We start from the raw sequence: 43715 nt of genomic DNA, 5'->3' as shown, positions 1-43715 counted from the left end.
GTGAGAGTAAGACGTCGCTGGTCTGTTTTTTTTGGTCCCGTGGTGTAGCGGTTAACATGCCTGCCTGTCACGCAGGAGATCGCCGGTTCGATCCCGGTCGGGACCGTAATTTTGATGATGAACACAGCGACCTTGCTGTGTTCATTTTTTTGTTCTTCATTAAAGTATGAAAAGACCTGCTACCGGAAAAAGATATACTTTGATTTACTGCAGCAATTTCGCTAAACTATGTAAAGAATCAATCGAGGTGACATGAGAAATGATGTATACAATTATGCTGAATTCGCCCGAGGAAACGGAAGCTTTTGCGGCCACTCTGGCCCAATTATTGAAGCCAAGGGATCTGCTGACGCTTGAAGGCGACTTGGGTGCCGGGAAAACAACCTTCACGAAAGGCTTAGCCAAAGGCCTTGGGGTTCAACGAATGGTAAACAGCCCTACCTTTACAATCTTAAAGCAATATTCGGGACGCCTGGATTTGAATCATTTTGATGTCTACCGTCTTGAGAACAGTGACGAAGATATCGGATTTGATGAATTTTTCAGCAGCGAAGCCGTTTCTGTGATCGAATGGGCCACATTTATAGAAGAGTACCTGCCAGAAGAACGCCTGGAAATCAAAATTAACCGACAGTCTGAACAAGGGCGCAAGATTGCTCTTCATCCGATTGGCAGACGCTATGAAAATCTTTGCAGGGAGCTAAACCTATGATCTATCTCGGAATCGATACCTCGAATTCTCCATTGGCGCTTGCGTTGATTGAGGACGGTGTGGTCTTAATAGAAGAAACAGCCAATTTAAAAATCAATCACTCGTTGACGGCAATGCCGGCGATAGAGGAAATGATGAAAAAAGCCAAAGTGCTGCCTGCCGATCTGACTCATATTGCAGTAGCGGAAGGTCCTGGATCTTATACGGGCGTACGCATCGGTTTGACCATTGCGAAAACCTTGGCTTGGTCGCTGAAAATTCCACTTCATTCAGTTTCCAGTTTAAAAGTGCTCGCTGCGAATGGACAGGGGTTTGATGGGCTCGTTTGTCCCATTATGGATGCTCGCCGTGGAACGGCCTTTATCGGTCTGTATGAGGGGACCGGTTTGAAGTCGGTACTTGCCGATCAGCATAGTGACGTGAAGGAATTTCTGTTGAAGGCGAAAGAACTTGGCCGCCCTGTGCTGTTTACTGGGATTGACGCCGCATTGCACGAAGCACTGATTGTTGAAGTGTTGGGTAGAGCAGCTCATTTCAGTAGCATCCAGAACCGGCTGCCACGTGCATCGAATTTGATTTTGCTGGCACAGCAGTCAGAGGAAAGCGATGTTCACCACGCCGTGCCTGAATACCGCCGGATTACGGAAGCGGAAGCCAATTACAACAAGGCCCAAGAAGGCCAAATCCTATGAATGAAGCAGTAAGATACAGAAAAATGACGATTGCGGACATTGAAGAGGTCTATGAAATAGAAAGATTGTCATTTACTTTGCCATGGACCAAAGATGCTTTTTACTATGAAATGATCAGCAATGAGCATGCGTATTACGTGATTGCCGAAATGGATGAAGGCATCGTGGGATACTGCGGAATGTGGCTCGTGATAGATGAGGCACATGTCACGAATATCGCCATCCACCCCGATCAGCGCGGCAAAAAACTTGGGGAAGGCCTGATGCAGGCAGCGATTGATGCAGCGAAAGAGCATGGTGCTGTTCTGATGACATTAGAAGCCCGCGTCAGCAATATAGTAGCGCAAAATCTTTACCGGAAGTTAGGCTTTAAAAATGGTGGCATCCGTAAGCGGTATTATACGGACAATTACGAAGATGCCATAGTGATGTGGGTGAATTTTGATGAGTAAAGACATTTATGTTTTGGGAATTGAAACAAGCTGTGATGAAACGGCGGCTTCCATTGTCAAAAATGGAACGGAAATCATCTCCAATATCGTGGCTTCTCAAATTGAGAGCCATAAACGTTTTGGTGGCGTAGTGCCGGAGATCGCTTCAAGACATCACGTGGAACAAATCACATTGGTCATTGAAGAGGCTATGCAGCTGGCCGGAATGGAACCGGATCAATTAGATGCAGTGGCGGTAACTGAAGGCCCGGGACTGGTTGGAGCTTTGCTGATTGGCGTCAATGCGGCAAAGGCTTTTGCCTTTGCACATCAATTGCCTCTAGTAGGGGTTCATCATATAGCTGGCCATATTTATGCAAATCGGTTGGAGCAGGAAATGGAGTTTCCTCTTCTTGCTTTGGTTATTTCAGGCGGCCATACCGAACTGATTTACATGAAAGAACACGGAGATTTCACTGTAATTGGCGAAACGCGTGACGATGCGGCGGGAGAAGCCTACGATAAAGTCGCCCGCACGCTGAACCTGCCGTATCCAGGTGGTCCCCATATCGACCGGTTGGCACATACCAGTGACGAGGCTGTAATGTTTCCGCGTATTTGGCTGGAAGAAGGATCTTATGACTTCAGCTTTAGTGGTTTGAAATCCTCTGTATTGAACTATATGCACAATGCAGCACAACGTGGTGAACAAGTAGTGCCTGAACGGGTGGCTGCCGGGTTCCAGAACAGTGTAGTGGAAGTAGTGACTGGAAAAACGATGCGTGCAGCTGAAGAGTACAAAGCTCGGCAAGTGATTGCTGCAGGCGGAGTTGCCGCGAATAAAGGATTGCGGAACTCATTGGATGCAGCATTCAAGCAAAAAGGGATTCCATTTCATATTCCATCCCTGCCTTTGTGTACTGATAATGCGGCAATGATTGCTGCAGCGGGAACTGTTATGTATGAAAAAGGACTTTACGGCAACATGGCAATGAATGGCCGTCCAGGTATGCCTTTAACATCATGGATTTAATAGAAGCAAGTAATTTCATCATTTCAGGCTTTCTGAAATGTGTAAAATTACTTGCTTTTTTTTACATAAAATTCAGACTTTAATAGGATAGAGCATAATTGTTCTGTCAAGAGAGAACATTTGTACTTATGCACAATTTGTTAATAAACTGTTTACAACTAGGGGGTAAAAGGGGACTATTCTACATATTGTATGATTAGAAGTGGAAAACTATGTGGATAACATTTCTTCTGCTTGTGGATAATGTGTAAAAGTCTGTTGACAGTTGATTAGACAAGCGAAGGATTGTGGAGAAATCTGTGGAAATAAATATTTCATGAATTCCTATTGACCTATATATAGCAATAGAAAAACCGGCTATAAAGGAGCCGGTTCAAATTAAATATTTTCAATTTTTTCCTGAAGTTCAAGCCATTGGGTCATCGTTCCTTCGTGGTCGGCTTTCAGTTTTTCCAATTGATTTTGAAGCGGCAGGACCCGCTCATGATCCTGGAAGATTTCCGGCTCGCATAATTGCTCTTCGATTTCGGTAATCTGCAGGTCCAGTTTTTCCATAGCCTGTTCGACTTCTTCTGATTGGCGGACCAGCTGGCGTTCCAGCTTTTTCGCTTCTTTATCAATCTGCGAAGTAGAAGCGGCAGCCACTGTTTTCACTTCGGTAACCGAACCGGCCTCATCAAGAGCCTTCAGTTCAGCAATTTCCAGCTTTTTCTCTACGTAATAATCATAGTCACCCAAGTATTCAGTTGCTCCATCCTGAGTGAGTTCGATAACTTTTGTAGCAATCCGGTTCATGAAATAGCGGTCATGCGAGACAAAAAGCAAGGTGCCCGGGTAATCCAATAAAGCATTCTCCAGCACTTCCTTGCTGTCGAGGTCCAAATGGTTGGTGGGCTCATCGAGCAGCAGGACGTTGGCTTTTTGCATCATCAGCTTCGCCAGGGCAACACGTGCCTTCTCGCCGCCTGATAATGTAGAGACAGGTTTCAGCACATCATCGCCGGTAAACAGGAAACGCCCCAGGATGCCGCGTATGTCTTTTTCGTTAATGAGAGGGTAATCATCCCATAATTCATTCAGCACCAGCTTATTGCCTTTTAAATTGGCCTGTTCCTGGTCGTAGTAGCCAAACTGAATGCCGGTGCCATAATGGATGTCACCTTCGAGCGGTTCTATTTCTTTCATGATGGTTTTCAGTAAAGTCGATTTGCCGACGCCGTTCGGACCGACCAGTGCCAGGCTTTCCTGGCGGTACAGCTTCAGTGAAATATTCTCGGAAACTGGTTTGTCGGCATAGCCGATTGTCAGCGACTCGACGTTCAAGACATCATTGCCGCTTTGCTTATCGATGGCGAAGCCGAAGCGGGCAGATTTTTCATTGCTGTCAGGGGCTTCCATCCAATCGGTTTTCTGCAGGGTCTTCCTGCGGCTTTGAGCCATCTTGGTCGTTGAAGCTCGTGCTAAGTTGCGCTGGACGTAATCCTCCAGCTTGGCTTTCTCGCCCTGCTGTTTTTCGAAATGCTTTTGGTCCAATTCGTATTGCTTGGCTTTTTCATCCAGGTAGCGGCTGTAGTTGCCGTTATACTTTTTGACGCGATGGCGGGAAACTTCGTAGACCAGCGTCACGACCTGATCGAGGAAATAGCGGTCATGGGAAACAATCAGCAAAGCACCCGGGTAGTTCTTCAGGTAGTTTTCCAGCCAGCTGAGTGTCTCGATGTCCAAGTGGTTGGTGGGCTCATCGAGAATCAGCAGCTGGGGCTTGCTGAGGAGATGCTTTGCCAGCATCAAGCGCGTTTTCTGGCCGCCCGATAACGACACCACTTTTTTGTCGAAGTCTTCAGGATAGAATTTCATACCGTTCAGGATGGCTCGTGTATCCGATTCGTATTGATAGCCGCCCGCATCTTTGAAATCGTTCTGCAGCAGGTCGTATTCCTTCATGACCTTGTCATTTTCTGCGGGATTATTGTATATATCAGGTTCGGCCATCTGCGCTTCCAGGCGGTGAAGTTTCGCTTCCTGTTCTCGGAAATGATGAAAAATCGTCATCATTTCATCCCAGACAGTAGCGTCCGATTCCAAATTGGTCTGCTGTTCCAGATAGCCGATCGTCAAATCCTTCGGCATACTGATGTCGCCGCTGTCGTAGGATATTTCACCGGCTATGATTTTCAGTAAAGTGGATTTCCCCGCGCCGTTGCGGCCTACCAATGCCACACGGTCACGGTGCTGAACTTCCAATTTAACGCCTGAAAGGATTTCTTCCGCGCCAAATGATTTATAGACTTGGTTTACTTGCAATACAATCATGTAGGTCACCTCTATTCTCTTTAAGTGTAGCTGATGGGGCGGTTGTTCGCAATTGCACAAGCCTTTACATATCAAGTCTCCTAATGTAAGATGAAAGCGATTTGACAACACCTCAGGAGGATGCGAAAGCGTATGTTACACGAGACATCTAAAATCCCGCAAGCCACGACCAAAAGGCTGCCGCTGTATTACCGTTTCCTTCAAAACTTTGCGAACGCCGGACAAAAACGGATTTCCTCGCAGGAATTGAGCGAAGCGATGAAAATTGATTCTGCCACCATCCGCCGTGATTTTTCACATCTTGGTGCGCTCGGCAAAAAAGGCTATGGCTATGACGTTCAGGAGCTGCTGCTGTTTTTCCGCAAGACATTGGATCAGGACGAAGCTACAAATGTAGCATTGATCGGCGTTGGGGGACTCGGCAGTGCATTTCTAAAGTATAATTTCCACCGCAACCACAATACGAAAATTATTGTGGCGTTCGATTCGAACAGTCCGTTGGAAGGCGAGAAGATCAGCGAAATCGATACCTATCATCCCGACAAAATTGAAGAAAAGATCAAAGAGTATGGGGTGGAACTGGTCATTTTGACGGTGCCGTCACGATCGGCACAGGAAGTGACAGACCGCTTGGCGAAGACCGATATCAAAGGGATTTTAAATTTTACGCCGGTACGCATTTCGGTGCCCGACCATATCCGTGTCCAGACCATCGATCTGTCGGTTGAATTGCAGACATTGATTTACCAGATCAAGCAGCAATGACTTAAAAACTTCACATTTGCAAGTCCTTTCCAAATAGCCAAAACGCTCTGAATGATGTAAAATGGAGCCATAATACAGGAGGTGCCACGTATGCCAGGTCCAATGAGTATCATTATTATCGGTGTTGTTGCCTTACTCGTTTTCGGTCCTAAAAAGTTGCCGGAACTTGGAAAAGCGTTCGGTTCGTCTTTGCGTGAGTTTAAAAACGCTACAAAAGGACTTGTGGACGACGATGACGATAAAGTAGATTTGAAAAAGAAAGATGAGCAAAAGGAAATACGATAGGATGTTTGTCTGATGACAGAAAAAGATATGACTTTAGTTGAACATATAGGTGAATTGAGAAAACGGCTGACCATTGTAGTCGTTTTCTTTATATTAGCCGTTATTGTCAGCTTTTTTCTTGCCCAGCCGTTGATTCAATACCTGCAGTACACAGAAGAAGCGAGAGATCTTACCTTAAACGCATTTAAAATTACAGACCCGCTCAAAATTTTCATGCAGGTGACCATGATTTTAGCGCTGATCTTCACGTCTCCGTTGATCATGTATCAGTTCTGGGCGTTTATCAGCCCGGGCCTTCTCGACAAGGAGCGGAGAGCGACACTCAGCTATATTCCGTTTTCCCTGCTGTTGTTTTTTGCGGGCATCGCGTTTGCATATTTAATCCTGTTTCCTTACGTAATCGGATTTATGTTGAATATCTCGGACAATATGGATATTCAGGAAACTATCGGCATCAATGAGTATTTCCAGTTTCTGTTCCAGATTACATTGCCGTTCGGCTTGATTTTCCAGCTGCCGGTACTGATGCTCTTCCTGACCAGGCTTGGCATCATCACGCCGATGCTGATGACGAAATACCGCAAGTATTCCTATCTCGGCTTGGTGATCATCGCAGCGTTTATTACGCCACCGGACATCATCTCGCATATGATTGTGACCTTGCCGTTGATCGTGCTGTATGAGTTTAGTGTCATCATTGCCAAAATCGGCTACCGCAAGTTTCTTAAAGCCGAACAGCAGCAGATTATCGAAGAGCAGCAACAACCGATAGAATAACGAAAAAACCTTCCACCGAATTAGATCGGGGAAGGTTTTTTCTTATGTCTCCAAATGGAGGCATGTTCTTCGGTTATAGCAAAACCGGCTATGCAGCAAACATCACCACCTAGCCCGTTCGTTTTGATTCTATTTTATTGGTTATTGGAAGATGAAGGAAAGTCCTGCTGATTGAAGCTTTTCCATCTGTTTTTGGAATTCCAAAATCTTATCCATATTGAGTTGAATCAGCATGACATAGCCGTTCAGGCAAATATGGGCGATGATCGGCGTGATGATGCGCTTGGTTTTCTGGTACAGGAATGCCAAGATCAACCCGGTAGTAAAGTACAGCAGCAAGTGCGTAAAGTCAAAATGGATCAAAGCGAACACCAAAGCACTGATGGCTGTCGCAAAAAAGAAATTGGTCGTTTGGTTGAGCGAACCGAAAAGGACGCGGCGGAAAACCAGTTCTTCAAGAATCGGTCCAAACAGCACAATCGATACGATCGCAAGCGGCACGGCTTCAGCGATGTTAACTAATGAAGCGGTATTCTCAGAACCGGGATCAATGCCGAGAACCTTCATTTCAATTAAAGCGGCAATCGATTGCCCAATTAGTAAGAGCAAGAAGCCGAGAAAGCCCCAGACGACTGACATGAAAAAGCTGGATTTCGTGCCTTTCCAAATATCAAAAAAGCGCTTGTCCCGGAAAATGATGAGCAGCGTAAGAAGAAAGGCAATGCCCATGGTTAGGAAAATCAGCCAGCCTGATGTGGCGGCGCCGGCAGCTGCCTTGTCCATGCCCTGCCCCTGAAAGTAACTCAGGGTGGGAGCGATAAACAGGATCGGTGAAAGTTGTGCAGCAATAAAAATCAATAATACATACAGCGGCGTCTTTTTGCCTTGGGATTTCGGGCGGTGGCCGCTGGTCTGTTTAGCTTTTGGGCGGGGAGTGCTGTCATTTTTTAAAAAATTGTCTATAAAGGTTTTTCGTTTGGTGGGCATGATGTAATTCCTTTCACTGATGGATGCTCTTTCTATTGTAGAGCTTTCAGAGAATAACCGCAAAGAAATCAAAATCATAATGGTTCCTGCTTGCAAAAGACAGAAGATTTTATTAAACTTGTTAGTGGGTTAGCACTCAGAGGTTGAGAGTGCTAAGCGAGAACATTTAGATAATTTGAGGAGGGTGTTTCAATTGTTAAGACCACTAGGAGATCGTGTAATTATTGAGCTCATCGAAGCGGAAGAAAAAACGTCAAGCGGTATTGTCTTACCGGGATCAGCACAGGAAAAACCGCAGGAGGGCCATGTGATCGCTGTAGGAAATGGACTTATCCGTGAAAACGGGCAGCGCACAGAATTGGATGTGCAAGCTGGCGACCGCGTCATCTTCTCGAAATACGCAGGATCTGAATTGAAATATGAAGGCAAAGAATATTTGATTTTACGTGAAAACGATATATTAGCAGTTTTAGGCTAAAATAAACCAACGACACAGGAGGAAGCTAAACATGGCAAAAGATATTAAGTTCAGTGAAGACGCACGCAGTTTAATGCTGAAAGGCGTAGATAAATTAGCAGATGCAGTAAAAGTGACACTTGGGCCAAAAGGGCGCAATGTGGTTCTTGAGAAAAAATTCGGTTCACCGTTGATCACCAATGATGGTGTAACAATTGCAAAAGAAATTGAACTTGAAAATGCTTTTGAAAACATGGGAGCTAAACTTGTTGCGGAAGTTGCTTCAAAAACAAACGATATCGCAGGTGACGGTACAACTACAGCTACGGTTCTTGCACAGGCAATGATCCGTGAAGGGTTGAAGAACGTTACAGCTGGCGCGAATCCTGTCGGCATCCGCCGCGGAATCGAATTGGCAGTTGAAAGCGCGCTTGCAGAACTGAAAGCTATTTCTAAGCCAATTGAAGGCAAAGAATCGATTTCACAAGTTGCAGCCATTTCATCTGGCGACGAAGAAGTCGGCAAACTGATTGCTGAAGCGATGGAGCGCGTTGGCAACGACGGCGTCATCACATTGGAAGAGTCACGCGGCTTTACGACTGAACTTGATGTTGTAGAAGGTATGCAGTTTGACCGTGGATACCAGTCTCCATACATGGTGACGGATTCGGATAAAATGGAAGCGGTTCTTGAGAACCCATTCATCCTGGTTACTGACAAGAAAATCGGCAACATCCAGGAAATCCTGCCAATCCTTGAGCAAGTGGTTCAGCAAAGCAAGCCATTGTTGATCGTGGCTGAAGATGTCGAAGGCGAAGCGTTGGCAACATTGGTTGTCAACAAATTGCGCGGTACGTTCAATGCAGTAGCTGTTAAGGCTCCAGGCTTTGGTGACCGTCGTAAAGCAATGCTTGAGGATATCGCTGCACTCACTGGCGCAGAAGTGATTACAGAGGATCTTGGACTTGAATTGAAAACAACGAATATCGCTCAGCTCGGGCGCGCATCAAAAGTGGTTGTTTCGAAAGAAAACACAACTATCGTGGAAGGCTCCGGCGACCAGGAAAACATCATCGCACGGGTTACGCAGATCCGCAATCAGTTGGAAGAAACAACTTCTGAATTCGACAAAGAGAAATTGCAGGAGCGCTTGGCAAAAATGGCTGGCGGCGTTGCAGTCATCAAAGTCGGAGCAGCTACTGAAACTGAGTTGAAAGAACGTAAACTTCGCATTGAAGATGCATTAAACTCAACTCGTGCAGCTGTTGAAGAGGGAATTGTTGCCGGCGGTGGTACAGCATTGGTCAACGTCTACAGCAAAGTGGCTGAACTTCTTGAAACTCAGGAAGGCGACGTAGCAACAGGCATCAACATCGTGCTTCGTGCACTTGAAGAGCCAGTTCGCCAAATCGCAACAAACGCAGGCCTTGAAGGGTCGATCATCGTTCACCGCCTGAAATCCGAAGAAGTCGGCATCGGCTACAACGCCGCTAACGGCCAATGGGTCAACATGGTGGATGAAGGCATCGTCGATCCAACCAAAGTTACGCGTTCAGCCTTACAAAACGCAGCATCTGTTGCAGCAATGTTCCTGACGACTGAAGCAGTAGTCGCAGACATTCCAGAACCAGCAGGACAAGGTGGCGGGATGCCTGATATGGGTGGCATGGGCGGCATGATGTAAAAAACGCCTATAAACGTTGATATAACAACGTTTACAAGCGTTCTAAATGATTCATGTTCATGTTTTTGTGCATGTTTTCCTGAATAAGTTTATCAGAGAGGTCTTTCATTAAGTTACTAAACTTAGTGGAGGCCTCTTTCTTTATGTTCTTTGTCATGTGTGCGTAAATGTCCATTGTTGTATTTATATCGCTATGCCCTAAGCGTTCTTGAATTTCCTTGATGTGTACATTCGCTTCAATCAGTAAAGAGGTATGCGTATGTCTGAATGAATGAGGTGTTACGTTCTTTTTTATGTGTGTTCTTTTTAAAAGACGCTGCATACGAATTGCAATATGCTTTATTGTTTTCGGGTATCCTTCATTGCCAGCAAAAAGAAAGCCATCGTCTTTATAAAATATGTCATTTTCTATTTTGATTTTGTCCTGTTCTGCTTTATGAAGCTTGAGCAGGTCAATTAAAACTGTATCAATGGAAATCGTACGTACAGAGCTTTCGGTTTTAGGTGTGAGAAGCTGATACCCTAACTTGTTATTAGTAGGGTTGTAGTAAGTTTTATACACACGTAAAGTATGATTTGTAAAATCAATATCCGCCCATTTCAAAGCGAGCATTTCACCTATACGCAGGCCTGTATACGCCAGCATGGTGAATGTTAATAAATCGCCTTCTAACCCTTCATGTTTTGCGACGTTTAAAAATTCCTCTAATTCTTCTTTTTCAAGAAACTTTTCATTGATACTGTCATTTTCCAGATCGGCAACGGTCTTTTTCTTTTTCGGCAGCCGTATGTCCTTTGAAGGTAAGTCTTTAATCATTTTATTTTCATGAGCATAAATAAAAACCATGTTAGCAGAGGTGTGAATACTGGAAACATAGTTTGTGCTGAATCGGCTGGAAAGTTCGTCTATCATATCTTGATAGGCTTTTTTTGTTATTTTCTGTATCAGCGTTTGGCCGAACTCATTAATAACATGATTGAGCGCTATTCGCCTAGCCCTATGACTGCTTTCTTTTGCGCCTTGTGAAAGATAGTGCTTTAACCAGTCATTGCAAAGTGCTTCAAATGTTATGGCAGAGGGTTCTACATATTCGCCGTTATGAAATTGACGTTCAAACAATGCTGCGGCTAATTGAGCGTCTTTTTTTGTTAGAAATCCAGACTTACTGGCCTGCTTATCCTTTCCGGTAGCAGGGTCTTTGCCAGCGTATGCGCGGTAGGCCCATTTACTGCCCCGTTTATAGATATATGCCATGGTTATTTACCTTTCTCTTCGATAAGAAAGCCATGATTAACACTTAAGTTTGATATGCCTTCTATTTCATTACCATAGAATCTATCATGCCCCCAGTTTATAAGGTAATCACTTAATTCCTCAAGAAAATATTCTTTTGCGTGTGGAATAACAAGGTTATCTAAACTTTTATCAAGATCAGCTGATGAGGCCACGACTATACTACTCATTTCTTTCTTTTCATCTAGATGATACTCAACATAAACTTCGAATTCTAAGTTGTCTTTTTTACCTTCATACAGCAAGGAAGTATTCATATTAAGGTCAATTTGTATTTCGGAAACATACTCTCGTTCATTCCCTTTTTCATCCACAAGTGTATCTTCTCTTACGCTGTATCCTCTTTCTGCATCTACTTTAAAATCCATTTCCATTTGTATATAGGATAGTAAATCACCCGGCTTACAATTCAGTAGTTCACACAATTCGATTAGCGTTCCAAACTGTATTCCCGAACCCAAATTATTATACAAATTAGAAATAGTTGTTCTAGACAAAGTAGTTTGATCTTTCACCTTTTGAATATTTAAGCCTCGCTGAGCCATTAAAACTCTTAAATTACAATGAATCAATCCCATCGTGACACCTCCGATATTTCTAATAGTTTATTAATGTAATGATATCACAACTAATCGTTTTAACCAATATACTAATCAAAATGATTTGACAACCAATCATTTAATCGTTATGATTAACTTAATTCTTCAAATAACCAGCATATTGGTTATAAGAGTTTATCAATTGGTTATTCGAAAGGAGGTAGGGTTTTGATTGTTCTAAAAAATCCCAGGCAGTTTAATCGAACAGTTTCCGAAAAGGGTTTCAGTAAAAGAGCTTTTGCCCGTCATTGCGGGATATCAGAATCTACACTTATTCAAATTTCAAACAGCAAACAATGTCCACGGCCTGATACTGCTAAAAAAATCTGTGAAGGTTTGCAATTGAACTTTAATGATATTTTTACGATTAAAGAAAAGGTAGAAACAAAAAGGGTGGTGATTTAAATGCTGAATGTTCAAATTGATGAACACACAGTAAATTCTATGCTTGAAAAAGCGATTAACGACCGTGTCGAAGAATTAGCAAAACAAAAATATTTCATGACTTATAACGATTTGGCTAATTATTTAAACCTAAGCAAACCTACTATTGAAGACAGATTGGTTAAGAATGGTCTCAAGTACTACAAGTTAGGTAATAAATTTTTATTTAAGCGAAATGAAGTGGACGCATTTCTGGACGATATGACAGCCAGCATGAGTGCTACAAATAATGACATTAAATTTTTTAATAAACTAAAAAAGGAGATTGATTACAAATGACAACTAAAAAATTCGAGGCATCACCAGCAACCACTTTAGAAGCAGCCAAAACGACATTCAAATTGGAAATTCTAAAAGCAGGCAACGCATTCATTGGAAGAGCTTCCGCATTCGGAACTCAATTCCATACTTCAGATAACTTGGCTAAGACAATTGAGGAAGTCTGGAGCAACTATGAATCATTCAAAAATGGTTTCGCTAAGCTGCAACTTTTAATCGCTAAAGGCGAAATTAAGGAATATTTACCATCAGGGGAAACAATCACATTTAAGGAAGCTCGAATATTATCCGGTGTTCACCCGGCTATTATTTCAGAATACATGGGGATCTCGCAGAAGTTCTTAAAACGTTTGGAGGATGGAGAAGCAAAACAAGGCGTGGTTTTCGATGCTGCTTTAATCCACTTTGAACTCACTAAAATTCCTAACATGCAATTGAGTCATATGGATTGGAGTTTAAAACAAAAAAAAGACCTCTCACCGGGCAGTGAGAAGTCAGCTAAATAATAAAACATCTTATTGAAGATTATAACTCACATTTCGAAATTATAGAAGCAGAAAAAATTCGTACAGACAGGAGGGGATTACAACTTGCCGAAAAACGCAACTATCGAGAAACCAATCGAACTAAAGTACGATCGACTAATTGATATATCAAATTTTTCTTCTATTACAAATATCGAAGTTAAAGAAAACAAGAAAATTATGTACGGGCAATTCATCGAAGATTTAATGATGCCTAAAATCTCGCATAAGAAAGGAAGTGCCGGTGGTTTTGTCGGCGGGTTCGTGGAAGGTGAGCGCAAAAATGCCAATGTTCTTAATCGGAGTATTCTAACGCTCGATATTGATGATAGCGAAGGAATTGAAGTATGGGAAAATGTCGAAAATTATTCTAACTTCGCAGCCTTCCTCTATTCAACGCACAATAGCACAGCAACTAATCCTAGATATAGATTGATCGTTCCTTTCTCTCGTCCGGTTTCTCCTCATGAATACGGAGTTACTTCTCAATTCGTGGCGGATATGTTGAAAATTAAAACGGATAACGTGAGCAAAACGCTATCACAGATCATGTACTATCCTACTTGCCAAAACATCGAAAACTATGAGGTGCAATTCCGGGACTTACCTTTTTTCAACCCCGATGGTGTACCAGAAGGATATGGCAAGTCGATAGGTGAGATAACACAGTTCACTAATGGAGACTTTAAAAAGCGTGACCCGCGCGAAAAACAAAACTGGGTAGGTGCATGGTGCAGTGTTTACTCCATTACAGCTGTGCTAGAGAAGTTCTTACCAGGTGTTTATGAGCCTTTCAATGGCCGTGACCGTTATACCTACCTGGGGGGGTCTACAAAAGGTGGGGCAGTATTGTATGACGAGAACATACACTTTCATTCTAACCATGGTACAGATCCAATTAGCGGCATGAACGTCAACGCGTTTGATCTAGTGAGAGTTCATAAATTCGGACATCTTGACAGCGGCCAAGAAGAAATGAGAGAAAAGCCGAGCTATAAAGCGATGATAGAACTTTGTCAGAACGATGAAGCAGTCAAAGCTTACTATGATGAAAACTTTAGTTTTGAACTGTATGTAAATGGCGGTATGAAAGAAATCAAAAAAGGCGATTGGTGGAAGCTGAACGAAAACGGCACACATTCCCTGCTACATGATAGATTCGCTCATTATGTATTGCAAGAAAACAGTGTTGTGAGGTTCCCGGATAGAAATGGAGACTTATATATTTATAGTCCGTCAAAAGGCATCTATGAAATCGACAAAACGTGTAGGCATTTACGCTCAATCATACGTAGCCTGGAAGTGCTGAAAAATAACAACATCAAGGAAATACAAGATTACATTATAGATATGTCACCAGTAGAAAAAGAAGAATCTGCTGAATTCGTAGCAGTGAACAATGGTTTATTGCACTTGAAAACAATGGAGTTTCAAGAATTCACACCTGCTGTTTTCGTAACAAAGAAAGTTCCGACTAACTACAATCCAGAAGCACATGACAGTTTTGTTGAAAGTACGTTGTATAAAGTCACAAAAGGACACGGTGCTTCCATTACAAACATTCATGAAATGTTCGGAGCTGTACTATATCCCACGCTGTTAGTTCCGAAAATGTTTTATCTGTACGGACGTTCGGCACACAACGGAAAATCAACGGTGTTATACATGATTCAAAAAACTTTCAATTCAGGCGGGAATATATCAGCGGTAAGTCCTCACAGGCTAGCTGAAAATACATTTGCCGGGAGTAGTATATACGGAAAATTGGCGAATATCGTTGACGATCAGCCGGACGAACCTATTAAAGATTCAGGCAGTCTGAAAACCATCATCACAGGCGGGTACCTCGAGATAGAGGCAAAGAATAAAGATAGCCGGACTGTGCAAATGAATACAGTTTGTATCACAGCAAGTAATCACTATCCGAATTTCAAAGAATATGGCAGTCAGATAAATAAGCGGCTGTATATCATTCCTTTTGACCACAACTTTCTATCAGATCCTGAAGCACTCACTGAACCTGAAAGTATGAAGAAATTAGAGTCCGACAGTGCCAGGGAGTACGTTCTCAAATTAGCGGTAGAAGCGATTAAAGAAATGAATAATCGGACTGGCACAGTTCTTACTTATAACGAAAAAGTGGTTGAGGCCGCTAAAGAGTTTTCGGATTTAAACGATCCGCTTACTGATTTCTTTGCTGAATTCGATAGAGAGTATTTTATTGAAAGCCCAGGGACGCGAACTTTTGAAGACTATCTTGAGTGGTGCGACAAAAACAATATTCGCCATACTTTCGGCATGAAGCGGTTCAAAGAAGCAGTCGGGGCAAAGTACGACCTTGTTTGGAAAGATAAGATGTTGAAAATCAACGGTAATTGGAAAACAGTCAAAGGTTTCAAAGAGAGATAACAGCAATAACAGCAATGCTCGGCAATAAGGTAGCAATAAGAGCAAACCTACGCTATGAAAGGTGTTTCACCACTTTTATTGCTACATTGCCGTATTGCTCGGGATTCTTACCTTAAAACATTGGTGTGTGTCCTCTATACGAATTAATTGGAGTACACCCATATATTATTTTCAGAAATAATTACAGCAATAAGCAATAAAAGAGGTGCGAAGCCATGACCTGTATGACTTTAAGCATATTGCTGATTTATTGCTTTATTGCTCAAAACTAGCAATGAAAAAAAGATAAGAATAGGAGGCTAAAAAATGAACAACTTTCGAATCGAAGTAAAGCAATGGATAAACGCCGGAAAAGCAACCCAAGGCGTGAATGAGTTTATTGCTGAATGCAACGAACAAAATATCGAAATCCTAGACATTACCTCTCATGTAACGGAAATCGAGGATTACATGACTTACGTATTCGTTTTCAAAATCGTAGGTTAAAAAGGAGATAACCTCATGACCGATGAAGCAACGCTGAAACGCTGCCATGAAAAAGTCTCAAAGGTATTAACGGAACTAACCATGATGGAAACGCGGTTTCTTGCCTACTGTGAATTCTATAAAGCAAGTATAGGAATCCATAAAGAGTGGGAGAAGATGCAGGAAGTCTATAAAGAAACACTGCGGCCGATGCAGGACATTTACATTATCTATTCTTTATTGGATGAATTTGAGCGTGAACAGATGCCGGCTCTGGATAAAGAGAGCCTAAGTGATCGCAGGCAAAGAATAGAACACAGTTACTGGGAAGCAAGCGCAGCACATACACATGTATTTGAATGAGCATAGCAAAGAGATACGGAGGTGGTGACCTTGGTCCGTGAATTGGAACCAGTCAATGAACTGGACGAAAACAGAAGGCTCTCAGTATTTGAGTTAACTCAATCTGCTACAGCCATGGTAGAAGCCTTAAAGCTGGAATGGGAGCGAGAGGACTACTACGAATCCTTATGCGAGGATATAAGGTACTATGCTTATCGTTACGATGATGGATCAGGTATACCAGGTGCATCTCCTGCTACAGAGGTGCAGGCACTCGAGATCCTGGATGCAAAGAACGCTTATGACCTGCGGATCATCAAACTGAAAGAGAAGTACAGTCGATGGCGAGCGTTTCTTTGGTCGATTGATGAAGGCACTGCAACTACTCTTGAAAACTACTTTGAGAAAAGAGTGGAGCTATCACCCGAAGTCATAACCAAAGCTATCCAGAAAGCTTCACGCGCTTGGGAGAAAGAAGAGAACCTAAGAGCTAGGGCGCTGGATTACCAAGCTAAGGAAGACTATACAGAGCTATGTGAACGGTTTCCGGAACTTCGCAGAAGAGGCATGAAAAAGTTTCCTTATCTGATTGATGGTGAGATTGTGCAGCTAACGTTAATCGATTATCAAATGAAACAAAGAATGCAGCGCAAAAGTTATTTGTAGAACGAATGAAACGAAAGAGAATTGTTTCAAATTCAAAAACAATTCCCCCGGTCTGATGGGCGGCTCCAAAAAGAAAAAAGGGAGAACGGTAAGAGGTCTCGATTCCCTAGATTTATGAGCAATTCTCGCGAGGGGGGTATTGGGGGAATATGGAATTTGAGATTTAAAGGATTTTCATCATAAACCTTGTAGTGCTAGGGTTTTATGGTCACTAACAAAAGTATATTAAGACAAAGAAATTGAAAAAAACAATGAAAAGAGGTAATGAAAAATGGTAAAAACAGCATCAGTAAATTTAGATACGGTATTTGAAGAATCAATCAAGGTGGTCAAGATCGCACAGCGGATGGAAGCAGAATCGCGTAAAGAAATTCCGGACGAAGATAGATTGCGAATGGTGACAGATGCGAAAGAAAACACGAAATCAGATGAGGAATTCGATGAGTTAGTTGCAGAGGAAAAGAAATTAAAGCGAAGAATTCGCTTTGGCAGAATTGAAAAAGTAGAAATCCCGCAAGAGAAAAGAAGCATTGTTGAAAAGAACTACGAAATTGAAAAGCAAGCAGCACAAAAAATATTACTGGAGCGCTATCAGAAATTAGAATCTTACGCAAAACAGTTTGATGAAATGGAAACCTTGATTGCAGAAATCATTGTTCTCGAAGATAAATCGGCTGCAGCTAATTACGTTCAACGTATTTTAGACGGCCATGTTGATAAAGATCCTGGTGTGCGCAGAGGGTTTGCTCCGGAATTAGGAATATTAACTCGCTTTTCTCATAGCCACTCGTTAAAATCCGTAAAGGAAAAAGTATCAATCGCAAAGAAATCTGTAGGCACTTATGCAACAGTCGGTATGAAACGAAATGAACAGGGGGCGAAGTAATTATGAACAGCTACGAAAAAAAGAAAGCACAAATTGAACAGAAGAAACTTTGCAAACAGTATGAAATTTGGGTGTACCCTCAATCTGATATGGGTGTGATTGTCTTAACAGAAGCCGGCTTCTTTACGAATTATAATCTCTATTACCTGGATGAAGATGAAACAGAACAGCAACGATTGGCAAACGCAAAAGATGTGGCAATGCAGGCGATGGCTTATAAGTTTTCAAGGTTTTCACATCGAAATGTGATGACTAAAGAATATCGATTTGCTTTGAATAGCAAAGTACCGGGTTACGAACGGGACTTGGCGGAAGGAATTGATTACGCCATTCAGATTACGGAAATCCCTGTAGAGCAAACATCCGAACTAACTTTCGACGACATCAAAGCTTTATAGAAAGAGGTGAAAAAATGAAGAAACTCGTTATCCGCGTCTATGTGGAGGGCAAGGTGAAGAAATTCACAGCCCCTCGATTCGTCAGTTGGGACACGTTCCGTCAAACAATGGCCTTGCAGAAGCTATTTGATTCAAATGCGCCGAATGAAGCTCTAATCCCTCAATGTTATCCGATTATATGTTCCATCTTTGGTCACCAGTTCACTGTAGAACAGTTGGAAAGAGGGTACAGCGTAGAGGAAATACTTAAGAAAACGGGTGAAGCGCTGCATTATGTTTTTGCTACAGCAGATTTATCTTTTAAGGGAGAGGTGTTGCCGTTTGAAAGACGTTTTGCTAAAAGAAAGTAAAGTTTATTTGAAGGGTATGCGTTGCACCAACTGCGAAAAGCTATTGGCAAAAATAAGAGGGACTGCAGAAATCAAATGCACTCGCTGCGGAACGTATAACATCATGACGAATAAATAAAATAAATATCACGTAATTTAGAGACTCGAGAAGTCCTGCCGCTTTACATTGGCCGGGCTTCTTTTCTTTTGTGGAAGCCAGTTTGTAAAGCGAGCAACCACAAAAGAGGTGAGGAAAAATGGAACAGATACAAGGGTTGAGTATTGGACTTAACCTAGATACATCCGGGATAACTGCAGGTCTTAAGAACATGAAAAGACAACTGAAAGTTGTTGATTCGGAAATGCGCGCTAACATGAGTGTCTTTGGGAAAAGCGAGCAGTCGGTCGCAAAGTACGAAACACAACTCGATGGCATGAACAAGAAACTGGACGCATCAAAAGCTGCAGTCAATGCTGCCAGGCAAGAACACGAGCGTATGGTGCAGCAATACGGCGAGGGAAGTAGACAAGCACAGGCATCCGGTGCGGCTTACAACAATCTTGCAGCAGACTTTAATAACCTCCAGCGGCGGGCTAATGAAGTCACAGAAGAGTTTCAGAACTTTCAGCGTGAACAAGAGCTTGCGAATAGTGGATTAGGGCGGTTATCGTCTTCACTCGAATCGGTGGGGGGCAGTTTTTCCGCTGTGGGTGACAAGATGAAAGGCGTAGGCGAAAGCGTGAGTATGTATATCACTGCGCCATTAGCAGGGATAGCCGCAGCCGGATTCACAGCAGCACTCGATTTGGAAAGCGCAATGGGTAAGATACAAGCACAGACCGGAGAAACGGCTAAGGTAACGGAAGAGTTATCCGAACAAGCGAAAAGCCTGTGGAAAAATGGCTTTGGTGAAAATATGGCAGAAGCCGGAGAAGCGATAGTTGCTGTTAAAAACAACATGCAATCCTTGACCAAGGATGGTTTCGAAGCGGCAGCAGAAAGTGCCTATATTCTACAAGATGCTTTTGGTATTGAGTTGGCCGAAAGTACAAGCCTTGCCGATAACATGATGGTGACGTTCGGACTGAGCAGTAAAGAAGCATTCGACACTATGACAACCGGTTTCCAAAACGGATTAAACTTTGGTGATGATTTTGCGGATACTATGCGCGAGTATGGGCCAATATTTGCCGGAATGGGAATGGATGCTGACGAGGCGCTAACGTTCATGGAAAGAGCGCAACAGTCAGGATTCAGAAATTTAGATGTGGCAGCAGATACATTTAAAGAGTTCTCCCTCATTGCGAGTGAAGGTTCTGCGGATTTTGCCGATGCTATCGGTTTAATGGATGAAGAAACACAGGCACTCTATGAGGGTTTTAAGAACGGCAAAGTTAGTGGCGATGAACTATTTTATGGTGTCGCTAAAGGGTTGGAGTCCATAGAAGATCCAACGACACGTTTTAATGCAGGTGTAGCCACGATGGGGACCATGTTCGAAGATAACGGCGAAACAGCCATTATTAACATGGGTAAAATGCAGGAAGAGTTGTCAGCCACAGCTGGAGCAACAGAAGAAGCAGGCGCGGCGCTTTATGATAATTTCGGAGCGAAAGCACAAGGCTTGTGGAGACAATTGCAAGATGCGTTGCTTCCATTTGGGATGATTATGTTAGATTTTGCTGATCGAATATTCCCGAAAATATCAGCAGCTATGTCTGTAGCCACTGGATGGTTTACAGGGCTTTCCGCTAAAGGACATTGGAAGAATTGTCGGGAATATTTTCTCTAAGGTTAGTGGCACTTGGACGAATTTAAAAGATGCGACATCCAGAATCTTTGGCAACATTTTCACGGCTGTAAAGACTAAGTTTGATGATATCGTCAATGCTGCTAAAGCTCTTCCAAAACGTATTGGTGACGGTATTGGATCCATGGCCTCCAAAGTAAAAGATGGTGTAACAAGCGTAATCAATAATCTTGCTAGCACATTAGGAAAAGGTGTGAATGGAGTCATCGGGGGAATCAACTGGGTACTCGGTAAGATTGGCTTAGAGAAGAGTAGCAATATCCCTCTATGGGACGTTCCACAGTACGCACACGGTACTGATGCTCACCCTGACGGATTGGCTAAATTGAATGACGGACGCGGCTCGAATGCCGGACAAGAGTTAGTCCATACCCCAGATGGCAAAGTGAGAATGTTCAACGGAACAGATATTTATGCGAACTTGCCAAAAGGAACGCAGGTTATCTCGGCCATCAATACGAAAAAGCTACTGGAGAATGTTCCGGCCTACAATGGCGGCAAAGGTTTGATCAATGCAGCATTGAACAAAGGAAAAGAATTCGCAGGCGATGCTTATAACAAAGTAGCGGGTGGCGCGAAGAAAGTGATCAGTAAAGTAGTCGATGTATTCGATTATGTGAAGAATCCTGGTAAGCTATTAAACCTCGCTCTAGAAGCGCTGAGCGTGACTTCTCCGCAAGGTGGGAACTTCATTGGAGACATGGCAAAAGGCGCTTACAGCAAGGTGAAATCAAGTGTAGGCGACTTCGTCAAAGGGAAGATAAATGAATTTGGTGGAGACGGTGGCACAGGACAGGGCTTTGGTTCTGCATTCCGTAAAACTTCATCTTATGGCTTCCGTATCCATCCGGTGACAAAAAAACCGAGTATGCACTCAGGAGATGATTATGGAGCTCCGGCGGGTACACGTATACCTTCACAAGCTGCAGGGCGTGTCGTACAAGCAGGCTATCACGCTATTCGTGGGAACTATGTAAGAATCAAATCGGGTATGTTAGAGCGCATTTACCAGCACAATACACGCAACTTAGTTGGTGTAGGAGATGCGGTCAAGAAAGGTCAGTATGTCGGCACAGTAGGATCTACGGGACGCTCAACCGGGCCTCACCTTCATTATGAAGTCCTGCGGAACGGGTTGAATATCAATCCAAAAGGATTCAAGACGGGTGGCTTGATTAAGAAACAACAATTTGGATTGCTTGGTGAAGAGGGAGAAGAAGTTGTGATCCCGACTAATCCTTCACGCCGTACAGATGCGATGAAACTACTGGCATTGGCTGCAAGAAAAATCGGTATGGGGGACGGTGCTTCTGGTAGCGTTCGTCCGAATCAGTTGCCGAATGTAAGTGGTGGTAGTAATGCCATTGATTCGGTTCATGCAGCCATATTGAAATCGAATGATTTCTTGATGAAACAGGGCGAGATGTTAATGAAGCAGAATGAAATTTTAATGCAATTGTTGCAGAAAGATAGCAGCATTGTATTGGATTCGGGCGCATTGGTTGGCGGTATAGGAAACGAAATGGATGCTAAACTCGGCAAAAATTCTACAAATAACATGTACATGAACGGGGTTAGATAAGAGGGAAGGCGGCCATTAAGTTGGCTGCTTTTTTATATACATTAGAGGATTCAAAGACGATGAAATAGAAACTTCAGATATGGAGGTGGAAGGTCTGTCAATTATAGAAGTAGGAATAAACATCGATCATGAAGAAATTCGCAAACTAGTTGATGAAAAACTAGATGAAGCCATTCAGCAAGTTCTTTTCACATGGGACATAACCGAAATGACAAAAAGGACCTGTATGGGAAAGACGTTTTTGGAAGAGGAATTTCTTCGTGATCCACGTATGAAGTTACTGGAGCGACGAAAAGATAAAGGCAAGCGGTACTGGTTCTATGAGGAAAGCTTAGTGGTAATGCGGCAGATTATGGATGAGTGGTAAATAGAAACACGCCCCCGGTCGGTGACTTTGCCTTCAGAAAAAAATAAGGAGACCGGTAGGAGGTCAAGAAAAAAGATAAATATTGATTTTCTCGCGTGTAGAAGTTTGTAATTAAATGGGATTTCAATGAATGATAAATAAAAGCGCGTGGACAGAGTAAGGGAATGCTATTAGTACGTGTGCTCGAACCGTTTGTGTTTTCTAGCATGAATGTTCTCTACACTCCTGGCATAGGATTTAATATTCCAATGAGAAAGGAGTGGTCAGCTATGAACCGCGAAAACGAAGAACTGAACGAAAAGGAAATATCAGTAGAAGAACATGCACATTATGATGCTATGTACGAAAGGTATCTTCAAGAAATGGATTATTTTGATTCGGTCGATTGTCCAAATCGCTATTAAACAATGACAAGGTGCTTCCAAAACTGGAGGCGCTCTTTTTTTATGGGGGAATAGTCGAATGCAAAAGCTAAACGTTGAATTGTCAATTGAAATTCCGCCGGAGTACGTGCTAATTTCGAAGGTTGAATTCCAGCAGCTCCAGCAGAACGAGCTTCGCGGATTTTACTGGAACGCGAAGACCTAGAGCGTCACACAGGACGGAGCATGGCATGGTTAAAAGAAAACGTATTGTACCCAACTAAGTTTCGCAAGACACTGGATGTGAAAAATAACGGTTTCGTAGTGTACCCACAATCGTCTGGATAACCTTGGGCATTCCAGGCGACAAAGATGGCTGAGTTTCTTGAAACAAACTTTTCTAAAATTTTTGGAAAATAAATTACATCATTTTTAAAGCGCCTAGGAGGTCTCCTAACGAGCCATGAACTTTAATAGAAATAAGACCTAAAAAAAGTTATCTAACTCCGTTTAGGTGGTACTAAAGGACTTTTGATAGGTGTTTTTAGACATATGTACATAACAACTCATCCCGACATATCGCTGTCTTTTTGTAAATCCGGCTGGGGTGTACAAGTACTTAACCAGTGGTATAGTATAAAAAAGATACAAAATTAACTTCTAAAAGGTATTTGTCGTAACTCCAAAGCGAGACATCTTAACAACTACTTTTTATTGAAAAGGAAACTACTATGAAATTCTATCACAGTACAAAATCTGAACATGCGGCTTCCATTGTCAATGAACAAGTAATAAATCCAAGCTATTATGATTTATCCGCCTATCTCCGAGAAGTCATTTTAAGTGGTTGGTTTGATAGTGATAAGTTTGTGGATACTAATCAATTATCAATTCCTCAAAAGTTCACTGATGTTGAAGGTAATGAACAATACGTGAGTTGGCTAGGAGTTGGGGTATATTGCTTTGTAGAAACAGATTTAGAGCAAGCACAAGAATATAGTGCAAATCATGATGCAATTGTGGAGATAATTGTAGATGAAAAACTGTGTCAAGGAACCAATATTTTCAATATGGATTCACGACCTAGCAGAAAAAAACTTAAAGAATTCGTTGTTAATGGTTTGAAACAACTTGAAGATATGCAACGACCAGAAGATAAAGAGTATGTTCGGAAATTTCGAGAGATATTAGAGGCTTGTTTAGATAACAACTTTCGAGGGACACCTCACGCAGCTGGCCTACTAATTGATTTATATATGATGTTAGTTGAAAACTTTAAGATAATTAAGTGTACTTTTACCCACGGTGGAGGGAAGAAAAATAAGGATCCCTGGTTTACTCAATATGTAGCCATAAAAGATACAGAAGTAATTATTGAATTGAATCAAATCTAATAAAGAAAAAATTAGGGGTGATTAGTATGTTGAACAGTGAACAGCTCATGAAACTAAATGATATTTTTCATACCGCTATAAAACCGGTGATGCAAGAAAATGAAGAAAAACTAAATGGTTTTATGAAAAAAGTTCAAGAATATAGAGAATTTGCTACGGTGAAAAAAAATCAAACGCAAAAAGTGGAAGAGCTTCTACTTAATAGCATATATAGTGAAATGCTATTTCCTTCCTCAACTAAAAATGTTAAAAATCAAACAGTAGAAATTGCTGCAGAAAAGAAGTTGCGTCAAAATGTTAAGTTGAATGTAGAGATTAACCACACTTCTTTAAATTCAACCGATCATACAATTTCAGCAATTATAAATACAAAAATTAGTACGGATGCAGCAACAACGAATGTATCAAAAAAAGTCCCATTAGCGGCTTGAATTTTAAACGATTTCTTTAAAGGAGTATTAAAATGGAACCAGTTATCAAATTTAGAGGATATTCAATTGAGAAATTAGTCTTTACGAAAGAAGAAATGGATTTTGATGAAGAATTTGAAGACCAAGAAGATAAGGATCTAAGTCTTTCTCTAAATTACGGAGTCACAGAAGACTTTAAAGAAGGAAAAGTTGAGTTGACTGTTCGTATAAAAAATACAGAGAACGATATTAAGATATCACTCAAAGTTGTTGGGGATTTTGAAATTAATAATCTTGATGATATTGAAAAAATACACCAATTCTTATCAATTAACGGTACTGCTATACTCTATCCCTATGTACGGAGTATTATATCGATGGTGAGTAGTTTAGATTCACCTGATGCTATTTTGTTACCGACAATTAATACAAGTAATTTTGGTCAACATTAAAACGTTACTTTTATTTTTAGGCAACAATCCGGCAACAATGAAATGATTTCCTGTAGTTTTCTATACAACGAAAAAATGAAAACCTTCTATATAATAGGGTTTTAAGCATCCTATAGAAAGTTATATCTACTACTCTTCAATGGGCGGCAACAATGAAATCAATAAATGAAAAACAGGAGAGCGGCGGCTCTTCTTTTTATTCAGTATTTAAAACCATGCGACATAGTTTCTGAAACTACGTAAGGATTCTTAAGAATATTCTTCACCTAAAAGATACTTATAAAATGTTCATGCTTTGTTCATGCTGGGGTTTGATGAGACGTTTGTTAAGTCGATGAGTAAAACTAAGAATGTTGATTTTAAAGCGTTATTCGAACCTGTTTTTAGATATTTGTCGTAGGGATAGATGGGCGGCATGATGTAATAGAATAGTTTCTCTTAATTGAGAAGCTGTCTATTGTATAAATAGTTAGTAAAGAAAAGTAAGCGTCAAATAGTGAACACGTTGCTTCTTAGAAAAGAAAATGCCTTTCCGATTTTTTGTCGGAAAGGCATTTTTGTTATTTTTTCTTTTGAATGTAACAGTCTTTTGGAAGCTCCCTTGACCAGGGCATGAGGTGATCGATGTTCAGTTCTCTACTCATGTCGAGCTGCGGAAGTTCTTCGAAAAGAAATTGAAGATAAAAAAATGGATTCAAGCCATTCTCTTTGGCGGTCTCTACGAGACTGTATGCAATGGCGCTTGAATTCGCTCCATTTGTTGATGCAGCGAACAGCCAATTCTTTCGTCCGATGACGAACGGTTTAATCGACCGTTCGGCTCGATTGTTGTCGATCTCAATCCGGCCATCTTTCATGAACGTTATCAACTTGTGCCATTGATTCAATGAGTAAGTGATGGCTTTACCCGTTGCCGATTGGGGCGCAATGATTTCTTTTTGTTCATTCAGCCATGTCAAATAAGCATCCAGCACGGGCTGACTGTCTTTTTGGCGTATTTTCAACCGTTCTTTGGCATCTAGCTTCTTGATTTTGCGTTCAATCGCGAATAATTGGTTACAGAAGTTGAGCCCCTTTTTGGCAATCGTCGATCGGGTGGCACTTGATGATGGACTCTTCAATGCCTTCAACGCCTCATCGAATTTTCGGCGCGCATGTGCCCAACAGCCAGCGAGCTCCACATTCTCAAGCGATTCGTAGCCGGCATATCCGTCGACGTTGAGGTAGCCCTCGTATCCCTTCAAGAAATCCTTCGGATTTTCACTCGATCGGTTCGCGCGGTAATCGAAAAGGACCATCGGTTTTTTCGTTACAGCACTCGTGCGATAGAGCCACATGTACGACTTGGATTGCGCTTTCTTACCAGGCTCATCGAGCACTTGCAGGCTCGTCTCATCGGCATGAAGCAGGTTTTCCTGCAGGAGTTGCCGGTGGAGATGATCGTAAAATGGGCTCAACCAACGGGACGTACTCGAAATCATCCAGTTCGAGAGGGTCTGGCGGTTCAATGGAATCCCCATCCGTTCCAATTGCTTTTCCTGGCGGTAAAGCGGTAGCCCGTCCGCAAATTTTTGCGTCATGATGAAGGCGATTGCGGAAGGTGAAGCCAGTCCCTTCGGGATGACCGGATTTGGCATCTTCGCTTTAACGATGGGTGTCGTAATTTCGTGTTTTTCGCAATGCCGGCAGCTGTAAATGTGCTGAACGTGTTCGACCACTTTGACCTGTGCCGGAACGATTTTCAGCTCCTGGCGGATTTGGTGGCTCATTTCATGGAGTGCGTGATCGCACGCCGAACAGACCTTCTCTGAATCAGAGAGGTCGTAATGGATGGTTTCGACCGGCAGGTCTTTCAGCTTCTCTGCACGGCCGCCAATTTTCTTGCGCGTGTAGCTGATCGTTTCCATCGTCGGTTCCGCCAATAAAACGGAAGAAGAAATTTCGGCTTCATTGAATAGTTGAAGAGCCAACTGGTTGTCATCCGTCTTTTCGCTGGATGAACCAAACTGTTTATGCTGGCCCAGCTTGAACTGCTCTTCGTACCATTGCACCTTCAACTCTAGTGCCTTCATCTGGTTCTCGAGTTGCGCGTTTTTCTTTTCCAGTTCTTCAATTGTAGGTGAGGTGTTTCCGTCCATTGTTTTCATAGGTCTAAGAATAGCACAGAATTTCAGTGTCAAAAAGACCTAAATGATTTTTTTCGCCGCCACGGATGGGTGTGCCTGGCGCTGGTTCAGCGGCAGACCATCAAGTAACCAATTCAACTGCCGCGACGTGATGGGAAGAGGCTGGCTGGACCCAGGGTCCGGCCAATCGAACAACCCTTTTTCCAAGCGGCGGTAATAGAGCCAGAAGCCGTTGTGATCCCAGAACAGAATTTTGAGCTTGTCTTTCTTCCGATTACAGAACACAAAAAGCGCATTGGAGAATGGGTCGAGCTGGAATAATTCCTGAACGATGACCGCCAGTCCGTCAATTGACTTCCGGAGATCCGTCGGTCCAGCTGCCAAATACACCCGCTCGACGATTCGGCCGTTCATCATAATTGTTCAAGTGTCCGAAGGACCTTCAGTAACAGTTCATCCTGGAAGCCACTCATCACCTCGATTTCTACATTTTTTATTTTCAACGTAATCGTATCTCTCACCGGTTCCTCGACCATACAGGAGACCCAAGCGGTCTCAGGTTTTTCTTTGGAGACGGGAGACTGCTTGCGCAGCCAATATTTCATCGTATGAATTTTGATGTCATTTTTCTCACACCATTTGGCTAACGATTCTCCGCTTTGCCGATATTCATTTATTTGTTCTGTCCAATAGATTGCTTTCTCTTTTCTTATCAAAGAAACTCCTCCCAAAAATTCAATTCTGGAAAGAGTATCTCACGAAGTTTCTTCTATTAAAATGTGTTCGCTATTGGACGCTTACAAAGAAAAGACTACTTCCTAAGTTAAAGGAGGTAGTCTTTTTGTGTTGATGGAATAGGAGCGAATTAAGACATTACGTAATTATCAATAGGTATAATGACAATCATTTTTATCCCCCTAATATTTGTAATTATCTTATGGCTGTCTTATTTCATTGGTATGATTAGAAGAAAAGTTGACTTAGTTGGTGAGATTAATTTTACAATCGGCGAATATTGAAAATGTGAACAGTAGCCAATAAAATGTAAAAGTGTCAACATCGGTTCAATTCCCTTGATCATAGGTGGAACAAATTTTTTTGTATGTACTACTTTGCAGATGAGTATTCATGTGGCACTTTGGCAACCACCTAAAAGTAACGAACAGGTATTAATTATTGGCCGAGACATAATCGCTTATACAGCTATTCTAGCTATCAGGCCGATGGAGTTTGAATGTTATATTCAGACTTGAGTTAAATAGAATACAAACAACAAATGACATTAAACTTTCATGCTGATAAAGCTGTCACAAGCAGGAAGCAACTCGGCATAAGCCTGTTATTAGTAACGACATCTTCATTGGTGGTTTTGATTCGGTGTATGGTTGCAATAGAAGCCGCGAAAGTTTAGCGGACGCATTGAGATTTTTTAAGGAGAATGGAAAAATCACGGTCGAATTTTGGGCAGGGGGAAAGCGTTAAAGGGGACCTTTGTTTGTACCACTGAAATTATCCGTCGTTGGCATGTACGCTTATTCTAAAAAAGAACTATGGCAAGGAAAAGAGTTATTGATGTACAACTTACTTATTAAACTTATTGAAAAACAGCCTAACTATCTACGAATGTAACTCGTTACGCCTGAATTTCCACGGCAAACTATGAAGAAAAGGTTGTCGCGAATATAGAACGAGGAAAATACAGATCAATTAAAAGCATATTAAAGATATAGTCATCAACCATCTATAAAACGACCAGAGAGAATATCCTCTGAATACAAAAAACTGTAGACAACTCGAAAAAAATCGAGTTTTCTACAGTTTTTTCTTAGTGGTTAAACACATGCCGCTATTCTACATAAGGCAACTCCAAGTTATCACGCAATGTCGTTCCTGCGTATTCCGTCCGGAAAATTCCGCGCTCTTGAAGAATCGGTACCACTTTATCCACAAACGCTTCGAGTTCACTTGGCAAATTGGCAATGATCATAAAACCGTCTGCTGCTTGTTGTTCGTACCATGATTCAATCAAATTCGCGACGTATTCGGGTGTACCCATAAAAGGTGTGCGTGGTGTAGCTTCGCGTAACGCTACTTGGCGCAAGCTTAAGTTTTCCTGACGTGCTTCTGCTTTAATGCGATCGGTATCGCTTTGGAAACTGTTTTTGCCCATGGTTCCGATATCCGGAAACGGTTCGTCTAGCGGGTACTGGGAAAAATCATGGTGTTCAAACAGACGCCCTAAAAAAGCGAGAGCTTGTTCGGTAGTTACTAAACTAGCCAGTTCTTCGTATTTTCGTTCGGCTTCTTCTGTTGTCTCTCCGATAATGGGGCTGATTCCTTGTAGGACCAGTATGTCATCTGGGTGACGACCGCTCAAAAGGACTTGTTCTTTGACGTCTTTATAATACTGCTTGGCTTCTTCTATTCTAGGCATAATGGCAAACACCGCATCTGCTTGTTGTGCAGAAAAGGCAATGCCTGCTTTTGATGAACCTGCTTGAAAAATGACCGGCTGACCTTGTGGCGAGCGGCCGATATTTAATGGCCCTTGCACAGAAAAGAACTCGCCTTGATGATCCAACCTATGCAATTTAGCTGGATCAAAAAACTGTCCGGATTTTTTATCACGAACAAATGCATCATCTTCCCAAGAATTCCATAAGCCTTTCATGACGCTAACAAACTCCGCAGCCATTCGGTAACGCTCGGCGTGACTGGGATGATCGTCTAGTTGTTTGCTGAAATTCAATGCCGTCTTTTCCAGTCCAGACGTTACCACGTTCCACCCGGCTCGCCCGCCGCTCAACATATCGAGTGAAGCAAACTGTCGCGCGGCAGAAAACGGCTCGCTATACGTTGTGGATAAGGTGCTAACGAGTCCGATGTTGAACGTTACCGCTGCAAGTGCAGAAAGAATCGTTAACGGTTCAAAGCGATTCAAGTAATGGGGGTTTGATTTTTCATTTATGTACAAAGCATCTGCAATAAAAACAAAATCAAATTTGCCGTGTTCAGAAATTTGCGCTTGCTGTTTATAAAAATCAAAACTGACACTGGCATCGGATGGCATAGCAGGATGTCGCCAATCCGAAATTTTTTCACCGGCTCCGTGAATCATGGTTCCAAGTTTTAGTTGCTTTCTCACATTGCATTGTCCTCTCGATAATCCTTTGTCTTAAATTATCATACGAGTCACGTTATGCGTCAAGATAGGTGTCATGTGGAAGGTTTTGAAACTGTGGAACTTAACCGAAACTTCATTAGACTCACAAGCAATAAAATAGGAAAAAGTATTGCAGTATAGTATGATGCCCCTGTAGAGAGTTAAGGAGTGAAGAAATGAAAGAACAATCGTATGAAAAACATGTACGTTATCCAAGGTTACAGCTTTTTTTCTGGGTACCGTTAAGCTTTGTATTGCTTTTAACAACGGCTAGTTATGGAATTTATCAATTTGTGAAAAATGGATTTTCGATGCAATTATTTTTGATATTTGCAATTATTATCCTCGCGATTATTCCAGGAATGCTCGCGCGAATTTACGCACTTACGTTGCAAGATCGCTTGATTTGCACCGAAGAACAATTGCGCTACTTTATGCTGACAGGAAACCGTCTAGATCCGCGCCTAACAAAGTCACAACTAATCGCTTTGCGTTTTGCGCCTGATGCGGAAGTAGTGGCGTTAGCTGAACGTGCAGTAGTTGAAGAGTTATCCGCAGACGCTATTAAAAAGTCTATAAACATGTGGCGCGCTGATCATCAACGCGTTTAAATCTAATAGTGGTGTATACTTTCCAACTTCGATCAAAGTGAGACCCATTAGTCTACTTCACAATAAAAGTAATCGATTAAAAGAATTTTCTCTACTCACTTCAGGATTCGGAGCATCAAGTGGCGACTCCTGCGGAAGAACGGAGTGATGAGACCCCGCAGGAGCTTGCGACGAGGAGGCTCAGCGCTTCGTCCGCGGAAAGCGTCCACTGGGTGCGGAGAATCCCATATACATACGAAAAAATGAGTTCATATTCTTTTGTCTACAACCAAAAAGCTCACGCTATCTTTTACAGATAGCGTGAGCTTTTTATGTGCGTTAATTTTCCTTCGTGACTGGTTTTGGACTTTTAATAGCAAATGATAATAGGAATCCCAATGCTGCGATAGCTCCAGCGACAACAAAGGCCATATTCACTCCATGAATCGCGCCAGCAACTGAACTGTCACTAGCAGCAGTAACGGTCACGGTCACAAGAACGGCCGTCCCTATCGCGCCTGAAATTTGGCAGAATGTGTTGTTCATCGCTGTCCCATGAGGAATTAAATGATCTGGCAACTGTTTTAACCCAAGTGTAGTGGAGGGCATCATCACCATTGAGATTCCTCCCATTCGAATGGCATTCAATATGGCTAAATAGAGGAATGTCGTGTCTTGAGATAAGTTGGCAAAGAAAAAAGTTGTGACGGTCAAAATGGCAAAGCCAATACGCAATAACCATTGTGCCTGCTGCAAACAAACTCATAGCGGTTAAAAATAAACTGCAGCCATTGCACGGTACTTTCGCTGATTTTTAGATCGTTCATAATCGGCGGAAGGGCTGTAGCAAGAAGTGTTTGATTCAAAATGGTTATAAAAGCACCTGATAGCAAGACAGCTAAAAGAGGAATATGCTTTTTCAAATCAAACGGTTGTGTATTATCAAGAGCTTGTGAACTGACCATTAATTGAATAGCACTCCTTTAGTTTAATCGTGAATTTGGGTTTGGGATGGTCACGAAAATGATAGTTGGTATTTCTTTGTCATAGATGTTATTTGTCTATACCTCAATTACCTTGTTTATAGTCCTTTCTATCAGGAGATTAGTAAAGAGAGTTTTCGTCAAGACGTTTATTTATGACGGGGAGAAGTGCAACAGTAGCTAAGCTATCAAATCTTCAAAAATAACGGCACATTTTTAGGAGGAAATGCGATTTAAATCCCATAAAATGGTTGGATACTGACACGAATTCTTCAATTATTTATCTAAGAGTCAAAAGGATTGGTAAATTGTGTGTATCTCATATACAATTACATACTTATTGCCAAAAAGCTTTTGAGTGCCGTGCTGCTCCGATGCGAAAGAAAAGGCAAAGACAATTGAACATACTGTTTAGAAATAGATGTGCAGAGCACGCTGTCACACAGAGCAGCTATTGAGATTGAAATCATCATCGTGGAGTGATTTCTCCACTTTTTATAGTGGTATGTGTTTATAGCACATGCTGAAACTAGGAGGTTTTATTTTTTGAAGAAATATGGATCGAAGACAGATTGGCCCGTGCTGTTCATCAGTGGTGGGTTACTTGTCGCTTTTGTTATTGCAGCATTTATCAATGTAGAGCTTGTGTCAAATAGTGTGGATCAATCATTTGCTTTTGCCGTGAAATATTTTGGGGCATTTTGGCAAGTCTTGTTATTGGGAACATTTTTTATTGCACTTTTTCTAGGCTTTTCGAAATACGGCAAGGTTCGGCTAGGTGCTATGGACAAGCCGGAAATTGGGTATTTTAAATGGATTGCCATGATTATGACAACCTTACTAGCAGCAGGAGGCGTATTTTGGGCAGCCGCTGAACCAATGTTCCATTTTCTTGATGTATCCCCTAATTTTACGGGTTCAGGTGTAGAGTCGGCTACTGAGAGTGCCATTGTTCCTGCCTTTGCCCAGTCTTATTTACATTGGGGATTTCTTGCATGGTCAATTCTTGGGACGCTTGGAACAATCGTTTTAATGTATGCTCATTATCAAAAAGGCATGCCGCTAAAACCGCGTACGTTACTATACCCGTTGCTTGGTGAAAAAATCATGAAAAACAGTGCATTGGGTACGATTATCGATGCATCTGCAGTGATTGCGGTCGCAGCCGGAACGATTGGACCTATTGGTTTTCTTGGCTTGCAAGCCGCGTACGGGATGGAAGCATTGTTCGGAGTGCCGAATAACTTGTTTACGCAAGTGATGATCATCATCGTTGTAGTAGCGATTGCAACAATTTCAGCTATTACAGGTTTGCGTAAAGGAATACAATTTCTAAGCAATTTGAATATCATTATTACACTCGTTTTAATGGTCGCCATTTTAGTGTTAGGGCCAGGCGGATTTATCTTTGATACGTTTCTTGCAGCAACTGGGGTTCACCTTCAGGAATTCCTGGCAATGAGTACGTTTCGCGGGGATTCTGATTGGTTAGGTTATTGGACCGTCTTTTTCTGGGGCTGGTTCCTTGGGTACGGACCAATGATGGCGATTTTCATTGCTACCATTACACGTGGACGCACGATTCGTGAGTTGATTTTTGCGGTTTCTATTATTGCGCCAACCGTCACCGCATTTTGGTTTACGGTTGTTGGCGGAACAGGGATGTTTTACGAACTTTCTCAGCCAGGGATTGTATCAGATGCATTAAACACTTCGGGTATGCCAGCTGCAATGGTGGCCATTACGCAACAATTGCCACTTAGTTCAGTTATAGCTCCGCTGTTCTTACTTGTCACTATTTTATTTGTTGTCACGACAGCCGACTCGATGGCGTATACCATTTCGGTTGCCATCACAGGCAATGGTCATCCGCCAAAAATTATGCGTGTTTTTTGGTCAATTATTATGGGTGCTGTAGCAATTGTGCTCTTAATGATTAGTGAAGGTGGTATTCAAGCTATACAATCGTTTATTGTCGTTACAGCCATTCCCGTTTCGTTGCTGTTATTGCCGACGTTCTGGGCAGCACCAAAAGCTGCGAAAATCATGTTTGAAGATCAGTTTGGCAAAAGCGCTAAATCGAAGAGTAGAGCAATGGGGACAAACCCATTAAAAGGCGTATAAATAGAAATGATTTTTGCGACGAAGAATAAAATAACTTGAAAACAGCCAGCATCTCACCGTGAGTATGCTGGCTGTTTTTTAGTAGGAAAAACGATATATGTTCAAAATATGGCACCGCTTTCAATATTTCAACTTAATATGACAACTGTCACTAGCACTCTATGGAGCTGTCATGTAAATTAGCGAGAGTAGATGGCTGATTCCGATACTAAATTTGCATTTAGAGGAGAAATTTTTAATGAAAAGAATAGCTTGGATTACGGATACAGCTGCGCAACTAGATGATGTTTTCATCCGAAAACACAATGTACATATCCTGCCACTTAGTGTTGTTTTTTCCGATGGGTCATTTAGGGAATCCATCGATCTTACACAAGGGGAGTTTTACGATAAATTACGCTTATCTAAAGTTTCACCGAAAACCTCACAACCTGCAATTGGGGAGATGGTTTCTTTATACGAAAAGCTTCAGTTAGAAGGATACGATTTTGCGGTTGCTTTACACTTATCCAGTGGACTTTCAGGCACATTTGAAAGCGCCCAGACAGCTGCAAAGATGACAGGCTTTAAAGTGTATCCGATTGATTCGAAAATCGGGTCTTTTCCGATGGTTAAAATGATTGAAATCGGTGATGAGCTGCTGGCTGATGGTAAAGACGTAGAAGAAGTTGTGGCAACGATTAAGGAAATGACCACTAAATCAAAGCTGTCTTTTATTCCCTCGAGCTTGAACCAATTGCATAAAAGTGGTCGTGTTTCGGGAACACAAGCATTCGTCAGCAATTTGCTGAACATTAAAGTGGTCATCAGTTTTGAGGACGGAAAACCTGTCATGAAAGAAAAAGTCCGTTTAAATAAACGAGCAAAAGACAAGGTGACTTTTTCACTTCGTGCGGATATGGATACAGGTACTGTGCCGGAAGTTGCTGTTATTCATTGCAATAACGCCCCTGACGCAGAAATCTGGAAGAACGAGCTATTGCAGGAGTTTCCAGAGTTGAAAGTGCAAGTTGCTGCACTTAGTGTTTGCGTAGGGGTCCATGCGGGTGAGAGGACTACCGGATTAAGTTGGGTTACTTATTGATTTTTCGTTATAAAATTTAAATGTGCGAGAAGCCAGATTGCACTGATGTACTCTTTTGAGGTGGGCAAAAACTCAATAAACGTTTCAAAAAGGGGGCGAATCCATAATGGTTTCGGCCTTTTTTATTTGTCTCTGATTGAAAGGGCAGTGCCTAATCTTTAGAGTGGATTTATTTTTGTTCGGTCATTGTATAAGCGCTGAAGTTGTTGAACACCTACTAGTTTTGTATGTTAAACTTTAAGAAATATAGTAAGATATGTCCTTTGACATTCGGTTGATAAAAATGTGATTTAATAATAAACGAGGTGCTTTATAATGACGACATTTCAAGAGTTGCAGATGTATAAGAATTTTGATGAGTTGGCCAGAGATGTACTGGATCTTGCAAAAGAAATTTTGCCTGATCAATTGATATATTTAAGCTCTCTTAGCGATACACAACAAGTTGTTCTCAAACTTTCAAATGAGGACACGAACATTCTCGTAACTGAAGGAATGGTCATAAATCTTAATGACACCGTTTGCAACCGCATTGATTTTGATGAAAAACAACCTCTGATATATGAAGACATGAGGGAAGAAAGCAGTTTGGCTGATATAAGAAATGTGTTCGAAGATGCCAATATCAGGTCATATTTGGGAATTCCAATTTCTTTTATGAATGGGGAGAAATTTGGGACATTGTGTGCGGTGAACGATGAAGTCAGCAACTTTGATACGAAGAGCGTCCAGTTGCTGCAAAGAATCGTCAGGATGTTTTCCTATTATTTGGATCTGGAACGTTCTGTTTACAGAGATCCGTTGACTGAACTGTACAACAGACGTTACCTTGCCAATTTCTTTGAAGATCGTGCCAAAGATGGAGGAGTGCTATTCTTTCTTGATTTGGATGGATTTAAAAAGGTGAATGATATTCATGGCCATGATGAGGGAGACCTGGTATTGAAGGAAGTCGCGTTGAGGCTTCAAAATTTTGCGGATGAACACCGAGATGCTTTTGCGATCAGATTAGGGGGGGATGAGTTCGTCATGCATTTTCCCTATCTACCCAGCAGAGAGGACATGGGCAAGCAGGCGGAACATGTACTCGACAGCTTAAGTACTTGGGATGCCGCCTATCAACTTTCCACCAGTATTGGAATTGCAACGTATCCGGTCAATCACACAGGCGATTTAAAGACGCTTCTTAAAAATGCAGACCATGCTTTATATGATGCAAAAACAGCAGGGAAAAACACGTATAAGTTTTTTAGCCTGTGAAACGCAACATATGCCAGTTCCAAATAGGTAGAGCGTCAACTCGTTGATCGGGATTGGCGCTTTTTGTATCGAAGAAAACCAGTTGTTGATGTGATTCTGGTCCAAGTTGTTGAAGTGCGGCAGAATAGTTCGTGGCTCTTCTGCAAAAGGATATTCTGTTTAAAGCACGCCACTTTCCACAAAGGTGCGATTCGTGTAAACTGTATAAGGTTAAGAAAAAGTGGAATGACGTTATATGTCGTTGATAGTTAGTAATCGTCAGTATAGATGCAATAAGAATATTTGGATGAAGGGCTGGCCCCCATCCCGTAATGAAAGGATTGGAATTTGAATATGAAAGAGAATTTTTGGCGTGATTTGCCGCGACCGTTTTTTGTGTTAGCGCCGATGGAAGATGTCACGAATGTTGTTTTTCGCCATGTAGTGGCTGAAGCAGCAAGGCCTGATGTGTATTTTACCGAGTTTACGAACACGGAAAGTTACTGTCACCCGGAAGCGGTTTTCAGTGTGCGGGGACGTTTGACGTTTACAGAAGATGAACAGCCGATGGTGGCTCATATATGGGGGAACAAACCCGAGCATTTCCGCGAAATGAGTATCGGCATGGCGAAGCAGGGCTTTAAAGGGATTGACATCAATATGGGTTGTCCTGTGCCAAATGTGGCAGCAAAAGGAAAAGGCAGTGGCCTGATCCGCTACCCTGACAATGCAGCCGAAATCATTCAAGCAGCAAAAGCTGGCGGATTGCCTGTCAGTGTCAAGACGCGTCTTGGTTACACCGACGTGGACGAGTGGAAAGGATGGCTGACTCATGTATTGGAGCAGGACATCGCCAATCTATCCATTCATTTGCGGACCAAAAAAGAAATGAGTGCAGTGCCAGCGCACTGGGAACTTATTCCGGAAATCAAGAAACTCCGCGATGAAATAGCGCCGGATACACTTCTGACGATCAATGGGGATATTCCGGATCGCCAGGCAGGCCAGGAGCTGGCCGATAAATACGGCATCGATGGCGTTATGATCGGACGCGGGATTTTCCATAATCCGTTTGCCTTTGAAATCGAGCCGAAAGAACATGACAGCAAGGAATTGTTTGATCTGTTGAGGCTGCACCTGGATCTTCACGATAAATATTCCACAGAAATCGAGCCGATTTCCTTCAAGCCGCTCCGCCGTTTCTTTAAAATCTATGTCCGCGGAGTCCGTGGCGTCGGTGAATTGAGAAATCAATTGATGTATACAGAAAAGACAGATGAAGTACGTGCCTTGCTTAATGACTTTGAGGCTGCGATAGAAGCAGAAAATTTGGCAGAAGCTGTAGAAAGCAGCTGACCTTCAAATAGCTGCTTAAAAAATCAGTTTGCATAAAAAGGTTCCCCATCAATTCGTTGAGTTGTTGGGGAGCCTTTTTTTGTTTTTACAGCTTAAGGAATTTCTTGCGTTTTTTTGGGTATAAAACTACAATGAAAGCAAAAATATATTACTGAGAGAATTCCCCCAAAAAAACTGACGATAGAAGGTGGGCAAGAACCAATAGATAACAAATGGAAAGGAGTATAGCTTGCCAAAAAAAGTTGAAAATGTTGGATTCCAGTTACACTTTCAAAAACGCGTATTGTATAAAATGATGCAGCAGTCCGGATGAAAAGGGTCATGTCACTTTCTGAATGCCAGGAACTCTAGCTTTAATGTAATGAGAAGAAGCAAGTCTTTTGGAAATTCATTCAGGTTGGAGGAGTGGATTATGATGAAAAAATATTTGGCGGAATTTATAGGAACCTTTATTTTAGTGTTCTTAGGCACCGGTGCAGCAGTCGTTTTGGGCGGTTATACAGGAGGGACGGACACAGGATTTCTTGGCGTTCTTGCCATTGCCTTTGCCTTTGGACTTTCAATTGTAGCAGCCGCTTATGCTATCGGCCACATTTCAGGATGCCACGTCAATCCGGCGGTTTCGCTTGCCGTGCTGATGTCTGGCAATCTGACGGTTAAAGAATTTGGGGGATATGTAATTGCACAGGTTTTAGGGGCATTCGCAGGAAGCTCGGTCCTCGCCTTTGTCAACGCCAGTTCGACAAGCCTGGAAGGGTTTGGCGCAAACGGTTATGGGGAGTTGAGTGGCGTCGGTTTAAATCTGACTGGCGCTCTTGTCGTAGAAGTAATTCTTACTTTTATCTTTGTGTTGGCCATTTTGGGCGTGACCTCAAGCAAGGCAACTTCTCATATGGGCGGAATTGTCATCGGGTTAACGTTGACGCTGGTCCATATTATCGGCATCCCGTTGACCGGTACTTCTGTAAATCCCGCGAGAAGTCTGGCACCCGCTGTTTTTGCTGGCGGCGATGCACTTGCTCAAGTCTGGCTATTCATTGTCGCTCCTCTTATCGGAGCAGCTCTGGCAGCCCTTGTTTTTAAATCTTTCTTTGTGGTAAAAGAAGAGACAGGGATTGAAGTAGCTGGAGAGTCGGATATCGACCTATCCGGCAAGTAAAAAAAAGACTGCTTCCTATTTCGATAGGAAGCAGTCTTTTTCTGTTCAGATTCTATTTATCGAGCTTTTATTCAAGTTCTTACTGTACCCATTCGCCAATCAATTCTTCATTCTCTTCAACCCATTTTGTAGCTCCAGCTAAAGGGTCTTCAGCACTTTCTACATATTCAATAAGCTCGCCGATTTGTTCATCTTCCATCTTCCAATTCTTCAACCACTCACTTACTTCTGGGTGATCTTCTTCAAATCCCTGTCTGGTAGCATGGTGAATTTTTTCTATCCCACCAAATGTGTTTTGTGGGTCTTCCAAAAATTTCAAATCGTATTTGGAGAATACCCAATGGGGGCTCCAAAGTGGTGCTACGATCGGTTCTTCATTTTTTATTGCTTCGCTGATTTCAGCTAGCATCGCAGCTTCAGAGCTTTGCAGCAATTTAAAGTCAAGATCATAGTCCTTGATCAATTGTTCTGTAACTTCCATCGTACCTGCGCCAGGATCAAAACCAACAATTTTGCTTCCGAAAATATCTTTATGTTCATTTAAGTCTTCCACACTATTAACTTCTTCTACGTAGCTTGGAACAATAAGTCCTACTTTTGCATTGTCATACCAAGTAGCCTCTGAGAAATTAACGGTATCCTGATATTCCTCCAGATAATTGGCATCCTGGACTGGTAACCATACTTCTAAGCTGGCGTCTATATCGCCGCTTTCCAACGCCTGCATCGTCACACCCATGTTCAAAACATTCAATTTAACGTCATACCCTTTTTCTTCCAGAATCACTTTCCACATGTTGGTTACGGCAATATTTTCTGCCCAGTTAATTTGGCTGATGGTTAATTCTTTAGTACCTTCCTCTACCTGTGTAGCTGTTTGATCACTATCCGATTCGCCATCAGTGTTCCCGCATGCTGTCAGTACAGTAACCATAAGTATCGCTGAAATAAAACTGAATTCTTTTCTCCATTTTCTCATATTGCAAAACTCCCCTTTTGTAATGATATCTATTAATTAAAATACATTTAAAAAATTAAATATATTAAGATTTTATTTAACGAATAGACCGTAAATAGCCCTTTCTTTTTATATAAAGCTGATAGCTTTATATAATGAGGCAATCTATAGCTGTTTTCCATAGACTGCCCGATAACTTTTCACTACTTAATCTTGATGTTTTTTCGGCAAGAATTCAAATATCTTACCGCTTCTTATACTTTCAACTAAGTCATCCAACCAGTGATAATAGGTTTTGGATTCTTCTAATTGATCGTAGTAATGCTTTGCTTCTGCAACAACTTCAGGTGTGGTGGCGGAGTCTTTTATGATTTCGATAAACTCTTCCTGTGATTCCTCGATCGCTTCCATATTCGTTTTTACTTCCCGTTCCCACATCTCACAATAAAACATCATAAACGAACGGAAGAAATTTTTCTCAGCTACATAAGTATGCTTTCTTGAACCGCGCGTAAATGTCTTTTTCACCATTTTTATTTCCTGAAGTTTGCGGACACCCGTACTCATACTGGGTTTGCTCATTTCAAGCTCGGTACGCATTTCATCAAGCGTCATTTGATCTTTAAAGTACATTGTTGCATATAAATTTGCAGCAGCAGGCGTCACTCCGTATAAATCCATTGTTTCTGCAATGGCGCCAATGACTTTATCCTTGGCTTCTTCTAATTTGATTTTGGATCTTTCACTGGATTCACTCATAATGTTGCTCCTTCGTTAATAAAGTAACTATATAAGTTGAACTAAAAAATTTACTTTTTTAACTCAAGAAGAGTGAAGAAACGAAGAAAGCACTCCAGGCGGACGCTTTCCGCGGACGAAGTGCTGCCGCAGGAAAGACAATGGTCGAAGCCTGCGAGACCAGGTCTTTGCGACGAAGCTAGCGCAGCGATGCAGGAGCACATCTTTGCCCTTTGCCGCCTTCCACTCTTTCTTCTAAGCGTCTTCGAACAACTGATCAACAGGATATGGAGCAAACCAGCGAAGACTCCCAAGGGAGCAGCGCAGCGACATCGTAAGAAATCCACTCGGGCGTCTTCGTCTTGCCCGAGTCCGTTCGGCGCAAGCCCTGGGCAGTTGTCGCGACAACTGCATGACCCACATCCTGTGGGCCCGAAAGCGGAGCTGGCTTGTGGAATATCCGTGACTGAATTGTTTCTATTATAAATTATTAGTTCAACTTACTATAGATTAAAAATTACTTAAATCTTCTTAACAGGCTTTATGTTAACCTGTACAGATTAAATGTCAAATGGAAAATGGTGATTTCACGGCTTGAAACGTTCACAATCCTAATAACCACAAAGGTTCTGAAGAAAATATTATACTTTCTACTAAAACTAATTTTGACAGCCATATAAAGGCGTGTTATGTTTTTAATGTTAAATAAATTCTTAACGAACTTAATTTATTACAAAACTGGAGTTGATGGATTTGAATTTAAAATTACAACAATATATTAATGGTGAATGGCTAGATGCAAAATCGGGAAAAGAACGTGAGATTATTAATCCTTTTAATCAGGATATTATCGCTGTTGTTCCAGAAGGCGATGCATCGGATGCAAAAGCAGCAATTTCTGCGGCAAGAGAAGCATTTGATCACGGAGCCTGGGCTTCTGCACCTGCAACTGAACGAGGGGCTATCGTAAGGAAAATTGCTGAATTGATTGAACGGGACAAACAGGAACTTGCTGAGTTGGAATCGTTGGATACGGGCAAAACAGTAGTGGAAAGCCAGGGTGACATGGATGATATCGCTGGCGTGTTTCGCTATTATGGAGAACTTGCAGATAAAAATGGCGGGGAATTGATAGCTTCTCCAGTGCCAAACTCCACCAGTAAAGTAGTTCACGAACCTGTTGGGGTTTGTGGGCAAATTACACCTTGGAATTATCCTTTGCTGCAGGCTTCATGGAAGCTGGCTCCGGCGCTGGTGACCGGAAATACTTTAGTGATGAAGCCAAGTGAAATTACACCACTTACTACTATAAAAGTATTTGAACTGATGGAAGAAGCAGGAGTGCCTGCGGGCGTTGCCAACCTGGTTCTTGGGACAGGCGACACAGTTGGTGCAGAGCTGTCGAGCAATACAGACGTAGACCTTATCTCTTTTACCGGTGGCCTTGCTACGGGCAAGAAAATTATGCAGGCGGCAAGCGTGAATGTGAAGAATCTCGCGCTTGAGCTTGGCGGAAAAAACCCAAATATCATCTTTGCGGATGCTGATTTTGAAGTAGCAGTCGATCAAGCGCTGAACGGGGTATTTTTCCATGCAGGACAAATTTGTTCCGCTGGTACGAGACTGATTGTAGAAGAAAGCATTCACGACGAATTCGTTAATGCACTTGTGGAACGGGTGAAGAAATTCAAGCTGGGAAGCGGTTTTGACGAAGAGACGCAAATGGGTCCACTTATTTCAGCTGAACATCTGACAAAAGTAGAAAAGTACGTAGAAACAGGGATTAAAGAAGGGGCTAGATTAGCCGTAGGGGGAAGACGCCCTGAAGAACCGGAATTGCAAAGGGGCTTTTTCTACTTGCCGACTATTTTTACGGATTGCACAACAGACATGAAAATTGTTCAAGAGGAAGCTTTTGGTCCAATTATCACAGTTGAGAAATTCCGTACAGAAGAAGAAGCGATAAAGCTTGCCAATGACTCAGTCTATGGACTTGCCGGAGGAGTTTGGACGAACGATACTGTGAAAGCTGAACGCTGTGCAACGAAAATGCGCATGGGTACTGTGTGGATCAATGATTTCAACCTGTACTTCCCGCACGCACCATGGGGTGGATTTAAGCAATCAGGTTTTGGACGTGAACTTGGCAGACAGGGCCTGGAAGAATATACAGAAACAAAGCATATATTCCAAAACCTGAAACCAGAAGCGATTAACTGGTTCTAAGCTACCAAGCAATGATCCAGGCTTTATAAAATCAATAAAAGGAAGAGGATTCAAGACTTCCTGTAATGTCGATGTCAATCCACTGAATTGGTTAAATATATTCTATAGAAGAAACACAAACTATTAATGAAATTTGAAAAATGAAGAAGGGTTTTTGAGCAATGCTTTTCTTGTTGTCTGACTCCTTTCCTTCTAATTTCAACATTCAAGGAGGAACAGAAAATGAGTGAAACATATGATTTTATTATTGTTGGGGGAGGCAGTGCGGGTTCCGTACTCGGCGATCGTCTAAGTGAAGATGGAACGAAAAATGTTCTTGTTTTAGAGGCAGGACGCAGTGATTATTCGTGGGACCTCTTGATTCAAATGCCGGCAGCTTTGCCATTTCCCGCAGGCAACAAGTTGTATGATTGGAAATACGAATCTGATCCTGAGCCATATATGAATGGACGTCGTATCAAGCATGCCCGGGGTAAAGTGCTCGGAGGCTCGAGTTCAATCAATGGGATGATTTACCAACGCGGAAACCCATTGGACTATGAACGATGGGGAGCAGATACAGGAATGGAAACATGGGATTTTGCCCACTGTCTTCCGTATTTTAAACGCTTGGAAACGGCTATAGCTTCACCGGATGATGATCTTCGTGGCCACGATGGACCTATCAAATTGGAACGCGGACCAGCGACAAATCCTTTGTTCCAAGCCTTCTTTAACTCAGGTGTAGAGGCTGGTTACTCACGAACTCCAGATGTAAATGGATTTCGCCAGGAGGGATTCGGACCATTTGATAAGCATGTCTTCAAAGGCAGACGCTTGT

General features: G+C 42.2%; 49 protein-coding genes and 1 tRNA gene (1 of these 50 cut by a window edge). 38 read left to right on the top strand and 12 right to left on the bottom strand.

From position 1 onward, the window contains the following. Positions 1–33 precede the first annotated feature (33 nt). The 5 genes from J7I83_RS04570 (at position 34) to tsaD (ending at position 2868) form a co-directional block, all read left to right on the top strand. A tRNA-Asp gene (locus J7I83_RS04570) sits at positions 34–106 on the top strand. 153 nt (positions 107–259) lie between these two features. After that, positions 260–712 (top strand): tRNA (adenosine(37)-N6)-threonylcarbamoyltransferase complex ATPase subunit type 1 TsaE, encoded by a 453-nt coding sequence (tsaE, locus tag J7I83_RS04565; protein ID WP_215099491.1) that lies wholly within the window; start codon positions 260–262, stop codon positions 710–712. Further along, positions 709–1404 carry a tRNA (adenosine(37)-N6)-threonylcarbamoyltransferase complex dimerization subunit type 1 TsaB gene (gene tsaB / locus J7I83_RS04560; protein WP_215099490.1) on the top strand — a complete coding sequence of 232 codons (696 nt, stop codon included), beginning with the start codon at positions 709–711 and terminating at the stop codon, positions 1402–1404. Before tsaE ends, tsaB begins: the two co-directional genes overlap by 4 nt. After that, positions 1401–1856, top strand: coding sequence for a ribosomal protein S18-alanine N-acetyltransferase (gene rimI / locus J7I83_RS04555; protein WP_215099489.1), 456 nt, complete (start codon positions 1401–1403; stop codon positions 1854–1856). The genes tsaB and rimI overlap by 4 nt, the downstream gene beginning before the upstream one ends. Beyond that, positions 1849–2868 carry a tRNA (adenosine(37)-N6)-threonylcarbamoyltransferase complex transferase subunit TsaD gene (tsaD, locus tag J7I83_RS04550; protein ID WP_215099488.1) on the top strand — a complete coding sequence of 340 codons (1020 nt, stop codon included), beginning with the start codon at positions 1849–1851 and terminating at the stop codon, positions 2866–2868. Before rimI ends, tsaD begins: the two co-directional genes overlap by 8 nt. A gap of 378 nt (positions 2869–3246) precedes the next feature. On the opposite strand, the gene J7I83_RS04545 is transcribed toward tsaD, so the two are convergent. Continuing rightward, positions 3247–5181, bottom strand: coding sequence for an ABC-F family ATP-binding cassette domain-containing protein (locus J7I83_RS04545; RefSeq protein ID WP_215099487.1), 1935 nt, complete (start codon positions 5179–5181; stop codon positions 3247–3249). Positions 5182–5313: 132 nt separating this feature from the next. Here J7I83_RS04545 and J7I83_RS04540 point away from each other — a divergent pair, with 132 nt between their 5' ends. The 3 genes from J7I83_RS04540 to tatC all read left to right on the top strand — a co-directional run bounded on the left by J7I83_RS04540 (position 5314) and on the right by tatC (position 7008). Beyond that, positions 5314–5946: a redox-sensing transcriptional repressor Rex gene (locus J7I83_RS04540; RefSeq protein ID WP_215099486.1), complete on the top strand. Its 633-nt coding sequence runs from the start codon at positions 5314–5316 to the stop codon at positions 5944–5946. Positions 5947–6036: 90 nt separating this feature from the next. Next, the gene (locus J7I83_RS04535) at positions 6037–6231 is read left to right on the top strand and encodes a twin-arginine translocase TatA/TatE family subunit (protein ID WP_146558198.1); all 195 of its coding nucleotides are present in this window, start codon (positions 6037–6039) and stop codon (positions 6229–6231) included. Positions 6232–6243: 12 nt separating this feature from the next. After that, positions 6244–7008 (top strand): twin-arginine translocase subunit TatC, encoded by a 765-nt coding sequence (tatC, locus tag J7I83_RS04530; RefSeq protein ID WP_215099485.1) that lies wholly within the window; start codon positions 6244–6246, stop codon positions 7006–7008. Between the two features lie 141 nt (positions 7009–7149). On the opposite strand, the gene J7I83_RS04525 is transcribed toward tatC, so the two are convergent. After that, positions 7150–8073, bottom strand: coding sequence for a CPBP family intramembrane glutamic endopeptidase (locus J7I83_RS04525; RefSeq protein WP_353048227.1), 924 nt, complete (start codon positions 8071–8073; stop codon positions 7150–7152). Between the two features lie 115 nt (positions 8074–8188). On the opposite strand from J7I83_RS04525, the gene groES reads away from it, so the two are divergent. Both groES and groL read left to right on the top strand, forming a co-directional pair. After that, complete coding sequence (groES, locus tag J7I83_RS04520) at positions 8189–8473, top strand: co-chaperone GroES (RefSeq protein WP_006831533.1); 285 nt, start codon at positions 8189–8191, stop codon at positions 8471–8473. A gap of 31 nt (positions 8474–8504) precedes the next feature. Next, complete coding sequence (gene groL, locus J7I83_RS04515; protein WP_215099484.1) at positions 8505–10136, top strand: chaperonin GroEL; 1632 nt, start codon at positions 8505–8507, stop codon at positions 10134–10136. Between the two features lie 31 nt (positions 10137–10167). On the opposite strand, the gene J7I83_RS04510 is transcribed toward groL, so the two are convergent. Both J7I83_RS04510 and J7I83_RS04505 read right to left on the bottom strand, forming a co-directional pair. Continuing rightward, positions 10168–11391, bottom strand: coding sequence for a site-specific integrase (locus J7I83_RS04510; RefSeq protein WP_215099483.1), 1224 nt, complete (start codon positions 11389–11391; stop codon positions 10168–10170). A 2-nt stretch (positions 11392–11393) separates the two neighbouring features. After that, entirely contained in the window at positions 11394–12008 is a 615-nt protein-coding gene (locus tag J7I83_RS04505; RefSeq protein ID WP_215099482.1) for a helix-turn-helix domain-containing protein, read from the bottom strand. A gap of 189 nt (positions 12009–12197) precedes the next feature. Between J7I83_RS04505 and J7I83_RS04500 the strand changes: the two genes are divergently transcribed. The 20 genes from J7I83_RS04500 (at position 12198) to J7I83_RS04415 (ending at position 25149) form a co-directional block, all read left to right on the top strand. After that, positions 12198–12434 (top strand): helix-turn-helix transcriptional regulator, encoded by a 237-nt coding sequence (locus J7I83_RS04500; RefSeq protein ID WP_215099481.1) that lies wholly within the window; start codon positions 12198–12200, stop codon positions 12432–12434. Then, positions 12435–12752: an excisionase family DNA-binding protein gene (locus J7I83_RS04495; protein ID WP_215099480.1), complete on the top strand. Its 318-nt coding sequence runs from the start codon at positions 12435–12437 to the stop codon at positions 12750–12752. It abuts the gene before it with no gap. After that, positions 12749–13258 (top strand): hypothetical protein, encoded by a 510-nt coding sequence (locus J7I83_RS04490; protein ID WP_215099479.1) that lies wholly within the window; start codon positions 12749–12751, stop codon positions 13256–13258. Before J7I83_RS04495 ends, J7I83_RS04490 begins: the two co-directional genes overlap by 4 nt. 84 nt (positions 13259–13342) lie before the next feature. Beyond that, entirely contained in the window at positions 13343–15685 is a 2343-nt protein-coding gene (locus J7I83_RS04485) for a DNA primase family protein (protein ID WP_251047457.1), read from the top strand. A gap of 306 nt (positions 15686–15991) precedes the next feature. Next, a complete protein-coding gene (locus J7I83_RS04480) occupies positions 15992–16171 on the top strand; it encodes a hypothetical protein (protein WP_215099478.1) in 180 nt (59 codons plus the stop codon). A 15-nt stretch (positions 16172–16186) separates the two neighbouring features. Continuing rightward, entirely contained in the window at positions 16187–16513 is a 327-nt protein-coding gene (locus J7I83_RS04475) for a hypothetical protein (protein WP_215099477.1), read from the top strand. A gap of 30 nt (positions 16514–16543) precedes the next feature. Then, a complete protein-coding gene (locus J7I83_RS04470) occupies positions 16544–17158 on the top strand; it encodes a hypothetical protein (RefSeq protein WP_215099476.1) in 615 nt (204 codons plus the stop codon). 271 nt (positions 17159–17429) lie between these two features. Next, positions 17430–18044 (top strand): hypothetical protein, encoded by a 615-nt coding sequence (locus J7I83_RS04465; protein ID WP_215099475.1) that lies wholly within the window; start codon positions 17430–17432, stop codon positions 18042–18044. A 2-nt stretch (positions 18045–18046) separates the two neighbouring features. Then, on the top strand, positions 18047–18442 hold the full coding sequence (locus J7I83_RS04460) for a hypothetical protein (RefSeq protein WP_215099474.1): 396 nt from the start codon (positions 18047–18049) through the stop codon (positions 18440–18442). A gap of 14 nt (positions 18443–18456) precedes the next feature. Then, entirely contained in the window at positions 18457–18792 is a 336-nt protein-coding gene (gene gpG / locus J7I83_RS04455; RefSeq protein ID WP_215099473.1) for a phage tail assembly chaperone G, read from the top strand. After that, positions 18716–18910, top strand: a complete 195-nt coding sequence (locus J7I83_RS18080) for a zinc finger domain-containing protein (protein ID WP_353048226.1) — start codon at positions 18716–18718, stop codon at positions 18908–18910. The genes gpG and J7I83_RS18080 overlap by 77 nt, the downstream gene beginning before the upstream one ends. 118 nt (positions 18911–19028) lie before the next feature. Continuing rightward, positions 19029–20564 carry a phage tail tape measure protein gene (locus tag J7I83_RS04445; protein ID WP_215099471.1) on the top strand — a complete coding sequence of 512 codons (1536 nt, stop codon included), beginning with the start codon at positions 19029–19031 and terminating at the stop codon, positions 20562–20564. Between the two features lie 343 nt (positions 20565–20907). Then, positions 20908–22164 (top strand): M23 family metallopeptidase, encoded by a 1257-nt coding sequence (locus J7I83_RS17980; RefSeq protein WP_215099470.1) that lies wholly within the window; start codon positions 20908–20910, stop codon positions 22162–22164. A gap of 79 nt (positions 22165–22243) precedes the next feature. Next, positions 22244–22531: a hypothetical protein gene (locus J7I83_RS04435; protein WP_251047456.1), complete on the top strand. Its 288-nt coding sequence runs from the start codon at positions 22244–22246 to the stop codon at positions 22529–22531. Positions 22532–22800: 269 nt separating this feature from the next. Beyond that, on the top strand, positions 22801–22935 hold the full coding sequence (locus tag J7I83_RS17975; RefSeq protein ID WP_285228672.1) for a hypothetical protein: 135 nt from the start codon (positions 22801–22803) through the stop codon (positions 22933–22935). 58 nt (positions 22936–22993) lie between these two features. After that, positions 22994–23119 carry a hypothetical protein gene (locus J7I83_RS18075; protein WP_353048225.1) on the top strand — a complete coding sequence of 42 codons (126 nt, stop codon included), beginning with the start codon at positions 22994–22996 and terminating at the stop codon, positions 23117–23119. Positions 23120–23139: 20 nt separating this feature from the next. After that, a complete protein-coding gene (locus tag J7I83_RS18070; RefSeq protein ID WP_353048224.1) occupies positions 23140–23241 on the top strand; it encodes a DUF771 domain-containing protein in 102 nt (33 codons plus the stop codon). Between the two features lie 383 nt (positions 23242–23624). Then, positions 23625–24287, top strand: coding sequence for a hypothetical protein (locus tag J7I83_RS04425; RefSeq protein ID WP_215099469.1), 663 nt, complete (start codon positions 23625–23627; stop codon positions 24285–24287). Positions 24288–24313: 26 nt separating this feature from the next. Next, positions 24314–24718 (top strand): hypothetical protein, encoded by a 405-nt coding sequence (locus J7I83_RS04420; protein WP_215099468.1) that lies wholly within the window; start codon positions 24314–24316, stop codon positions 24716–24718. A gap of 32 nt (positions 24719–24750) precedes the next feature. Further along, positions 24751–25149 carry a protein-export chaperone SecB gene (locus J7I83_RS04415; RefSeq protein WP_215099467.1) on the top strand — a complete coding sequence of 133 codons (399 nt, stop codon included), beginning with the start codon at positions 24751–24753 and terminating at the stop codon, positions 25147–25149. 560 nt (positions 25150–25709) lie between these two features. Here J7I83_RS04415 and tnpC read toward each other — a convergent pair. The 4 genes from tnpC to J7I83_RS04395 form a co-directional block, all read right to left on the bottom strand. Continuing rightward, positions 25710–27296, bottom strand: a complete 1587-nt coding sequence (gene tnpC, locus J7I83_RS04410; RefSeq protein WP_215099466.1) for an IS66 family transposase — start codon at positions 27294–27296, stop codon at positions 25710–25712. Between the two features lie 39 nt (positions 27297–27335). Beyond that, positions 27336–27692 (bottom strand): IS66 family insertion sequence element accessory protein TnpB, encoded by a 357-nt coding sequence (gene tnpB / locus J7I83_RS04405; protein WP_215099465.1) that lies wholly within the window; start codon positions 27690–27692, stop codon positions 27336–27338. Beyond that, the gene (tnpA, locus tag J7I83_RS04400; RefSeq protein ID WP_215099464.1) at positions 27689–27991 is read right to left on the bottom strand and encodes an IS66 family insertion sequence element accessory protein TnpA; all 303 of its coding nucleotides are present in this window, start codon (positions 27989–27991) and stop codon (positions 27689–27691) included. Before tnpA ends, tnpB begins: the two co-directional genes overlap by 4 nt. A gap of 1130 nt (positions 27992–29121) precedes the next feature. Next, the gene (locus tag J7I83_RS04395) at positions 29122–30420 is read right to left on the bottom strand and encodes an LLM class flavin-dependent oxidoreductase (RefSeq protein ID WP_215099463.1); all 1299 of its coding nucleotides are present in this window, start codon (positions 30418–30420) and stop codon (positions 29122–29124) included. Between the two features lie 194 nt (positions 30421–30614). On the opposite strand from J7I83_RS04395, the gene J7I83_RS04390 reads away from it, so the two are divergent. Next, positions 30615–31049, top strand: a complete 435-nt coding sequence (locus J7I83_RS04390) for a DUF6526 family protein (RefSeq protein WP_215099462.1) — start codon at positions 30615–30617, stop codon at positions 31047–31049. Positions 31050–31367: 318 nt separating this feature from the next. Here J7I83_RS04390 and J7I83_RS17750 read toward each other — a convergent pair whose 3' ends face one another. Both J7I83_RS17750 and J7I83_RS17745 read right to left on the bottom strand, forming a co-directional pair. Then, positions 31368–31646, bottom strand: coding sequence for an MFS transporter (locus tag J7I83_RS17750; protein WP_251047455.1), 279 nt, complete (start codon positions 31644–31646; stop codon positions 31368–31370). A gap of 92 nt (positions 31647–31738) precedes the next feature. Continuing rightward, the gene (locus tag J7I83_RS17745) at positions 31739–31993 is read right to left on the bottom strand and encodes a hypothetical protein (RefSeq protein WP_251047454.1); all 255 of its coding nucleotides are present in this window, start codon (positions 31991–31993) and stop codon (positions 31739–31741) included. Between the two features lie 564 nt (positions 31994–32557). Here J7I83_RS17745 and J7I83_RS04380 point away from each other — a divergent pair. The 5 genes from J7I83_RS04380 to J7I83_RS04360 all read left to right on the top strand — a co-directional run bounded on the left by J7I83_RS04380 (position 32558) and on the right by J7I83_RS04360 (position 38973). After that, positions 32558–34135 (top strand): BCCT family transporter, encoded by a 1578-nt coding sequence (locus J7I83_RS04380; RefSeq protein ID WP_215099461.1) that lies wholly within the window; start codon positions 32558–32560, stop codon positions 34133–34135. A gap of 238 nt (positions 34136–34373) precedes the next feature. Then, positions 34374–35219, top strand: coding sequence for a DegV family protein (locus J7I83_RS04375; protein ID WP_215099460.1), 846 nt, complete (start codon positions 34374–34376; stop codon positions 35217–35219). Positions 35220–35534: 315 nt separating this feature from the next. Next, positions 35535–36479 (top strand): sensor domain-containing diguanylate cyclase, encoded by a 945-nt coding sequence (locus tag J7I83_RS04370; RefSeq protein ID WP_251047453.1) that lies wholly within the window; start codon positions 35535–35537, stop codon positions 36477–36479. Between the two features lie 333 nt (positions 36480–36812). Next, the gene (locus tag J7I83_RS04365; protein WP_215099459.1) at positions 36813–37814 is read left to right on the top strand and encodes a tRNA dihydrouridine synthase; all 1002 of its coding nucleotides are present in this window, start codon (positions 36813–36815) and stop codon (positions 37812–37814) included. A 412-nt stretch (positions 37815–38226) separates the two neighbouring features. Next, the gene (locus tag J7I83_RS04360) at positions 38227–38973 is read left to right on the top strand and encodes an aquaporin (protein WP_251047452.1); all 747 of its coding nucleotides are present in this window, start codon (positions 38227–38229) and stop codon (positions 38971–38973) included. Positions 38974–39052: 79 nt separating this feature from the next. Here J7I83_RS04360 and J7I83_RS04355 read toward each other — a convergent pair whose 3' ends face one another. Next, entirely contained in the window at positions 39053–39952 is a 900-nt protein-coding gene (locus J7I83_RS04355) for a glycine betaine ABC transporter substrate-binding protein (protein ID WP_215099458.1), read from the bottom strand. 186 nt (positions 39953–40138) lie between these two features. Next, complete coding sequence (gene cudC, locus J7I83_RS04350) at positions 40139–40690, bottom strand: choline uptake/conversion transcriptional regulator CudC (protein WP_215099457.1); 552 nt, start codon at positions 40688–40690, stop codon at positions 40139–40141. A 732-nt stretch (positions 40691–41422) separates the two neighbouring features. Here cudC and betB point away from each other — a divergent pair. Together betB and betA are read left to right on the top strand one after the other, a co-directional pair. Continuing rightward, the gene (betB, locus tag J7I83_RS04345) at positions 41423–42895 is read left to right on the top strand and encodes a betaine-aldehyde dehydrogenase (protein WP_483313428.1); all 1473 of its coding nucleotides are present in this window, start codon (positions 41423–41425) and stop codon (positions 42893–42895) included. A gap of 222 nt (positions 42896–43117) precedes the next feature. Continuing rightward, positions 43118–43715: the start of a choline dehydrogenase gene (gene betA / locus J7I83_RS04340; protein ID WP_215099455.1), read on the top strand. It continues 1085 nt past the right edge of the window; only the first 598 of its 1683 coding nucleotides appear in the window; its start codon is at positions 43118–43120; its stop codon lies beyond the right edge, outside the window.

Source organism: Planococcus sp. ISL-110, assembly GCF_018613575.1.
In the GTDB taxonomy this organism is placed as follows: domain Bacteria; phylum Bacillota; class Bacilli; order Bacillales_A; family Planococcaceae; genus Planococcus.
Note: the sequence above shows the minus strand (reverse complement) of the source record. Positions and strands in the feature narration are given on the sequence as shown.

Excerpts from the sequence above, each read along its gene's own strand:
- J7I83_RS17975 (WP_285228672.1), top strand. The coding sequence starts at position 22,801 with ATGAACCGCGAAAACGAAGAACTGAACGAAAAGGAAATATCAGTAGAA.
- J7I83_RS04505 (WP_215099482.1), bottom strand. The coding sequence starts at position 12,008 with ATGGGATTGATTCATTGTAATTTAAGAGTTTTAATGGCTCAGCGAGGC.
- J7I83_RS18080 (WP_353048226.1), top strand. The coding sequence starts at position 18,716 with ATGTTTTTGCTACAGCAGATTTATCTTTTAAGGGAGAGGTGTTGCCGT.
- J7I83_RS04365 (WP_215099459.1), top strand. The coding sequence starts at position 36,813 with ATGAAAGAGAATTTTTGGCGTGATTTGCCGCGACCGTTTTTTGTGTTA.
- tnpC (WP_215099466.1), bottom strand. The coding sequence starts at position 27,296 with ATGAAAACAATGGACGGAAACACCTCACCTACAATTGAAGAACTGGAA.
- J7I83_RS17750 (WP_251047455.1), bottom strand. The coding sequence starts at position 31,646 with ATGGTGATGATGCCCTCCACTACACTTGGGTTAAAACAGTTGCCAGAT.
- gpG (WP_215099473.1), top strand. The coding sequence starts at position 18,457 with ATGAAGAAACTCGTTATCCGCGTCTATGTGGAGGGCAAGGTGAAGAAA.
- J7I83_RS04375 (WP_215099460.1), top strand. The coding sequence starts at position 34,374 with ATGAAAAGAATAGCTTGGATTACGGATACAGCTGCGCAACTAGATGAT.
- J7I83_RS04490 (WP_215099479.1), top strand. The coding sequence starts at position 12,749 with ATGACAACTAAAAAATTCGAGGCATCACCAGCAACCACTTTAGAAGCA.
- J7I83_RS04355 (WP_215099458.1), bottom strand. The coding sequence starts at position 39,952 with ATGAGAAAATGGAGAAAAGAATTCAGTTTTATTTCAGCGATACTTATG.
- tsaB (WP_215099490.1), top strand. The coding sequence starts at position 709 with ATGATCTATCTCGGAATCGATACCTCGAATTCTCCATTGGCGCTTGCG.
- cudC (WP_215099457.1), bottom strand. The coding sequence starts at position 40,690 with ATGAGTGAATCCAGTGAAAGATCCAAAATCAAATTAGAAGAAGCCAAG.
- J7I83_RS04460 (WP_215099474.1), top strand. The coding sequence starts at position 18,047 with ATGAACAGCTACGAAAAAAAGAAAGCACAAATTGAACAGAAGAAACTT.
- tatC (WP_215099485.1), top strand. The coding sequence starts at position 6,244 with ATGACAGAAAAAGATATGACTTTAGTTGAACATATAGGTGAATTGAGA.
- J7I83_RS04475 (WP_215099477.1), top strand. The coding sequence starts at position 16,187 with ATGACCGATGAAGCAACGCTGAAACGCTGCCATGAAAAAGTCTCAAAG.
- J7I83_RS04465 (WP_215099475.1), top strand. The coding sequence starts at position 17,430 with ATGGTAAAAACAGCATCAGTAAATTTAGATACGGTATTTGAAGAATCA.
- J7I83_RS04390 (WP_215099462.1), top strand. The coding sequence starts at position 30,615 with ATGAAAGAACAATCGTATGAAAAACATGTACGTTATCCAAGGTTACAG.
- J7I83_RS04420 (WP_215099468.1), top strand. The coding sequence starts at position 24,314 with ATGTTGAACAGTGAACAGCTCATGAAACTAAATGATATTTTTCATACC.
- J7I83_RS04540 (WP_215099486.1), top strand. The coding sequence starts at position 5,314 with ATGTTACACGAGACATCTAAAATCCCGCAAGCCACGACCAAAAGGCTG.
- J7I83_RS04545 (WP_215099487.1), bottom strand. The coding sequence starts at position 5,181 with ATGATTGTATTGCAAGTAAACCAAGTCTATAAATCATTTGGCGCGGAA.
- J7I83_RS04370 (WP_251047453.1), top strand. The coding sequence starts at position 35,535 with ATGACGACATTTCAAGAGTTGCAGATGTATAAGAATTTTGATGAGTTG.
- J7I83_RS04480 (WP_215099478.1), top strand. The coding sequence starts at position 15,992 with ATGAACAACTTTCGAATCGAAGTAAAGCAATGGATAAACGCCGGAAAA.
- J7I83_RS04360 (WP_251047452.1), top strand. The coding sequence starts at position 38,227 with ATGATGAAAAAATATTTGGCGGAATTTATAGGAACCTTTATTTTAGTG.
- J7I83_RS04525 (WP_353048227.1), bottom strand. The coding sequence starts at position 8,073 with ATGATTTTGATTTCTTTGCGGTTATTCTCTGAAAGCTCTACAATAGAA.
- tsaE (WP_215099491.1), top strand. The coding sequence starts at position 260 with ATGATGTATACAATTATGCTGAATTCGCCCGAGGAAACGGAAGCTTTT.
- J7I83_RS04535 (WP_146558198.1), top strand. The coding sequence starts at position 6,037 with ATGCCAGGTCCAATGAGTATCATTATTATCGGTGTTGTTGCCTTACTC.
- J7I83_RS18070 (WP_353048224.1), top strand. The coding sequence starts at position 23,140 with ATGGCATGGTTAAAAGAAAACGTATTGTACCCAACTAAGTTTCGCAAG.
- J7I83_RS18075 (WP_353048225.1), top strand. The coding sequence starts at position 22,994 with ATGCAAAAGCTAAACGTTGAATTGTCAATTGAAATTCCGCCGGAGTAC.
- J7I83_RS04445 (WP_215099471.1), top strand. The coding sequence starts at position 19,029 with ATGGAACAGATACAAGGGTTGAGTATTGGACTTAACCTAGATACATCC.
- groL (WP_215099484.1), top strand. The coding sequence starts at position 8,505 with ATGGCAAAAGATATTAAGTTCAGTGAAGACGCACGCAGTTTAATGCTG.
- rimI (WP_215099489.1), top strand. The coding sequence starts at position 1,401 with ATGAATGAAGCAGTAAGATACAGAAAAATGACGATTGCGGACATTGAA.
- J7I83_RS04425 (WP_215099469.1), top strand. The coding sequence starts at position 23,625 with ATGAAATTCTATCACAGTACAAAATCTGAACATGCGGCTTCCATTGTC.
- J7I83_RS04510 (WP_215099483.1), bottom strand. The coding sequence starts at position 11,391 with ATGGCATATATCTATAAACGGGGCAGTAAATGGGCCTACCGCGCATAC.
- J7I83_RS04495 (WP_215099480.1), top strand. The coding sequence starts at position 12,435 with ATGCTGAATGTTCAAATTGATGAACACACAGTAAATTCTATGCTTGAA.
- J7I83_RS17745 (WP_251047454.1), bottom strand. The coding sequence starts at position 31,993 with ATGGTCAGTTCACAAGCTCTTGATAATACACAACCGTTTGATTTGAAA.
- J7I83_RS04415 (WP_215099467.1), top strand. The coding sequence starts at position 24,751 with ATGGAACCAGTTATCAAATTTAGAGGATATTCAATTGAGAAATTAGTC.
- tnpB (WP_215099465.1), bottom strand. The coding sequence starts at position 27,692 with ATGATGAACGGCCGAATCGTCGAGCGGGTGTATTTGGCAGCTGGACCG.
- J7I83_RS04435 (WP_251047456.1), top strand. The coding sequence starts at position 22,244 with ATGGAGGTGGAAGGTCTGTCAATTATAGAAGTAGGAATAAACATCGAT.
- tsaD (WP_215099488.1), top strand. The coding sequence starts at position 1,849 with ATGAGTAAAGACATTTATGTTTTGGGAATTGAAACAAGCTGTGATGAA.